The 57,671-nt window shown below is 74.1% G+C and carries 41 protein-coding genes and 1 tRNA gene (2 of these 42 only partly in view); 14 read left to right on the top strand and 28 right to left on the bottom strand.

What is annotated here, in order from left to right:
* The 8 genes from WMF33_RS47550 to WMF33_RS47515 form a co-directional block, all read right to left on the bottom strand.
* Positions 1-785, bottom strand: the 5' portion of a protein-coding gene (locus WMF33_RS47550) for a hypothetical protein (protein ID WP_437334761.1). It extends 793 nt beyond the left edge of the window; 785 of the gene's 1,578 nt are visible here — the first part of the coding sequence; the start codon lies at positions 783-785; its stop codon lies beyond the left edge, outside the window.
* Positions 786-795: 10 nt separating this feature from the next.
* Positions 796-1,893: a PEGA domain-containing protein gene (locus tag WMF33_RS47545; protein WP_437334760.1), complete on the bottom strand. Its 1,098-nt coding sequence runs from the start codon at positions 1,891-1,893 to the stop codon at positions 796-798.
* A gap of 812 nt (positions 1,894-2,705) precedes the next feature.
* Positions 2,706-2,787: transfer RNA gene (locus tag WMF33_RS47540), tRNA-Leu, on the bottom strand.
* A gap of 267 nt (positions 2,788-3,054) precedes the next feature.
* Positions 3,055-4,275 carry a sensor histidine kinase gene (locus WMF33_RS47535; RefSeq protein WP_437334759.1) on the bottom strand — a complete coding sequence of 407 codons (1,221 nt, stop codon included), beginning with the start codon at positions 4,273-4,275 and terminating at the stop codon, positions 3,055-3,057.
* 108 nt (positions 4,276-4,383) lie between these two features.
* On the bottom strand, positions 4,384-6,156 hold the full coding sequence (locus WMF33_RS47530) for a carboxypeptidase-like regulatory domain-containing protein (RefSeq protein ID WP_437334758.1): 1,773 nt from the start codon (positions 6,154-6,156) through the stop codon (positions 4,384-4,386).
* Positions 6,157-6,691: 535 nt separating this feature from the next.
* A complete protein-coding gene (locus WMF33_RS47525; RefSeq protein WP_437334757.1) occupies positions 6,692-14,662 on the bottom strand; it encodes a hypothetical protein in 7,971 nt (2,656 codons plus the stop codon).
* Between the two features lie 161 nt (positions 14,663-14,823).
* Positions 14,824-16,659 (bottom strand): S49 family peptidase, encoded by a 1,836-nt coding sequence (locus WMF33_RS47520; RefSeq protein WP_437334756.1) that lies wholly within the window; start codon positions 16,657-16,659, stop codon positions 14,824-14,826.
* Between the two features lie 16 nt (positions 16,660-16,675).
* Entirely contained in the window at positions 16,676-18,808 is a 2,133-nt protein-coding gene (locus tag WMF33_RS47515; protein WP_437334755.1) for a zinc-ribbon domain-containing protein, read from the bottom strand.
* A 465-nt stretch (positions 18,809-19,273) separates the two neighbouring features.
* Between WMF33_RS47515 and WMF33_RS47510 the strand changes: the two genes are divergently transcribed.
* The 3 genes from WMF33_RS47510 (at position 19,274) to WMF33_RS47500 (ending at position 21,632) form a co-directional block, all read left to right on the top strand.
* Positions 19,274-20,404: a hypothetical protein gene (locus WMF33_RS47510; RefSeq protein WP_437334754.1), complete on the top strand. Its 1,131-nt coding sequence runs from the start codon at positions 19,274-19,276 to the stop codon at positions 20,402-20,404.
* Between the two features lie 194 nt (positions 20,405-20,598).
* Complete coding sequence (locus tag WMF33_RS47505; protein WP_437316683.1) at positions 20,599-20,922, top strand: YtxH domain-containing protein; 324 nt, start codon at positions 20,599-20,601, stop codon at positions 20,920-20,922.
* Between the two features lie 191 nt (positions 20,923-21,113).
* The gene (locus tag WMF33_RS47500; RefSeq protein WP_437334753.1) at positions 21,114-21,632 is read left to right on the top strand and encodes a hypothetical protein; all 519 of its coding nucleotides are present in this window, start codon (positions 21,114-21,116) and stop codon (positions 21,630-21,632) included.
* 166 nt (positions 21,633-21,798) lie between these two features.
* Here WMF33_RS47500 and WMF33_RS47495 read toward each other — a convergent pair whose 3' ends face one another.
* The 3 genes from WMF33_RS47495 to WMF33_RS47485 form a co-directional block, all read right to left on the bottom strand.
* Positions 21,799-22,110: a hypothetical protein gene (locus WMF33_RS47495; protein WP_437334752.1), complete on the bottom strand. Its 312-nt coding sequence runs from the start codon at positions 22,108-22,110 to the stop codon at positions 21,799-21,801.
* 517 nt (positions 22,111-22,627) lie between these two features.
* Positions 22,628-23,341 carry an HAD family hydrolase gene (locus WMF33_RS47490; RefSeq protein WP_437334751.1) on the bottom strand — a complete coding sequence of 238 codons (714 nt, stop codon included), beginning with the start codon at positions 23,339-23,341 and terminating at the stop codon, positions 22,628-22,630.
* A gap of 2 nt (positions 23,342-23,343) precedes the next feature.
* Positions 23,344-25,122: an AMP-dependent synthetase/ligase gene (locus tag WMF33_RS47485; RefSeq protein WP_437334750.1), complete on the bottom strand. Its 1,779-nt coding sequence runs from the start codon at positions 25,120-25,122 to the stop codon at positions 23,344-23,346.
* 364 nt (positions 25,123-25,486) lie between these two features.
* On the opposite strand from WMF33_RS47485, the gene WMF33_RS47480 reads away from it, so the two are divergent.
* Positions 25,487-27,511 carry a serine/threonine protein kinase gene (locus WMF33_RS47480; protein WP_437334749.1) on the top strand — a complete coding sequence of 675 codons (2,025 nt, stop codon included), beginning with the start codon at positions 25,487-25,489 and terminating at the stop codon, positions 27,509-27,511.
* Positions 27,512-27,525: 14 nt separating this feature from the next.
* Here the strand turns inward: WMF33_RS47480 and WMF33_RS47475 are convergent, their stop codons facing one another.
* The 4 genes from WMF33_RS47475 to WMF33_RS47460 all read right to left on the bottom strand — a co-directional run bounded on the left by WMF33_RS47475 (position 27,526) and on the right by WMF33_RS47460 (position 29,935).
* Positions 27,526-28,221, bottom strand: a complete 696-nt coding sequence (locus WMF33_RS47475) for a hypothetical protein (protein ID WP_061621967.1) — start codon at positions 28,219-28,221, stop codon at positions 27,526-27,528.
* Positions 28,222-28,348: 127 nt separating this feature from the next.
* Entirely contained in the window at positions 28,349-28,702 is a 354-nt protein-coding gene (locus WMF33_RS47470; RefSeq protein WP_437334748.1) for a YXWGXW repeat-containing protein, read from the bottom strand.
* Positions 28,699-29,664, bottom strand: coding sequence for a prepilin peptidase (locus tag WMF33_RS47465; protein ID WP_437334747.1), 966 nt, complete (start codon positions 29,662-29,664; stop codon positions 28,699-28,701). Before WMF33_RS47465 ends, WMF33_RS47470 begins: the two co-directional genes overlap by 4 nt.
* Before the next feature lie 7 nt (positions 29,665-29,671).
* Positions 29,672-29,935, bottom strand: a complete 264-nt coding sequence (locus tag WMF33_RS47460; protein ID WP_437334746.1) for a hypothetical protein — start codon at positions 29,933-29,935, stop codon at positions 29,672-29,674.
* Positions 29,936-30,022: 87 nt separating this feature from the next.
* Between WMF33_RS47460 and WMF33_RS47455 the strand changes: the two genes are divergently transcribed.
* The gene (locus WMF33_RS47455; protein ID WP_437334745.1) at positions 30,023-31,321 is read left to right on the top strand and encodes a formylglycine-generating enzyme family protein; all 1,299 of its coding nucleotides are present in this window, start codon (positions 30,023-30,025) and stop codon (positions 31,319-31,321) included.
* A 42-nt stretch (positions 31,322-31,363) separates the two neighbouring features.
* Here the strand turns inward: WMF33_RS47455 and WMF33_RS47450 are convergent, their stop codons facing one another.
* The 5 genes from WMF33_RS47450 to WMF33_RS47430 form a co-directional block, all read right to left on the bottom strand.
* Positions 31,364-31,849: a YbjN domain-containing protein gene (locus WMF33_RS47450; protein ID WP_437334744.1), complete on the bottom strand. Its 486-nt coding sequence runs from the start codon at positions 31,847-31,849 to the stop codon at positions 31,364-31,366.
* Positions 31,850-31,904: 55 nt separating this feature from the next.
* Positions 31,905-33,155 carry a hypothetical protein gene (locus WMF33_RS47445; protein ID WP_437334743.1) on the bottom strand — a complete coding sequence of 417 codons (1,251 nt, stop codon included), beginning with the start codon at positions 33,153-33,155 and terminating at the stop codon, positions 31,905-31,907.
* Positions 33,152-34,243, bottom strand: coding sequence for an alpha/beta fold hydrolase (locus WMF33_RS47440; RefSeq protein WP_437334742.1), 1,092 nt, complete (start codon positions 34,241-34,243; stop codon positions 33,152-33,154). Before WMF33_RS47440 ends, WMF33_RS47445 begins: the two co-directional genes overlap by 4 nt.
* A gap of 42 nt (positions 34,244-34,285) precedes the next feature.
* The gene (locus WMF33_RS47435) at positions 34,286-34,516 is read right to left on the bottom strand and encodes a TIGR04563 family protein (protein WP_012241296.1); all 231 of its coding nucleotides are present in this window, start codon (positions 34,514-34,516) and stop codon (positions 34,286-34,288) included.
* A gap of 134 nt (positions 34,517-34,650) precedes the next feature.
* Entirely contained in the window at positions 34,651-36,633 is a 1,983-nt protein-coding gene (locus tag WMF33_RS47430; protein ID WP_437334741.1) for an aconitase family protein, read from the bottom strand.
* 244 nt (positions 36,634-36,877) lie between these two features.
* Between WMF33_RS47430 and WMF33_RS47425 the strand changes: the two genes are divergently transcribed.
* From WMF33_RS47425 to WMF33_RS47410, 4 genes are all read left to right on the top strand, one after another.
* Positions 36,878-38,227, top strand: a complete 1,350-nt coding sequence (locus WMF33_RS47425; RefSeq protein WP_437334740.1) for a protoporphyrinogen/coproporphyrinogen oxidase — start codon at positions 36,878-36,880, stop codon at positions 38,225-38,227.
* A complete protein-coding gene (locus WMF33_RS47420; RefSeq protein WP_437334739.1) occupies positions 38,224-38,967 on the top strand; it encodes a glycosyltransferase family 2 protein in 744 nt (247 codons plus the stop codon). The genes WMF33_RS47425 and WMF33_RS47420 overlap by 4 nt, the downstream gene beginning before the upstream one ends.
* 98 nt (positions 38,968-39,065) lie before the next feature.
* Positions 39,066-40,850: a glycerol-3-phosphate dehydrogenase/oxidase gene (locus tag WMF33_RS47415; protein ID WP_437334738.1), complete on the top strand. Its 1,785-nt coding sequence runs from the start codon at positions 39,066-39,068 to the stop codon at positions 40,848-40,850.
* Positions 40,829-42,076, top strand: a complete 1,248-nt coding sequence (locus WMF33_RS47410; RefSeq protein WP_437334737.1) for an FAD-binding protein — start codon at positions 40,829-40,831, stop codon at positions 42,074-42,076. The genes WMF33_RS47415 and WMF33_RS47410 overlap by 22 nt, the downstream gene beginning before the upstream one ends.
* Positions 42,077-42,162: 86 nt before the next feature.
* Here the strand turns inward: WMF33_RS47410 and WMF33_RS47405 are convergent, their stop codons facing one another.
* A complete protein-coding gene (locus WMF33_RS47405) occupies positions 42,163-43,491 on the bottom strand; it encodes a S41 family peptidase (RefSeq protein WP_437334736.1) in 1,329 nt (442 codons plus the stop codon).
* 380 nt (positions 43,492-43,871) lie between these two features.
* Between WMF33_RS47405 and WMF33_RS47400 the strand changes: the two genes are divergently transcribed.
* From WMF33_RS47400 to rpsT, 4 genes are all read left to right on the top strand, one after another.
* Entirely contained in the window at positions 43,872-44,459 is a 588-nt protein-coding gene (locus tag WMF33_RS47400; protein WP_061624415.1) for an RNA polymerase sigma factor, read from the top strand.
* Positions 44,456-46,045 carry a hypothetical protein gene (locus tag WMF33_RS47395; RefSeq protein WP_437334735.1) on the top strand — a complete coding sequence of 530 codons (1,590 nt, stop codon included), beginning with the start codon at positions 44,456-44,458 and terminating at the stop codon, positions 46,043-46,045. Before WMF33_RS47400 ends, WMF33_RS47395 begins: the two co-directional genes overlap by 4 nt.
* A 103-nt stretch (positions 46,046-46,148) precedes the next feature.
* On the top strand, positions 46,149-46,337 hold the full coding sequence (locus WMF33_RS47390) for a hypothetical protein (protein ID WP_020741788.1): 189 nt from the start codon (positions 46,149-46,151) through the stop codon (positions 46,335-46,337).
* 13 nt (positions 46,338-46,350) lie between these two features.
* A complete protein-coding gene (gene rpsT / locus WMF33_RS47385; protein ID WP_437334734.1) occupies positions 46,351-46,635 on the top strand; it encodes a 30S ribosomal protein S20 in 285 nt (94 codons plus the stop codon).
* A gap of 277 nt (positions 46,636-46,912) precedes the next feature.
* Here rpsT and polA read toward each other — a convergent pair whose 3' ends face one another.
* From polA to WMF33_RS47355, 6 genes are all read right to left on the bottom strand, one after another.
* Positions 46,913-49,615: a DNA polymerase I gene (gene polA, locus WMF33_RS47380; protein ID WP_437334733.1), complete on the bottom strand. Its 2,703-nt coding sequence runs from the start codon at positions 49,613-49,615 to the stop codon at positions 46,913-46,915.
* 33 nt (positions 49,616-49,648) lie between these two features.
* Positions 49,649-50,977 carry a carboxypeptidase regulatory-like domain-containing protein gene (locus tag WMF33_RS47375; protein ID WP_437334732.1) on the bottom strand — a complete coding sequence of 443 codons (1,329 nt, stop codon included), beginning with the start codon at positions 50,975-50,977 and terminating at the stop codon, positions 49,649-49,651.
* A gap of 19 nt (positions 50,978-50,996) precedes the next feature.
* The gene (locus tag WMF33_RS47370; RefSeq protein WP_437334731.1) at positions 50,997-51,200 is read right to left on the bottom strand and encodes a hypothetical protein; all 204 of its coding nucleotides are present in this window, start codon (positions 51,198-51,200) and stop codon (positions 50,997-50,999) included.
* A 101-nt stretch (positions 51,201-51,301) separates the two neighbouring features.
* The gene (locus WMF33_RS47365) at positions 51,302-53,158 is read right to left on the bottom strand and encodes a S8 family peptidase (RefSeq protein ID WP_437334730.1); all 1,857 of its coding nucleotides are present in this window, start codon (positions 53,156-53,158) and stop codon (positions 51,302-51,304) included.
* Between the two features lie 564 nt (positions 53,159-53,722).
* Positions 53,723-55,261: an aminopeptidase P family protein gene (locus WMF33_RS47360; protein WP_437334729.1), complete on the bottom strand. Its 1,539-nt coding sequence runs from the start codon at positions 55,259-55,261 to the stop codon at positions 53,723-53,725.
* A 94-nt stretch (positions 55,262-55,355) separates the two neighbouring features.
* Positions 55,356-56,096, bottom strand: coding sequence for an SDR family oxidoreductase (locus tag WMF33_RS47355; protein WP_437334728.1), 741 nt, complete (start codon positions 56,094-56,096; stop codon positions 55,356-55,358).
* 145 nt (positions 56,097-56,241) lie between these two features.
* Between WMF33_RS47355 and WMF33_RS47350 the strand changes: the two genes are divergently transcribed.
* A complete protein-coding gene (locus WMF33_RS47350; protein ID WP_437334727.1) occupies positions 56,242-57,102 on the top strand; it encodes a hypothetical protein in 861 nt (286 codons plus the stop codon).
* Positions 57,103-57,183: 81 nt separating this feature from the next.
* Here WMF33_RS47350 and WMF33_RS47345 read toward each other — a convergent pair whose 3' ends face one another.
* On the bottom strand, positions 57,184-57,671 hold the 3' portion of the coding sequence (locus WMF33_RS47345) for an HdeD family acid-resistance protein (RefSeq protein ID WP_437334726.1). The gene runs 58 nt beyond the window's last position; only the last 488 of its 546 coding nucleotides appear in the window; its start codon lies beyond the right edge, outside the window — the gene reads right to left on this strand; its stop codon occupies positions 57,184-57,186.

Here is a 57,671-nt window from a genome sequence, read left to right as displayed (position 1 = left end):
ATCGAGTCCGCCTGCTCGCAGGCGGTATGCACCTGGTCGCCGCCGAGCACGAAGTCGCCGGTGCACGCGTCCTCGCCGAACCGGCCGTGGCGTCCCGCCCTGCCCGGCGCGTTCTTCGGATCGCCAGGCGCGCCGTCGCGGCCCCGCGCGCCATCGCCCGCGACCAGCGCGCCGCGGTGCAGGGTGACCCGAGCACCCTCCAGCATGATCGCCGCGATCGACGAGCCGCCCGGCGCCGTGGCCGACGCCGCCCGTACCTCCAGATCGAAGACCGTCGCCGTGGCATCGGCTTCGAACGTGAGCGGTGTTTCGTCCGGCTCGGGCTCGATCACCGTGTTTCTCCCGCCGCCATCGTGGATCCACTCGAGATGGCAGTCGAATCCGCCCCAAATCTCCAGGGTCCCGCGGACGCGCACGGCCTCGGGGAAGTTTTCGCTACAGGCATGAACCCTCGGAGGCCGCTGGGGCTCCTGGGCCAAGAGCTCGATGGCCCTCGCGATTGTCTTGACGGGGGCCTTGCTCGTCCCCGGGTTTCGATCGTGGCCCAGGCTCGAGCTGACGAAGACGCCGCACTCGTCCGTCGCAACGAGGCCCCCCTGGGGTTCATCGGGACAAGGAGGTTCCTTGTCGGGCAGCTCCTCCTCGGCCGGCGGCTCACAGCGCAGGCGAGGGCCGCAGGGGACCTCCGCGCACCCGGTGCCGGCACCGCAGGAGGCCAGCATCAGGACCACGGCCTCCGTGAAGGCAGAGCGCCACGAACGCGCGCGCTGGATGGATCGCGGCATCGCAGTCACCTCACCACACCCCGCTGAACGACACGCCGGCCCGATCGCCGGCGATCACCGGCGCCACACGCACAGGCGGCCGGCGCCGCTCGATGCCATGCATGATGAACGAGCCGATCGTCGCGGCAGCGACGACACCTGCGCCGATGAAGAAGCCCGTCGCGACGTCCCGGCCCACCTCGTGCGCATCGTACAAATCGTTGATCTCAGCGCATGCCAGGGCGTTCTCGGGCGACGGCGACGCGCAGATCGAGCGGCTGTTGCCGTTGTTCCGCAGGAGCCGCGCGGCGCGCCGCTCCGCCTCTTCGGCGTACTGCGCCGCGAGAACCGAGGCGACGAGACCTCCCGTGAGGCCGAGCGCGGTCACGCCGATCCCGCAAATCCGCTGCGCGCCCGCCATTCCATCGAACGGCCCGGGCGGAGCCGGTTGGGCCGGCGGCTCGAGCGGGGGCTTGGCCACGGCCTTCTTGGGGGTCGCGGGCCGGGTCGAGGCCCGCGCGGGCGCCGGGGCCTCCTTGGGCTCCTCGACGAACCGGAGCGCGACCTTGATCGCCGTCCCCTTCTCCACCTGGACGGTTTGCTCGGCATCGAGGAAGCCGGGGAGCGTGGCCTTGATCGTGTGCGTACCGGGCTCGACGTACGTATAGCCGGACTTCGACACGTCCCTGCCCCGGACCTCCCCGCCGATCGTCACCAGCGCGCCCGGATGGCTCAGGTCGAAGTCGATCTGGCCCACCTCGCGCCGGGCTCTCTCAAGGCCGTCCGTGTAACTGCGCCGCTGCGCGGCGGTCCCCGCCCCGGGATCCTCCAGGCATCTATCGATGGCCATCGCGGCGTCGACGTGCCGCCGGAGGGCGAGCAGCGCCATTCCCCATTCGCAGCGAGCCCTGCCGCCTGCGCCGAGCTTGTACGCGAGGTAATAGGCCTCTTCTGCCCGCTCCCATCGTCCCTGGTTGCGGGCGACGTCTCCCACGCGGATCAGCGCCTGGACATCGACGCTGGGCTTGCCTTCCGCCTTCGCCGGAGGCCCGCCCTCGTCGACCCGAGGTGGGTCGGCGCGGCTTGGCTCGGCGACAGCCAGGCTCGCGGCTAGAAACGATAGCGCCACGAAGCAAGATGGCGCGGTCTCAGCCTGCGACAAGCATTCTCGGCGGATGCACATACGCGTGGCTCACGTCGCGCCATCGAGGGAAGCTGCCGCCGTGCTGGCTTGCCCAGCGCGGCGTCGTTTCGTCTGTCGCGCATAGCACCCTGTCGTGGCGCGGCGGTCAAGCGTCCGTCGTATCCATCGCGCGCCGCCTCTTCCGCGAAAGCATTCCGGTCGAGCGCCAGGAATTCTCCGTCGAAGATGGTTTAATCGACCGTGGCGAGCTCGTCGTCGACGCCGATATCAACCAACGAGTCGAGGCCCTCGCGCGCAAGCTGAAGCCCAGCTCCGATGCATCGCAGCCCGCGCCGAGGTCTCTGCGAATTTGCGGCGAGCGAGATGACTGCCGATTCTCGTCGGCAATCGCACGAAGATGCCGAATACGACCGGACCGCGCCAGGGCAGCCGAAACGGCACGTCGGGGCCCCCGTACGGAGGAGCCCTGAAGCGCTCCAAGCTCGCTCTCCCGTGCATGCGCCGCGCGCACTCGCGTGAAATCCGCCCAGAACAGGCGTTCTGGTCCTGTCGCACGCTCCCGGAGCTCCCCTCCCCCCACGGCGGGTGCAGCTCGCGTGCGTCGCGCTGGGCACAGACGAGCGCTCAGCAGCGCGGTGTCAGGGAAGGCCGTCGAGCTTCAGACGCGATCTCCAAAACCGCGCGGCCCCCGCGACGCGGGATGGCCGCCGCTGGCACTGCACACCAGCTGATGGGAACCCGCTCAGCCAGGTGCGCACAAGGATTGGAGAACGATGCGTCGAGAGAGAGAGACAGAGTGCGAAGGGGGGGACTTGAACCCCCACGGTGTTACCCGCTAGCACCTCAAGCTAGTGCGTCTGCCAATTCCGCCACCTTCGCGAGTGGGTCGCGGGACGGAACCTACCCAGCTGGCCAGGGAAGTCAAGCTAATCCTCTCGAAGTCGTCACACGGCCGGCGCGGCGCCCAGGCTGCTCTGGCCGGCGTGGCGGCCGTGCGCCCTCGGCCGATCGTCCGCTGCAGCGCCGCGCGGCCGGGACGCATCCGCGCCGGCCGACCAGGAGCAGCCCCCGGAGCGCGCCCTCACCCCACGGAAGCGCCGCGCGAGCCCCCGCGCCGCGCCTCCAGACGCCGCGCCGCCCCTCCCGTCAGCGGACGAGCGCCTCGACGATCTCGCGGATCTCGAACGGCTTGCGCACCCACGACACCCCGGAGTTCGGCGGGAGGGGCGCCGCGACGGCGCTGCCGGACATCACCACGAGCCGCACGTCGGGGTTGGCGCTGCGCACCGCGGAGACGGTGCCGAGGACGTCCTGCGCGATCGGCGAGATGTCGAGCAGCGCCGCCTGGAACGGGCCGGACGCGAGCGCGCCCGGGAGCTCCACCGCGCTCTGCACGCTGACGATGCTCGCCCCGCGCGCCGTGAGCGCCGTGTCGAGCAGATCCACCACCGCGTCGTCGTCCTCGACCACGAGGATCCTCACGCCCTCGAGGACCGCCCCGGGGAGCGGCGACGTCGTGCTGCGCGGCGCAGGCGGCGCCTCATCGGCGTCCCCTTCCCCGGCCTCCCCCTCCCCGGCTCCCCCGTCGTTGCCGGGCGCGCCGCCCGCGAGCGCGGGCGCGGAGCCCTCGATCGGCCAGCGCAGCTCGAAGCGGGCGCCCTCGTCCGAGGGGACGAGCGCGAGCGCGCCGCCCGCGGAGCTCGCCAGCGCCGCAGAGTGGCGCAGGCCGATGCCAGCCCCGCCAGGACGCGTCGACACGCCGGAGCTCAGCAGCGTCGCGCGCCGCGACGGCGGCACCCCAGGCCCCTGATCCGCGACGCCGACGATCACCGCCGCGCCGTCCAGCCTGGCATCCACGCGCACCGCAGAGCCGCGCGGCGAGAGCGCGACCGCGTTGAGCAAGAGGTTCGTCAAGATCTGCACCACCGCGGCGCCGTTGCTCACGCAGGCCCGCGCGACGTCGGGATCGATCTCGGCGCGGAGCGCGATCGACGAGCGGCGCGCCTCGGGCTCGAGCCCGGTCACGGCGTCGTCGATGACATCGGCGAGCAGCCGCGTCGGCTCGCCCAGCGGCGTCGACGCGACCTCGCCGTCGCCGGCCGGACGCCCCTCGGCGTCCGCGCCGATCGCCCGCCGGATCAGGCGGCGGGCGTCGCGCGCCCGCGACACGGCGACGCCGAGCGCGCGGCTCAGCTCAGCGCCGCGATCGGCCTGGGCCCGCTCGATGCAGCCAACGATCACCGTCAGCGCGTTGGAGACCTCGTGCAGCGCGACGGCGAGCTCCTGCGCCGACGGCAGGGACGCGCTCGCGCGCTCCTCCTCGGCACGCTGCCCCGGTTCGCCGCGCAGAGGTGGCGCGAGGGTCAAGCCATCCTCTGTTGAAGGCTCCGATGTCCCACCGCGCGTCGGCTGCGCCACGGGCGCTAGCCTATCTCGCTCTGCGCTGAGCTGGTACCGCCCTTTTTCGCTCCGACTTCACCGGGACGTCGATGGGGGGAGCGGCAGGACGTAGGAGCCGTCGGCCTCCGACCGGGTCTCGCCGATCTGGATGACCCCCGTGACCGTCCCCTGCGCGGTCTTCCTCTCGACCGGCAGCCAGGCCACGACCGCGGCGTCGGCGAGCCGGTCGCCCGACGACGCGTCGCGGACCACGCCCTGGAGCACGGCCGGGTACGACATGGCGAGCTCCAGATCGATGACCGCGGCGTCGGTCGGAGGGACCACCAGGCGCGGCCGCACGAGCCACGGGTAGGCGGACCCCGGCGTCGGCCGGACCGAGAAGTCGAACTCCCCGGGATCGACGCCGATGGAGAACGCGCCGTTGCGCAGGACCCCGGACGCCTGCCGGGGCAGCAGCGGCTCCGGGTTGAGCACCTGGTTGAGGTAGTTCGTGGCGTCGCCGAGGGAGGGGACCGCGACCACGCTCGCGCCGTCCATCAGCTCGCCCGCGGGCCCCTGGACACGGCCGCGCAGCGCCCCGGCCTCCGGGATGAGGATCGACTGGCCGCAGTAACAGTCGTCGCCGGCGGCGAACCTGAGCGACTGCCTGGCCCTCGCCTTGGTGGTGTCGTTGATCGGCTGCGCGAAGACGACGTACTCGCCGGGCGGGAGGTCGGCCCTGAAGAGGCCGCTCGCGTCGGTCTCGGTGTCGAGCTTGTACGCGGCGGTCGGGGCCTGGTCGATGGTCGCGCTCTGGATGCGGACGGCGGAGAGCACCGGGTTGCCGCTCGCGTCGAGCGTCCGGCCCTCCACGCGGCGCGCCGCCGCGTCGAGCTGGAGCAGCGAGAGGGTCAGGTTCGCCGTGGACCCGTGGAGCGCTATCGCGGCGAGCTCCCAGTAGACCGTGGGCCGCGGCTCGCCGTCCTTGGGCCGCAGCCGGATGAGCGGGCTCTTCTGGCTCTTCTCCCTGTCGGTCCAGTAGAACTTCAGGCTGAACTCGACCCGCGACGCGGTCCCCGGCGGGCTGGGCTCGCCTTGCTCGAGGACGCCGACCTGCGAGATGACGCTGCCGGTCAGCGGGTCGACGACGTCGAGCTTCCACCCGTCGACGCTCAGGCCCGCCGGCACCTGCAGGCTGCCTTGAAGCACCGCGGGAGCCTCGGCGTTGACGCCGAGCGTCCACTGCTCGGGCACCTGCTGGTTCGGCAGGAAGATCGGCGGGGGGAGGTCGCCGCTGCAGCGGCTGTGCGGCTGCGGTACCAGGTAGAGGTGATAGCTCCCGGGGGGGATCGCGAGCTGGAACCGGTGGCCATCGGAGCCGTTCGGCTCCGAGATCGCCGCGTAGCTCTGGGCGGGCAAGCCCAGCAGGGGCGCGATGCGCCGGAACTCGGCCCTCACCGGGAAGTCCCCGCCGGTGAGGTCGCCGCAGTAGGAGCCGCCGAGGCGCAACGTGACCGTGACGCGCGCGGGCGGGGGGATCCGGAGATCGAGGGAATGCACCTGCCCGCCGGCGTCGTCCGGGGGGAAGATGCTGCCGGCGTCGACATCGAGGAGATGAGAGACCTCCGCGCTCACCTCGCGCGAGACGCGCGGCCGGATCTCCAGGAGGAGCCCGTCGAGGTGCGCGCTGGTCGAGACGCACGCGCGGTGCCCGTCGACCTCCGCGCAGGTCGCCCCCGGGCCGCACTCGACCGACCGGTCGCAGGCGTTCGTGGGGCCGGAGTCCGCGTCCTCGAGGGGGATGCTGCACGCCACCGAGGCCGGCAGGCAGGCGAACAGCAGGGCGCGCACGGCGGGTCGCGGGCTCACGGCGCCCTCCTCGCCGAGAGCCCGGCGCGCTCGGCGCAGCGCGCGCGCCGTCGCGGCGCCGTGGGAGCGCGCGGCGGCGCCGGAAGGACGCTGGCGACCGGAAGCCGCCGAGCCGAGGAGGGGAACGCGCGCGGCCCGAACGGGTCCGCACCCGAGCAGGCGCAGGGAAAAATCACGCTGGAAAGAGAAGGCGATGTTCGTGCCAACGCGCCGCCGGCGATCCGGGCAACGCGAGGCGCGCGTGCCGCGCGTGCCGCGCGTGCCGTGCGTGCCGTCGACGGAGCAGCGCGCGGCGTGCATCCTGCCCGCTGGGCGGCGCGCAACGGGCGGCGAGGCTGTGACAGCGCTGTCGCGTTGAGACAGACGCACCGAGGTGACCAGGCCGCAAACGTCGCAGCGGGGTGAAGCGTGGGCGTGCACACGGGAGACCTCGGAGGGACGGGGTGCAACAGGGGCGCTGCCGGCGCCGCGGGGCGCGCGGTCGGGCGCGGAGGACACGGCGGCGAAGGCGGCAGCGCGGCGGCGGCAACGACGCCTACGTGCCAGCGCGGAAGCGCGAGCTGCCCGTGTCGACCCGCCGGAGTGAGGGCACCGTGCCGGGCTGCCATCGCGCTTCGGCGTACTCCATCCGCGTCGCGAGGCGTACGAGATCGGCGATCTCCGGGTGCGCCGCGCACGCGGCGGCGAGCCCCTCGGGCTGGGAGAGCGGGACGGCCAGCTCGAGGCCACGCTCCTTGAGGGTCGCGCGCACCGCGGTGGCGAGGTTGCCCGCGGCGAAGAGGCCGGCGCGGCGCATCGCGGTGCGGGTCGTCTTGACGGCCGCCTCGTAGGTCATCTTGCTGGCGCTGTCGCAGATCTCGCGGAGGCGGCGCTCGGCGCGCGGAGGGATGAGCTGCCAGAGGTTCTGCTCCAGCCGCACCACGGCTGGGTTGCCGCGCGTGCTGTGCGCGGTCGCCTCCAGCGGGCCGAAGGCGGCGACGATCGCGGAGAGGAGCGTGCGGAGCTCGTCCTCGGCGCTGGTGTTCACCAGGACGTAGTCGGGCATGGCGCCGGCCAGGTGAGCGCCGAGCAGGTAGCGCAGCTCGGCGCTGTCCTCGCGGATCTCGCCCCGCAGGAGCACGGCCGGCGGGTTGACCCGGATGACCTGGCCCTCGGGCGACGGGGGCGCAGGCGACGGCGCGCGCTGGTGGAAGAGCGCGGTGCGCAGGAGACCCAGGTGACCGGCCACGGCGCCGTAGAGCTCCCCGAGCACGGTCGGCGAGGTCGGCTGGACCCGCTCGGAGGCGACGAGCCCGGACTGGCCCGCGTCGCGGCGGTAGAGGCCGGTCTCCCAGACGAGCGCGAGCGCCTCGTTGACCGGAGACTCCAGGTCGCGGAAGAGCAGGGCGCTCACGAGCTCCGGCGCGTCGCGCTGCGCGGCGAGGAGCGGGGGCAGGACGGCGCCGTCGCCGCGCCGGTCGGACGGCTCGTCGCCCTCGAAGGCGCGCAGCACGTGCTCGATGGCGCGGGCGTACGTCATGTTCTTGTCGGCGATCGCGGCCGCCTGCAGGCGCTCGAGGGCGCCCCGATCGCCGAGCCGCAGGTGGGCCTGCATCCGGCGGACCGCCAGCGCCTCGCGGGAGCGATCGTCGCGCGGGGCGAAGCTCTTCATGAGCCGCTCGCCCGCCTCGTACGAGCCGGCGGCGAGCTCGCGGAAGAGCGCGGCCTCCTCGAAGCTCTCGGCCGCGGACGGCGGCCACGTGGTGAGGAGCCGCGTCGCGGAGGAGGGCGGCTGGAGCGACACCGGGGCGGAGACCGGCGGCGAGGCGTGCTGCGCGCCGGCGCTGGCGCGGCCCGAGGCGGCGCCGCTGCGCGCGGCGTTGCCCTCCGCGGCCCCCGAGGGCGACGCCCCCGCGGGCGGGGCGACCGCCGGCCCCTCGAGCAGGTCGTCGTCCGACAGCGCGGGAGAGCTGGCCCGCGATGCGTCGGCCGCGATCAGCGACTCGTCGAGCGGGTCGTTGAGCTCGACCAGATCGATGTTCGGATTGCCGGAAGCCGGCGCGGCGCCGCTCGACGGCGCTCGGCTGCTCGCGGGCGCGACGCCGCTCGACGGCGCGCGGCTGCTCGCGGGCGCGGCGCCGCTCGACGGCGCGCGGCTGCTCGCGGGCGCGGCGCCGCTCGACGGCGCGCGGCTGCTCGCGGGCGCGACGCCGCTCGACGGCGCGCGGCTGCTCGCGGGCGCGGCGCCGACCGACGGCGCGCGGCTGCTCGCGGGCGCGGCGCCGACCGACGGCGCGCGGCTGCTCGCGGGCGCGGCGCCGCCGGCCGACGGGGTTGGACCGCCCGGCTGCGCCTCGGGTGCCGCCGGGGCAGGCTCCGTGACGACGACCCGGGCCGGTCCGGCGTGAGGCACTTCCTCGGGCGGCAAGGTCGCCCGCTCGCTGGCCAGCTCGGCGTTCAGCTCGGCGATCTTCAACCCGAGCGAGCGATCCGAGCCCGCCAGCACCGTGGCCTGCGCGAGGATCTGCGCCGCGCGCTCCGGATCGCTCGACGCGTGCAGGCGCGCGAGCTGCGTCAGCGCGCGCGCCCGGTCGATCCCCGAGCTCTGCGCGACGAGCTCCTCGAGGGCCTTGCGGGCGGCCTCGGGCTCGCCCCGGGAAGCCGTGAGCTCCAGCTGGCGCCGCAGCGCCAGCGCGCGCGTCTCCGGCTCCGCCGCGGCCTCCTCGAGCAGGCGCGCCGCCGTCTCTAGCTCGCCGGCGTTCTGCGCGGTCTCGGCGGCGGCGAGCGCGACGCGGCCGCGCGCGCGCATGCCCTGGAGATCGCCGCCGAGCGCGCGCTCGAACAGCGGGAGGGCGGCGGAGAAGTTCCGCTTCAGCGCGAGGCGCTCCGCCATGCCGAGCGCGACGAGCGTGCTCGGGCCGACCTCGGCGTGGCGCCGGGTCAGCTCGCGCATGCCCGCGCCGTGGCCCTGGATGACGTCGAGCGTCTCGGCCAGGAGGAACGCGTGCAGATCGACGTGCGCGGGGCGCAGGCGCGGCGCGATGCGGCCGAGCTCCTCGACCGCGGCCTGCGCGTCGCGCGGCGTCCCGGTCCCGCGCAGGCGATACTCGATGCGGCGCGCCTCGAGGACGGCGTCGGGCGACTCCGGGGCGAGCTTCACGGCGCGGCGAGCGCGCTCGAGGGCCGTGGCGTCGTCGCCGAGCATCGAGGTGGCGCGCGCCGCCTCGACGAGCAGCTGCGCGCGCCGCTCGGGGGCGTCGCGCGACGCGCTGGCGAGCTGATCGAGCGCCGCGGCGAGCGCGTGGCCGTCGCCCTCCCGGCGGGCGATCTCGACGCGGAGCTCGATCACGGCCTCGCGCGGCGCGATGCGCGCGACGCTCTCCAGGGTGTCCTTCGCGGACTCGACGTCCCCGCCGCCGAGGTAGCTGCTGCACGCGCGGAGGTTGTACTCGGCCCGCTCGTCGGTGGTCGTCGCGAGATCGCCCAGCCTGCACCAGAGCGGGGCGGCGCGGAGCGGCGTCCCGAGCCGCTCGTAGATGTCCGCGAGGAACCGGAGCGCGCTCACGTCGTCCGGCGACGCCGCGAGCAGGGCCTCGAGCTCGGCGCACGCCTCGTCGAGGAGGCCGAGGCGCTGCTCGAGCAGGGCAGCGCGCCGGAGCCGCAGCGCGCGCCGCGTGTCCGGCAGCGGGGCCGCCTCGATGCGGCGCGCGAGGAGGGCGGCGACGGCGGCGTGATCGCCGCGATCGCTCGCGTCCTGCTCGACGACCTCGAGGGCGTGCAGGTCGGTGAGGTCCAGCCGGGCGATCGCCTCGAAGAGCGCCACCGCGGTGCCGCGATCGCCGAGCTCCTGGGCGAGCGGCGCGAGCTCGCGCAGCACGAGCAGCCGCTCCTCGTCGCTGGAGGCGGCGCCTTGGAGGCGCGTGAGCACGTCGAAGAGCTGCCGGCGATCGTCGCCGCGCCGGGCGAGCCGGATGAGCTCGTCGAGGTGCGCCTTGTCGAACGGGGTCTTCTGCGCGGCCTCGAGGAGGAGCTCCAGCGCGCCGTGGAGATCGCCGCCCGCGGCGAGGATGCCGGCGAGCTCGCGCGTCATCTCGAGGCGGGCTGCGCCCGTCACGTCCACGCGCGAGAGCTCGGCCTGGAGGAGCGCCAAGAGATCGCCGCCGCGCTCCTCGGCCGCGTACAGCCGCCGCAGCTGGGCGACGACCCCGGCGCGCGCCTCGCCCTGGAGCTGGCCGCCGGCGAGCGCCCGCTCGATGGCGACGATGGCCTCGGCGCGCTGGCCCTCGCGCTCGTGCTTGTCGGCGAGGTGCAGCAGCGCCTCGAGGCGCCGCGCGACTGGCAGGGCGTCGTCGAGCGAGCGCTTCAGCCCCTCGTCGCCGCTGGCCTCGACCGCCGCCTCGGCCTCGTAGGCGAGCACGTCGTCCTCGGGCGCGCGGCGGGCCGCCTCCACGAGCAGCGCCGCCGCGACCGGCGGCACGTTGAGCGCGCCCGCGAGCTTGCTCGCCCACCGGAGCAGGCCGGGGCCGACGCTCGAGTGCGGCCTCATCGCGGCGGCGTACACGGCCGCGATGAGGTGCGACGCCGGCTCCGTCTGCCGGGCGAGCTGGCCGACGATGTCGAGCAGCGTCTGGAACTCGTCGACGTCGCCGTCGGCGAGCATCGCGCGCTCGATCGCGGCGAGCGCGAGCGCGGGGGCGTCGAGGACCTCGACGGCGATGCGCGCCATCGCGAGCCCCGCGCGAGCCCCGTCGGGCCCCTCGAGCTTCGCGATGCTGGCCTTGACAGCGCGATCGAAGCGGATGGCCTCGACCTCCGGCTGCCCGTTGAACGCGACCAGGTCGCGGATCGCCGCGCCCACGTCCTCGACGATCGCCGGATCCGGGCGCACGACCATCGCGCGGAGCAGGATGTCGAGGCGCAGCCGGAGGCCCTCCTCCGTGCGGCCGGTGAGGGCCGCGGCGCGCTTCAGCCACGCGTTGCGCGACGCCGGATCGGCGGTCGCCGCCACCCGCTCGAGCGCGCGCACGGCCTCCGAGGGCTCGCCGGCGTGCTCGGCGAGCCGCGCGAGCAGCACGTACGAGGTGCCCTCGGTGGGCACCGCCTCGAAGCTGGCCACGGCGTGCGAGAGCGCGAGCTCGAAGGCGCCGCGTCGCTCCAGCTGCCGCGCGGCGCGGTAATGGGCGGCGCGGCGGCCGTAGCAGCCCAGGGCCGCGTCGGCGAGCAGCCGGTAGGTCTTGTCGAGGACGGCGACGCCGCCGTCGGCGTCGGCCGACTTCTCGACGAGCGCGACGGCGTCGGCGCGGAGCGGATCGAGCTCGATCGCGCTCGCCGCCGCGGCGAGCGCCCGCTCGGGCAGGCCGTGCTCGTGCGCGAGGTTGGCGGCCTCGATCAGCAGGCTGGCGCGCCGGCGCCGCTCGGGTCCGACGTCGCCCGACCACGCGCTCTCCTCGGCGGCGGGCTGCGCTCCCCCGTCGCCCCGCGCCTCGGCGGCCCGGGCGACGATCGCGTCGATCGCGGCCTCGACGCCCGCGAACTCGCACATGTCGCGCGCGTAGCGCTCGGTCCCGCCGCTCGGCGCGACCTCGCTCGCCCGGAAGAAGGCGGTCTCGGCGCCGCGATGATCCTCCGCCAGGTCCCAGAGCAGGCTCCCGAGCTCGCGCCACGCGGCCGCCGCCTCCGCCGCGGCGTCGCCGCCCTGCGCGGTGAACGCCCGGGCCTTCGCGTCGGCCAGCGCGATGGCGCCGTCGGAGCTCAGCCCCTTGGAGAGCAGCGACGCCTCGATGCGCTGGACCCGCGCGAGGACCTCCTGGGGGTCGGCCTCCTCCGCGGCGGCGCGCGCGAGCTCCTGCGCCGCCCCGTCGGGGTCGCCGCCGTCGAGGCGACAGTCGGCGAGCATGAACATGAGCTCCGTGGCGTGCGACGCCGTGATCTCCACGGCCAGCCACCGCTCGAGCACGGTCACGGCGAGGTGCGGATCGCCGGCGCGGCGCGCGAGCTCCAGGAGCCGCTCGCGCAGGAGCGGGTTCTGCGGGCCGAAGACGTCGAGCGATCGGCGCGCGAGCGCCGTGCCGCGCTCGGGGTCGAGGTCGTAGAGCGCGTGCAGCGCGCTCGCCAGCGGGGCCGCCATCTCGCCGAGCGGCTTCGGCTGCGCCAGGATCCACGCGAGCGCGTCCGAGAGCCGGGCCGCGTCGCCGGCGACCGCGGCGCGGCGGATGAGCTCCGTGGTCGCCTGGGGGGACCCGGGCCGGAGCGCGAGCCACCGCTGGGTCCACGCGAGCGCGAGCGGCAGCTCTCCCAGCGCCTCCAGCGCCCTCGCGAGGCCGTCGCAGAGCGCGCCGCGCGGGAACACCGTGGTGATGGAGCGCTCGATCGCGGCGGCGACCGCGCGGTCGACCTCGAACGGAGGCGCCTCGCCCGCCTCGGCGGCGGCGGCGAGCTCCGCCGTGAGGATCGACGCGAGCGTGGCCACGGCGCGCGTGCTCGACGGATCGGCCTCGCAGGCGAGCACCGCGACCTCGCGCGCGAGCGGCGCGGCGCGCACCTGCTCGTAGAGCGCCGCGGCGACCGCGAGCAGCACCGCGCGCAGCGCCGGCCAGACCGGCGCGGCGAGCTGCACGATCGCGTCGGCGCGCTCCCGCAGGCGCCCGGCCCGCGTGGCCAGCACGAGCGCGGCGCTGGCGGCGCCGCGGTGCCCCGGCGCCTCGCCGAGCAGCGGCGACACCTCGTCGAGCGCGCGGGCGTCCTGGCCCTGCCGCCGGGCGATCGCCGACAGGAGGAGCCGGGCGCGCACCAGCTCGACCCGCGTCAGCGCGGACGCGCGGATCGCCTCGGACCTCACGGAGCGCGCGCCGTCGCCCTCCGGGGACGGCGGCCGCGCCGCGTCGGCAAGCCGCGCGCGCAGCAGGGCGTCGAGCGCGGCGCCGCCCCCGGTCCGACGGCTCACCCGATCGAGCGCCAGGAGGCAGCCGCGGTCGGTCGGCAGCGCCCGCGCGAGCCCCACGAGCGCCTCCTCGTAGGCAGCGCGCTCGTCCGGGCGGCCGCGGTAGATCACGACGAGCCGGCGGAGCGCGTCGATCCGCCCCTCGGCCGTGTCCGCGCCGCGGAGCGCGCGCTGCGCCGCGGCGAGCGCCTCGTCCTGCGCCTTGAGCCGATCGGCGATCCGCTCGAGCCCCGCCGCGGAGCGCTCGGGGTCGCCGCCGGCGCGCTTCAGCGCCTCGAACGCCCACCGCGCGAGGCCGGGGTCGCCGATCTTCTCCTCCGCGAGGCGCGCGAGCTCCGCGAGCGCGTCGATGCGCGCCGCCGCGTCTTCCCTCGCCCGCGCGTCCGAGCCCTCGCCGATGCGGATGAGCGCCTCGACGAGGGGGGCCATGTCGTGCAAGGTCGCCGCGTGCTCGCGCAGCGCCGAGCGCGCCGCCGCGTTGCTGGAGTCGCTCGCCGCGGCCTCGATCCAGGCCTCGACGGCGCGATCGGGGCTCGCGAGCGGGCCGGCGTAGAGCCGCGCGAGCGCCGCGTACGCCTCGGCCCTCGGCGCCCCGGCCCGCTGCTCGGCCCTGATCTCGAGCCGCGCGGCCACGAGCTCGTAGAGCCCTGCTTGCTCGAGCACCTCGTCGATCGCGCGGGCGGCGTCGCCGTCGACCTCCCCGTCGAGGCCCGCGTCGAGCACGCAGCCGACCGCGCGCGCCCAGTCGCCCTCGCTCGTCGCGCCCTTGAGCCGGTGGCCGTGGACCTCCGTCGCGCGCTGCAGCGCGGGCGGGCCGGCCGACGCGCCCTCGCCGCTGGACGCCCGCGCCGCGACCGCTTCGGCGTGCGCCCGGAGCACCTCGTCGGCGGCGCCGTGCCGGCTGCGCACGAACAGCGCGGCGGCCATGGCCTTGGCGGCCGTGTCGTCGTGGGGGGCGATCTCGAAGGCGCGCAGGCGGTCCTCGAACGCCGCCTCCCGCTCGCGCGCGGCTTCGCGCCGCTTGGCCGCCTCCAGGTACGCCTTCGCCGCGGCGGCGGGGAACACCTCCTCCGACGCCCAGGCGGCGATCGTGCCGAGCAGCTCGCTCGCCATCGCGTCGTCCGGGGCCAGCTCGCTCGCCTCTTCGAGCGCGTCGACCGCGCCCGCGACGTCGCTGGCGCGCGCCAGGAGCACGGCGATCTTGACCAGCATCCGCGCCGTCGCGCCGGGTGGCTGCGCGTCGTCGCGGAGGCCGCGCAGCGCCGCTGCGGCCAGGGCCGGCTCGCCCAGCCCGGCCAGCCAGCCGGCCAGCTCGCTCCTCATCGCGGCGTCGTCGCCCAGCGAGAGCGCCCTCCGGGCCAGCGCCGCCGCCCGGTCGAGCTCGACGCCGCGCGCGGCGAGGATCCTCGCGAGGGCGAGGGCCGCCTCGCGCTCTCCTTGCGCGTCGCCGGCGGCGCGGAGCTCGTCCACGCGCGCGCGCCAGTAGGCTTCCTCAGCGCGCGGGCCGCGGTGGCGCGACACCGGCGCGACGGCCCGGCTCCCTCCGATGAGCAGCTGCCCCGCGGAGGCGGGCCCCGCTGGCTCCATCAGCTCCGGCGAATGCAGCGACCTCCGCGCGCCCGACGCTGATGCTGCCCGTTCCGGAGGTGAAGAGCTCATTTCGGCGACCCGCTTCGGGTATGCTGAACCCGATCAGCCTAACAGAACGACCGTGGTACAAGGCCAGTCTTCCGGTGCGATCTCGCGCCTTACCTGAGCGTCACCGCGAACGGTAGCACCGTGAGCGCCCTCTCTCCGGCCAGGAGCGGCGCCATGGAGGCGGCGAAGGTCCCGATCTCCGGCGCGACGCCGAGCCACTCGGGCAGCAGGGCGCCCGCCATCGCCTCCCGCGCGCGCTCCTTCAGCGCGGCGCGGTCCGGGGCCCGCGCGGCGTCCTCGCCGGTCTCGTCTCCGGCGGCCAGGAGCTCGAGCAGGCCTCCATCGTCCTGCTCGATCTCGACCGGCGCGTCCTCGGGCAGCTCCGCCAGCTCGCGCGCGAGCCCGATCGCCCGCTCCAGCCCGCCGAGCTCATCGACGAGCGAGCGCTCCTGGGCCTCGACCCCGCCGAAGATCCGCCCCTCCGCCGACGGCGCGATCGTCTCCAGCGGGAGGTTCCGCCCCGCCGTGATGCGCTTCAGGAACAGATCGTAGACCGCCTCCATGCTGGCGAGCACGCGGGCGCGGGTGGGCTCGTCCCAGGGCGTGAGCGCCGACATGTACGCGGCGCGCGCCGCCCGCGTCGGATCCGGGTTGGCCGCGACGGTCTCCGCGTTGATCCCGATGTCCGCGAGCGCCTTCCCCACGGCGAACTTGCCGCCCACGACGCCGATCGAGCCGATGATGCTCGTCGGCTCGGCGAGGATCTTGGTGCCGGCGCAGGCCAGGTAATAGCCGCCGCTCGCCGCCATGCCGCCGATCGAGACGACCAGCGGCTTCTCCGCCCGCAGGCGCATCAGCTTCTGCCAGAGCAGATCCGACGCCAGCGCGGACCCGCCGGGCGAATCGATCCGGAGCACGACCGCCTTCGCGCTCGTGTCCTTCGTCAGGCGCGTGATGATCCGCCCGAGCTCGCGCTCGCCGATCCCGTCCGACGAGCCGAGCGGCATCCCGCTGGCGGTCATGGTGATGCCGCCGATCGCCGGCACGACCGCCACGTGCGGCGCGCCCAGCGTGCTCGCCCCCGAGATCGAGCGGAACACGTCCACGAGGCTCCGCGAGAGGCTCGGGTCGCGCGGGGCGCCGCCGAACCGCGGCACCGAGAGCTCGGTGCCGGCGAGCTTCTTCGCGTCCTCGAGCGCGGCCTCGACGTCGCCGAGCTCGTCCACGAGCCCCCTCGCCTTCGCCTCCTCCGGGGCGAACGGGCCGTCCTCGACGGCCTCGCGGAGCTCCTGCTTGCCGCGCCCCTCCACGATGCCCGAGAGCCACGCCTCGCGGAGCCCGCCCAGCGCCGACTGGAGCGACTGACGCGCCTCGGGGCTCGCCCCCTCGCGCGTGAACGGCTCGCTCGCGCCCTTGAACTTCCCCACCTGGAGGAAGTCGACGTCCACGTTGAGCCTGTCGAGCAGCCCCTTCGCGAACATGAGCTGCGCCGCGATCCCCACCGTGTCGACCTGCCCGGCCGGGCTCAGCCAGAGCTTGCTGCAGGCGGCGGCCGCCAGCAGCATCGTCGCGTTGTTGTACTCGTCCGCGTGACACACGACCGGTCGCCCCGCCTTGCGGACGTCGCCGAGGATCCGGCCGATCTCGTGGGCGCGCGCGAAGGCGAGGCGCGCGCTCCCGAGCCGCACGAGGACGCCCTTCGCGCTCTCGGCATGCGCGAGCTCCCGCAACGACCGCACGAGCTGCGCATGGGTCCTGCCGCTCGGCGGGCCGAAGAGCGACGCCGACGCGCTCTCGGGGAGCCCGCGCGAGAGATCGATCTCGATGACCGCCGGCTCGTCGAGGCGCCCGGCGGCCGGGGCCGGCAGCGGCGCCGACCGCTCCCTCCCGGTGCACCCCGCCATGGACGCCGCCGCCGCGAGCGCGCCCGCACCGAGCCACCGCAACCGTCGAGCTCGGCGCTTACTCATGCTTGATCCCGGGCAGATCGGAGGTGTCGATCACAGGCGCCGTCGTGCTCGGCGAGGCGGTCGGCGGCGGGTGTACGCCGGGGAGGTCGCTCGTATCGATCGTCCCCCCCGGGGCGACGTAGTCGTCCGGCACGCGGCCGTCGTCCGGCTCCCGGCGAACGCGCCCCGGCGCGGCCGGCGAGCTCGGACCGGGAGCGCCCGCCGCCGGAGAGCTCGGGACGGGAGCGCCCGCCGCAGAGCTCTCCGGGCGCGCGCTCGAGGCCGGTTCGGCGCCGCCGCTCGGCTTGTCGTGCTCGTCCGGCGCCTTCTCGACGCGGTCGATGAAGGCCCGGAGCGGGCGCGCGAGCAGGTGCGGCGGGCTCATGGCGAGCAGGCGATCGTTCTCGACGCGCGCGGCCGCGAGATCGCCGGACCGCGCGAGCGCATAGACGAGGAGCGCCCGCGCCCGCCCGGGGATCTGCTCGACGCTCGCCGCCGCCCGGAGCCGCTTGACGACCGTGGCCCAGCTCGGCTGAGCCTCCGCGAGATCGAGCGCGGCCAGCGTGAGCGAGTTCTCGGGTTGCGCGCTCTCGGCCGAGATCGAGGCGACGAGCTGCCGCGCCGCGGCGAGGTCCCCCTGCACCCGGAGCAGATCGATCGCGGCGCGGCTCACCTCGGCGTCCGCCGACGCGACGCGCCGCGCGTGATCGACCGCCTTGCGGGCGCGATCGATCGCGCTCTTGAGCTCGTGCCGCATCGTGTCCAGATCCGGATCGCCCTCGGCGAGTAGCTGCAGCCGCAGCCACCGCATGTCCGCGTTCACCGTCTCGACCCGGGCCAGCGCCGCGGCGACGCGCGGATCGTCCTCGGCGAGCGCGCTCGCCTTGACGAGCTTGTCCCTCGCGGTCTCGAGATCTCCCTCGGTCAGGCTCCGCTCGCCGTCGGCGAGCAGGGTCGCGACGCGATCGTCGCTCGTCGCCGGACGAGCCTGGACGGCCGGCTTGAAGTACCTCGGCCCGAGCGTCGCGACGCTCACCACCGCGAGACCGACGACGACGAGCCCGACGATCCACCGCGCGATCCCAGTCCTCTTCATCGGCAGCGAGGTGATCCGCGTGTCGCCGTCGCCGTCGTCGGTGTAGGAGGGGCCGCCGTCCGGGTCGGCGGGCGACACCAGCGGCATCGCCCCCGCCCTCCGCCCCGCGCGATCCTCGGCCGCCGCGCGCGGCGACCCGCGCCTCGCTACGGGGCCCTCGTCTCCCTGGCCGTCGGCCGAAGCAGGAGCGGCCGCGCGGTCGGCGCGCGGCGGCGGGGCGCTGTTCGGGATCCGCAGCGGGCCGAGCCCGGAGGCGCGCCCCTGCGCTTCACCGCCGGCTTCGACCCCCGGCTTGACGCTGCCCGGGCGCGCCTCGGCGACCCCGGCGCCGCGGAGCGTCCGCGGCTCTTGCCGGCGCGCGGGGTGCGCGTCCGGCAGCGGCGGCGCCTCTTCCGGCGGCACCACGACCCCTGGCAGCGCGCTCGGCTTGAGCATCGCCCGCGCCGGAGCGCTGGCCTCGGGCTCGAAGGCGGCGGGCAGCGTCGCGCGGCGCGGCGAGGGGCGCTCCCTGGCGGACTGGACCTCCCGCACATCGCGCACGACCGTCTCGTCGTCGTGGATCGACCCGGGACCCGCCTCCGCGCTGGGCTCTGCGCGCGGGAGCGGGATCGCGACCGAGCCCTCGGTCTGCACGGGCGCCGGGCCGCCGAGCCCTGGAGGCGTCAGCGACCTCGAGCGGCTGGGCACCGGCGACGGCCCGCCGATGCCCAGCGCGGTCCCGGCCATGACCATGCTCCCCGGGCCCTTGAAGAACGGCTCCAGCTCCGCGATCGATCCGAGCCGCCGCGGCCGCGCGTTCCCGCGCGAGATCACGTCGTCGCGGGTGACGTGGCCCTGAGAGATCGCCGCCTGGAGCTCCCGGAGCATCCTGAACTCGAGCTCCCGGCCGCCGAGGGTGCGCACCAGCCACTTCTCGGGGAGGGCGCCGTCGGTGCGGCGCACCTTGAACTGGTAGCCGCAGTTCGTGCACTTGACCGTCGTACCGCGCTCCGACACGAGGGCGTCGTCGAACTCGTACTCGGTGCTGCAACGCTCGCAGGTGACATCCATCGGCTCGACCGGTCCCCGTGTCCTCGCGAACGGCTGGCCCACAGGCGCGAGCCTGCCGGGATCCCTCATTCGGAGGTGGCCGCCCGGAACTCGGCGGAACGGTAGCACGGGTTCCCCTGCATGCCCCAAGCGGTCCGCGCCGCGCCGCGCCATCCGGTCCGGCCGCCGCGAGCCGGCCGCCGAGCGCCGGCCGCGCGAGCTCCCCGCCGCGTCCACCCGCCGCCTCCATCCGCCGCGAACCAGCCTCCGCCGGGCGCGGCGCATCCGCCGCGAACCGTCGCGCGCTCGGGCCACATCCCGACGTGAACGCGGCTTCACGGCGCGCGCGCGGGCCGCCGAAATGCGCCGCGTCTCGCTGGGCTTGTTCGGGGCATGTCGCTTGCTACGCTCGTCCGGTCGCGACCGTCACGCGCGAGGGCGCCGCCCCTCGACGCCGGGCGGCCGAATGCCTTCGGGAGACGGTGAATGAAGCGACTTACTCTGCTGGGTCTCGCGAGCGTGCTGGCGCCCCTCCTCGCGGGTTGCCCCATCTACGATGACGCCGACAGCCACTTCTGTGATGCAGAGGACTGCGGGCCCGGCATCCCGAGCTCGGACGGCTGTGACGAGCCGGCCGACTGCGGGATCAACGAGACCTGCGGCGAGGACAACGAATGCCACGTCGGCGACTGCACCGCCTGGGGGTGTAGCGACGGCTTCGAGTGCGTCGTCGACGACGATCACACCGCCTCGTGCGTCGCGACCGGCTCCACCGGGCAGGGCGGCGGCGGCGGCGGTGGCGGCGGCAGCGACGCGGTGTACTGCGGCAACCCCGACGACTGCGCCGAGGGCGAGACCTGCGCGCCGGACGGCACCTGCCAGCCGGGCAGCTGCGATCAGGTCCTCCCGAGCGGCGAGCCCCTCGGGTGCGTCCACGGCTATGTCTGCGAGGGCGCGGGCGACGACGCGACCTGCGTCCCGGCGACCCCGGCCGCGTGCGGCGCCGACGCCGACTGCGCAAGCCTCGGCGCCGACTACCTCTGCGTGAGCGGCATCTGCACCGCGCCTCAGGACCAGTGCTTCGACCAGACCCAGTGTCCGGTCAACGACAAGTGCGTCGAGGGCAAATGCACGCCCGCCTGCAGCGAGGACGCGGACTGCCCCAGCAGCTACCGCTGCGACACAACGCTCGGCATCTGCTCCCAGCCTGCGCAGCCCTGCGTCATCACCGACGACTGCGGCGGCCCCTCTGCCGTCTGCGTCGACGGCGCCTGCGTTCCGAGGAGCGACGGCGAAGACTGCCCCGAGGGCGACGTCTGGGTCGAGAACGGCTGCATCCCGAATCAGTCGAGCAACTTCGTGTGCGGCGAGGATGGGGCGCAGGACGTCTGCGCGCCGGGGTCGATCTGCCTGCACCACAGCTGCTACATCTCGTGCGGCCCGTCGAACCCGAACGCCTGCGCCAACCAGTCGCCCTCGCTGAGCGAGTGCAGGACCGTGACGACGTTCTCCGGCGTGCATCAGGTGTGCGGGTCGAGCGACAACCTCGGCGGCGAGTGCGAGCCCGAGACGTCCTGCGCCGACGGCGGGATCTGCGTCGACGGCTTCTGCCGCTGACGCCGCGGCGCTCCCCCGCGTCACCCTCGCTCTCGGGCAGGGCGCCCGCGCGCCCTGCTCCCTTCGTGCGCAATATGCCCTTGGCATGCGCGCTGCCTCACGTCCCGCCGGTCCCCGTTCCAACCAACGTGAATCCACGCTGAGGGATGCGCGATGTTCGCGCCCCGCACGCTGCGTGAACCGACGGAGCCACAATGAAGGCAACCGATCTCGTCAGTTACATGGCCGACATGTTCCCCTACAGGAGAAGGAGCTCACTCGACTGGATCGTCCCCGTCTCGGTCGGGCTCGGCCTCGGCGTCGCGGTGGGCGTCGGGGTCGGCGTCCTGGTCGCGCCGACGTCGGGCGACGAGGCGCGCCGCCGGCTGCGCGACAGCACCGGCCGGCTGCGCGAGCGCGCGGAGAAGGTCAAGGATCGCGCCCTGGGCGCCGCGCGGCGGGCCCAGGAAGAGATCCAGGAGAGCACCAGCGCGCCCACCGCGGAGCGCTCGTTCGTCAACGACCTCGGCGTCCGCTGAGCGAGCCCCCAGAGCAGGGCGCGAAGGCGCCGCACCGTCCCAGCGCGGTGCGGCGCCTTCCATCATTTCCCGAGCGCTTTCCGGCGGCCGAGCGACATCTGCGCAGCCGGAGCGGCACAAGCGATGCTTTTCCGAGAGCAGATGGATTGAGCGAGACACCTCGCGAAGCGCGTCACAGGGGTCCTCGTCGAATGATGTATTACCGGACGCTCACTGCATTCTTCCCAGGCCGCACGGAAGCCGCGGGCGCGCTTGGCCGCCTCCTCGCCCTGGGCGTCGCGGCCGAGGACATCAGCATGGTGCCCAAGCAGCACTCCCGTCTGGACGAGCTCGAGCTGACGATCCACAGCAAGGCGTCCGAAGGGGCCGCCTTGGGCGCTGTGATCGGAGGCCTCGTCGGGGGCGCGCTCGCCGCGATGACGGCCGGAGGCGCGCTGATCATCCCGAGGCTCGACGCGTTCCTGGCGGGGCCCATCGTCGCGTGCCTCGCTGGAGCGGGCGCCGCCGGCGCGGCCGGCACCCTGCTCGGCGCCGTGCTCGGCGCGCGCTTGCCCGAGTACGAGGCGCGCCGGCTCGACGAGGCCAGCGGCACCGGCGGCGGCGCGGTGCTCTCGGTCCGATGTCTGCCCGACGTGTCCCGCACCGTCGAAGAGGTGCTGAGCGAGAGCGGCGGTCGACGCATCCGCAAGACGTACAGCCGCAGGGCCTGAAGGGGCTCGCCCGGCGCAGCGCGACGGCGCGAGGTGGGGCAGCGCGCTTCCCGGGGGGCAGCGCGCATCGGGGGGACGGAGGGTGGGGCCGCGCGCTCCGCGCACGGCGGCGGACGCGCATCCCGCACACCGGCGGCGCAGGGCGCGCTCGCGCGGGTGCGGGGGATCAGGGCGACGAGCCGAGCTGGCCCTGGGACCGCGCCTGCTCGTCGACGAAGGCACCGATCGCCTGGGCAAAGGTGCTCTTGACGTAGCTCCGGGTCGCGAGGGACCCGAGCTTGCTGAGCACGCGCGGCGTCAGGCCCCCGCCGAGCAGGAACCCGAGCCCAGCCGCCGCAGCGAGCGCGACGTGCGGGTTCTCCCGCGCGAACGCCGAGACCGCCCGCGTGACCTCGGTTGCATCGAGCCGGCCGAGCGCGTCGTTCGCCTTCTCTCGCGCTTCGCGCTCCTGTGTCGCCTCGACCTCGCCTTCCGTCATGGTGACCTCCTCAACCCAGCCGTGTGACGACCCGTCCGATCAGGTATCCCACCGCAGCCACCGCGCACAGCGTGGCCACGGGGCGCTCTTGCACGAGCGAGACAAGCCGCTCGTCCGCGCGGCGAACCTCGCTGAGGACGCGAGGGACGACGGCGGGAACGTCCGCTTGCCGCACTCCGCTCCCGGGCTCTTGTTCGAAGCTTGCATCCTTGACGACCATCGTGAGCCGGCTCCAGCAATGCCCGAACCATCCGGAAGACGTGCATCGGGTGCACGATCCGGAGACGGCCGCGCCGGCGCGGGGCAGCAGGGCGAGCAGATCCAGGAGCGGAGCGCGCGGGACGCGCGCGGGGCGGCGGCGCCTCCCGGGACGTTCGTGCTCACCGAAAGGAGAGCGCCCGGGGAGCGCCGCCCGCGGTGGCCTCGCGCGCCGGCCGCGCCCTCGCGGGCCACCGCCCTCCAGGCGACGGGCGCCGCGCGCGCGGCGCCCGCGCCGACCGCGACGGCGGCGGGCCGCCTAGAACCGCACGCCGAACGCCCGGAGCGCGCGGCGCAGCGCGTCCGCGCCGTCGCACACGGCCACGCGATCGGCGTCGGGCCGCGCTGCGGCGCCCTGCGGATCGCCCTTGAACCAGACGGCCCGCATCCCCGCCGCGAGCGCGCCGTCGACATCGGCAGCGAGCGAATCGCCCACGTGCACCACCGCGGCGAGCGGCGCGCCGAGGCGCTCGGCCGTCCACGCGAAGATCTCCCGGCCCGGCTTCTCGAACCCGAGCCGCCCCGAATCCGCGATCGCCACGAAGTGCGCAGACCAGCCGAGCTCTTCGACGAGCTCCGCGAGCCGGCCCTCCGAGTTCGACAGCACCGCGACCGGCACGCCGGCCCGCCCGAGCTCGACCACAACGTCGATCATCCCCGCGATCGGCCGGCGCCAGAGGTTCTTCCGGGGCTGCTCCGTCCAGAGCCAGTCGACCGCCGCGTCGACCGCGCCGGCCGGAACGCCGCCCGCCTCGAGCAGGCGGCCCATCATGATCTTCCACGGGTGCCCGCCGAGCCCGCGCCGGATCGCGTCGTTGTAGACGCGCCACCCCTCGTCGACCCCGCCGTCCAGCTGCTCCCGGGACACGGCGATGCCCCGCTCGGCGAGGCGGGCGGAGAGCATCCCGGTATCGAGCTCCACCAGGGTCTGACCAAAATCGAAGGAGACGGCGGTCGCGGGCTCGTTGCGCATGATTACTCGGCGTACATCGCCTCGATCTCGCGCGCAAAGTTCTGGCTCACGCTGCGCCGCTTGATCTTCAACGTCGGCGTGAGCTCGCCGTCCTCGATGGTGAAGCCGCGCGGCAGGATCGAGAACTTCTTGATCGTCTCGACCTGCGCCAGCTCACCGTTCACCTCGTCGACGGCCCGCTGCACGGCCTCCCGGAGCTCGGGCGACGCGGGCGAGAGGTCGCCGCTCAGCCCGCGCTCGGCCGCGAAGCGCTTCACGGCGTCGGGCGCCAGCACGAGCAGGGCGGTGAGGAACTTGCGCCCATCGCCGACGACCACCGCCTCGGCGATGAGGTCGTGGCGCTTCAGCGCCTCCTCGATGTTCTTGGGGGAGACGTTCTTCCCGCCGGCCGTGATGAGGATCTCCTTCTTCCTGCCGGTGATGTGGAGGAACCCCTCCTCGTCGAACCGGCCGAGATCCCCCGTGTGCAGCCAGCCGTCGACCAGGGTCTGCGCCGTCGCCTCGGGGTCCTTGTAGTAGCCGAGGAACACGGTCGGCCCCTTCACGAGGAGCTCGCCGTCGTCGGCGATCCGCACGTCCATGCCCGGCACCACCGGGCCGACCGAGCCGAGCTTCGTCCTGCCCGGCAGGTTGTAGGTCGTCGCGCCGGTCACCTCCGACTGGCCGTAGACCTCGGTGACCAGGATGTCGAGCGACGCGAAGAACTCGAGGAGCTCCTTCGCGATGGGGGCCGCGCCGGTGCTGCAGACGTGCGCCCGGCCGAGCCCGATGGCCGCCTTCACCTTCGAGTAGACGAGCTTGTCGTAGAGGCGGTGCTGCAGCGCGAGCAGCGGCCCCGGCGGCTCGCCCCGGGCGCGGAGCTCGCTGTGCTGGAGGCCGACGCGCCGCGCCTGCTGGAGCGTGAATTTCTGCAGGCCCTTCGCCCCGGAGAGCTTCGCGTCGATCCCGGCCCGCATCTTCTCCCAGACGCGCGGGACCCCGAAGAAGGCGGTCGGCCGCACCTCCCGGAGGTTGTCCGCGAGCGCCTCCAGCGACTCGGCGAAGTACACGGCCGCGCCGACCGAGGCCGGGAGGTGGATCGTGAACATCTGCTCGGCGATGTGCGACAGCGGCAGGTAGGACAGGCCGATGTCCCAGGGCGAGAACGGGACGATGCGCGCCGCCACGTCGGCCGAGCTCGTGAGGTTCTCGTGGCTCAGCATGACCCCCTTCGGCGGCCCCACCGTCCCGGAGGTGTAGAGCAGCGTCGCGAGCCCCCGCGGCTCGAGCGCGTCGAGCCGCTGCTCGAACAGCTCGTCCGGGACGCGGCTGCCCCTGGCGAGGAACTCGTCCCACGACAGGACCCGCGAATCGCCCGTCGGCGCGGCGCCCCGCATCAGCACCACCCACGCGAGCTGCGGCAGCCGATCCCACTGGCGGACGACCTTCTCGAGCTGGGCCCTGTTCTCGACCAGCACCAGCTTCGAGGCCGAGTGATGCACGACGTGGCGCACCTCCTCGGGCGAGCACGTCGTATAGATGCCCGCGGGAGCGCCCCCGACGGCCATGCCGGCCACGTGGAGCACCACCCACTCCGGCCGGTTGAAGCCGAGGAGGCTCAGCGCGTCGCCGGGCGCGACGCCGAGCGCGATGAGCGACTTGCCGGCGCGCTGCACCTCGCTCGCGTACTCCCGGAAGCTGGTCATCCTCCAGAACCCCCCCTCCTTCACGTAGTGGGCTGGAGCCTCGGGCCGCACCTTCGCCTGACCCAGCAGGCGCCGCGGAATCGAGTCACAGGGCATCGGCTACCTCGTCACGAAACATGGTGCGCACGTCCAGGCGAGCTTCTCACACTCTCCTCTGAGGTACAGAAAGCTCGCAGAAAGTGACGCTTCTCACAATAGCAGGAGCCGCCTCGGGTTGCCGGGGGGAGACACCCCGCCGCGCTCGTGTGTCCAGCGGCGCCCGATGTCGGCCTCGGCGGTTCTCGAGGCTGGATGCGCGCTCCGGTGCGGGGCACCGGGGGATGGTTCATGCTGCGGTTACGGGCTGGACGCCGGCGCGCCGTCGTGGGCGCGCCGCTCCGCGTCCGCCCGCTGCTGCGCGAGCGCTTGCGCGCGCTGCCGTCGGCTTGACTGCACGGCGTTGGATCAGGACCATTCTGCGGTGAGCGAGCACAAGGGGACGAACGACGAGGCTGACTGGGCGGTGGACTCCGCTCGCAGCAACGAGCTCGCCGCCTCGGGCCCGCCGGAGCACGTGCAGGCCGCGATCGACGCCAGGACCCTGCGCTCCCGGCAGCTGCCCGCCCCCGTGGCCTCCTCCGAGCCCCCGCCGACGATCCCCATGCGGCGCCCGGACCGCGACGCGCCGACCACCGTCGGCCCGGACGCGCCGCCGGATGTGCCGCCGTCCCCTCCCGACCGGCACGCGCGCAGCCTCGGCAAGTATCGGTTCATCGCGACGCTCGGGCGCGGGGGCATGGCGGACGTGCACCTCGCGGTCGCGGTGGGGCCGGCAGGCTTCAGCAAGCTGCAGGTCATCAAGCGCCTCCGGCCCAACATCGCCGACGAGCCCGAGTTCCGGGACATGCTGCTCGACGAGGCCCGCCTCGCCGCCCGGCTGAACCACCGCAACGTGGTGCAGACCAACGAGGTCGGCATCGCGGACGGCGAGTACTTCATCGCCATGGAGTACCTCGACGGGCAGCCGCTCAGCCGGGTGATCTCGCGCGCGCGCGAGCAGGCGCGCGCGATCCCGCTCACAGTGCGGCTGTGGATCCTCAGCGAGGTGCTGGCCGGCCTCCACTACGCCCACGAGCTCGTCGACTACGACGGCGCGCCGCTCAACGTCGTGCATCGCGACGTGAGCCCCCACAACATCTTCATCACGTACGACGGCCAGGTGAAGATCGTCGACTTCGGCATCGCGCTCGCCGCGCACCGCGTGGTCGAGACGGAGGCCGGCACGCTGAAGGGCAAGGTCGCGTACATGGCGCCCGAGCAGGCGTTCTCGCACTCGTCCCAGATCGATCGGCGCGCCGACATCTTCTCGGCCGGCGTCATCCTCTGGGAGATGCTCGCCAACCGCCGCCTCTGGCGTGGGCTGACGGATCCGCAGATCATCTCGCGCCTGATGCGGGACATCCCGGACGTGCGCTCCGCGCGCCCCGACGTGCCCGTCGATCTCGCGCGCATCTGCGCCCGAGCGCTCGCCCACGCGCGCGACCGGCGCCACGCGACGGCCGCCGACCTCCGCGCGGAGCTCGATCGCTGCGCGGAGCGCCTGGGAGAGCAGGTGACGGCCGAGCAGGTCGGCGCGCTCGTGAGCGAGCTGTTCGCGAGCGAGCGCGCAGACATCCGGGCGATCATCGATCGCCAGCTGAAGCAGCTGCAGGAGCACGGCCCCGACGCGGGGAGCGCGGAGCTCGGCGGCCGCGCGTCGAGGCTGCCTTCGCTGCCGATGCGCGAGCCGCTCGACTCGCACCCTTCCGCCGAAGAGGGGGCGATCACGGCCTCCGAGCCCTCGGCGCCCGAGCGCCCTCTCCACCGCTCGAACCCTCCGCAGGCGACGCTCCACGCCGTCGTGCGGACCGAGCCGGCCCCGGCCGCGCGGCCCGAGCCGGGGCCGCGGCGCTCGCGGCTGCCGCTCGTCGCGGCGGCCGCGGTCATCGCGCTGATCGGCGCCACGACGCTGTACCTGAAGGTCCGCGATCCGGGTCGGCCGAGCGCCCGCGCGATCGCGCCGCCGGCCCAGAGCGCGCCGCCCGCGCCAGCGCCGCCCGCGCCCTCCGCATCGGCGGCCGAGAGCAGCCCTCCGCGGCCCGGGACCGACGCCGCGCTCCTCCGGGCGTCGATCAAAGCGAGCCCGGCCAGCGCGAAGATCCTCGTCGACGGGGTGGAGCTCCCCTCGAACCCCTTCGACGGCAAGCTCCTCAAGGACGGCGCGGCGCACCGGATCGAGGTCTCCGCTCCAGGCCACGTCGCGCAGCGACGGATGCTGGTGTTCGACAGGGACATCGAGCTCGAGGTGACGCTCCACCAGGCGCCGAAGGGGCCCGCCGCCTCTCCCGCGATCACGGCCAGAGCGAGCGCCGCCGCGACCACCACCGCGACCGCGACCTCTCAGCCGGCCGCGCCCCCTGCCGAGGTGGATCCGACCGTCCCGCCGCCGAAGCCCGACCCGTACTGACGCGGCGAACGCGGTTACAGATCGCGGTAGCCCGTGGGCGGATCCACGAGCTTGGCCGCCTTCGCCACCCCGCGAAACACGTAGTCCGAGTAGCTGTAGGGGCCGTCCGACCACACGAGAAAGTCGTCCTCGAGCGCCCCGTCCGGCGCCCCCTCGCAGAGCTCCGGCGCGGCGAGGACGGGGCCTTCGTTGTAGATCGGCGCCGACGCGTTCACCTCCTCCTCGGCCTCCTCCATGGCGGCCAGCGCCCCGGCGTGCCGGTCCGCATCGAGCTCGTCCACGGGGTACAGCTCCCAGTCGAGCAGCACGAGCTCCGGGTGCGGAGGATCGTCCGGGGCCGACGCGAAGGGGGCGTGCGTGGCCTCGGGGAGGCCCGTCCGCGCGAGCGCCTCGAGCAGGCGGTCCTGGTAGCGCAGCGCCGCCGCGTCGGGGGTCCAGAACGCCGTGAGCGCCGCGATCACCTCTTCGGTCTTCGCCTCGCGCCACAGCGACGGATCGCGCGAGCCGAGCTCGAGGCCCCGCTCCTTCCTGAGGCGCGCCTCGAAGGCCGCGGCGTGCGGCGCGAACTCCGGCAGCTCGGCGAGGGCGTGATCGACGGACCAGTGGAGCCGGTGATCGACCTCGCGCACGTAGCGGTGCTTGCCGAGAGCACGGAGGAGGCGGGCGATTTCGTCGGGTGTGCGCGCTGCGAACGACCAGGCAAGCATCATGGGGCTGGGCTCATCGATCCGTGCAGGTGACGGCGCGCCGCGCCCGCTCGCCGGCGCCGTTCAGGCGAGCGCGGGCGTCGGGCAGCTCGGCACGGTGTGACTTTCCATCGCGTGGGCGCGGCGTCGATCACTTCTTGCCGGGCACGTGCCATACCCCGGCGAACCACACCAGGGATCCGTCGGCGCGGCGCACGGTAGCGGTGGGAGCGAAATACCCGCCCGGCGGGACGGCCTCCCATCGTCCCGGCTGCCACGCCCAGCGGCGGCTCCGCCACTGCCACTCGCCGTCGATCCAGACGAGGCCCGGCTTCTCGGGCGGCGAGATGATCTCGACCCGCGCCGGCGGCGGCGGGTAGGGCACGACCACGGCGGGCTCGCTCGGCAAGTGAGGGCCCGTCGGGGGCAGCGGGAGCGAGCTGCCGCAGGCCGCGAGGGCGAGGGGCAGCGCGAGGGCGAGCGCGCGGCGGAGCAGGGCCTTCATCCGGCGTCGATCCATGAGAAATACGCGTCGAGGATGTCGCGCCCGACGAGCAGGCACTCCAGCGTCGCGAGCGCGAGGAACGGGCCGAAGGCGATGCGGGCCTGGCCGAACCCCTCGCCGGGCTCCTCCGCGAGCGGATCCTGCGCGAGCTCCTTCTCGGCGGCGGCGCGCTCCTCGGGGGACATCCCTGCGAGCTCGGCGCGGATCTGCTCGCGCTCGAGGCGCACCGCCTCGGGCTCCTCGATGCTCCCGCGCAGGAGCAGCAGGGCGATCGCCACGATCGAGCCCTGGACGGCGCCGGCGCCGAGCACGAACAGCGCGCCCCCCCAGCCGAACCAGGCGCCCGCCAGCATGAGGAGCTTCGCGTCGCCGAGGCCCATGCCCACGCGGCCGCCGCGGAGCCGCGGGTAGATCACGACGAACGGGAGCCAGACGACGGCGAAGCCGACCGCGGCGCCGAGGAGCGCGTCGGTGAAGGCCATCGAGCGCAGCGACGCGGTGGCGACGCCGAGCACCGCGCCGCCGATGGTGATCCCGTCGGGGATGTACATGTGCTCGAGGTCGATGAACGTCGCGGCGACGAGCCCGAGCGCGAGCGCGAGATCGGCGGTGTACGTGGCGAGCGCGTGGAGGATCGGCGTCGACCAGGGGAGGCGGAGGATGATGAGCTCGACGATGGCGAGCGACAGGACGCCGCCGACCGCCTCGACGAGGGGGTAGCGCGGCGACACGGGGGCGCCGCAGCAGCGGGCGCGGCCGCGCAGCAGGAGGTAGCTGAGGACGGGGATGTTGTCGTAGGCGCGGATCGGCGTGCCGCACGCGGGGCAGCGCGAGCCGGGGCGGACGACGCTGAGCTCGCGCGGGACGCGGTGGATGACGACGTTGAGGAAGCTCCCCCAGAGGAGGCCGAAGCAGAGCGCGAAGGCGCGCAGGAACCACGGGGGGAAGTCGGCGAGCGTCACCTTCGGCTCATGTCCTCGGGCTCGCGGCGGCGAGCCGGAGCATCATCGTGAGCGCCTGCTCGAGCTCGGCGACCGTGGGCTGCACGGGGTTCTCGGAGAGCGCCGCCTTGAGATCGACGAGGCGCCCGCCGAGCTCCTGGTAGTGGCGGCGCACGCCCTCGGTCGGCGCCTCGGCGACCCACCGGCTCACGATCTCGCGCAACTCGTCGAGGTCGCTGCCGGCGAGGAGCTGCGCCATCTGCGAGGCCATCGGATCCGGTGCGTCGCTCACGCCCTGCCCCATATCCGGCCAGCATAGCGCGGGCACTTTGACGGGCGAGGGGTCCTGCGACATAAGGCGGAGCGCTTGCGAGGAACCGTGCCGACGAGGACGCCCGCCGCTGCCCTGATCCTGCTGGTCGCCGCCGGCGTCGCCGGAGGGGCGGGCTGCGACCGCGCGGAGCAGCAGCAGCAGCAGCAGGCCGGGGAGAAGCGCGCGGACGGCGGCGCGCCGGCTGCGCCTGCGCCGTCCGGGAAGGTGCTCGAGGCGGCCGAGAACGAGTCGCCCGCCGCGAGCGCGAGGCCGCAGGCCGGCGCGGTGCCCGCGGGGCCGGCGCGCGTCGAGATCCCCGCCGGGAAGCTCGTCGCGGGCAGCACGCCCGGGGACAAGGGGCGCGATCCGGCGCTGGAGCCGGCGTTGCTCGACGTCGAGCTGGGCGGCTTCACCATCGATCGCTACCTGTACCCGAACGATCCGGCGCAGCCGCCGCTCACCGGCGTGACGCGGGCGCGCGCCTCGGAGCTCTGCGAGCAGGCCGGCGGCCGGCTGTGCACCGAGCTCGAGTGGGAGCGCGCGTGCAAGGGCCCCGAGGGGACGCCCTACGCGGGCGGCGCCGCGTGGGACCCGGCGTGCGCCAAGGCGCCGGCGTCGTGCGCGTCCGGGTTCGGCGTGCTCGGCATGGGGGCCGCGGTGCGCGAGTGGACCGCGAGCGACGTCGCGCCGATCGAGAACCTCCAGCCCAAGGCCGCCGCCGTGCGCGGGGCCACGGCGAGCGCGAGCGGCGTGGATCACCGGTGCGCGCGCCGCGCGGCGGTCGATCCGGGCGCGTCGGGCGACGACATCGGCTTCCGGTGCTGCCACGGCGCGCCGAACGCGGCGTCGGTCCCGTCGCCGCAGTGGCAGCAGACGTACCGGCGCGCGGAGATCGGGCCGCAGCAGGTCGCGGAGCTGCTCGCGTCGGTGCCGCAGCTCCGCGATCTCGGCGGGGAGGTCAAGTTCTTCAAGGAGCCCGACGACGTGAACGTCGTGCTCAGCCGGGGCCGGACGCGCCTCTCGCCGAGCGGCACGCCGGCGATCCAGCCCGAGGCGAGCCCGCCCCCGAACACGACGCTCACCACCTCGCCGCTGCTCTGGAACCCGGTGCCGGGCGAGGAGGTGCTCGTGGTGACGGGGAAGTCCGACGAGGACTCGTTCATCGTCGCGTTCCTGAAGCTCCCCGGGGACCGGTACCGGATCGCGTCGTCGCTGCTGCTGAAGGGCGACCCAGGGCCGATCGCGCTCGGCTTCAACGGTTACGTGCGGCGGCGGCTCACGTGGGCGACCTGCTGGGATTGCCGCGGAGAGTCGGGAAACGTCACGTACCGGGACGACAACCGCGTGGTGATCACGCAGAAGTGATCGCGCCGGGCGCTGGCAGGGCGCCCGTCCCTCGCCGGCCGCTCAGGTGTCGGTGCCGAGCAGCGCGTGCCGGTACGCGGTGGCGTACTCGATGATGCGCTCGACCGCGTCGACGAACTCGGAGCGATCGAGCGACTCGGTGGGCAGCTCGGCGCACAGCAGGATCTCGTTGCGATCGTCGAGGGCGAACTTGGCGGTGCGCATGTCGCGGTTGGCCTCGAGCAGGTGACGGAGCAGGCCGAGCATCTGGCCGGTGTCCTCGGCCAGGGGGGTCAGCCTCGCCCCGGCCTCGTCGCGGCCCTGCATGTCGATGGAGTCGAACACGCCGAACATCGAGAGCACGACCCAGTTCTCGGTGCACTGGACGTAGAACGGCGGGAGCTCGACGACGCCTTCCTCGCGGGGGCGGATGCGCAGGGTGGACGGCTTCGTCAGCTCGGCGCTGTAGCCGATGTCCTCCGTCCAGCGCTGCAGGGTCGCCACGTCGATCACGTTCACCGTGATCGCCCTGCTGCCGCCGGAGATCAAGATGCGCGCGCGGCGAGGCGCTCGCGCTGGGCCGAGGCGGGGCCGGGGCGCCGCGCTAGAGGCTGAGGACGGCGTCCTCTCCCCTGTCGGCGATCTTCGCCTCGATGAGGCTGAGCAGCGCCTGCCGCCGCTCCTCGAGCTCGACGAGGGCGCGCGGCGGCACCAGCTCGTCCTCGATCCCGCCGGGGCGCAGCGCCGCAGCGGCCTGCTCGGGGCCGAAGCGCGCGAGCGCGTCGCGGAGCGCCCGCGGGAACCGCGCGGCTTCCACCAAGCGATCGAGCTGCCGATCCAGCTCGTGCGCCTTCACGTGCAGCGGGAACGCGCTGGCGTTGGCCTCGAGGCTGAGGGCCCCCGCGCTCACGTCGATGACGATCTCCTTCCGGAGCCCGTTGCCGGCCAGGTAGTCGAGCGCGAGCACCTCCAGGTAATCGCGGAGGATCGAGGCGCGCTCGCCGCGCGCCGGCGATCGAGCGCGCGCCCAGCGCGCCCACACGTCGAGCTCGGGCGCGTCATCGAACCGGACCGACCGCCGCCGGGACGACACCCAGCGCGGTCCCGGCGGACCGGGAGCGGGCGCGAGGACCAGCGCGTCGACCGTCCCGTCGTTCATGACCGCGAAGCGGCGCAGCAGCTTGCGCCCGTTCGGCTCGCGGCCGATGAGCGCCGCGAGCTCGCCGATGCCGATCCGGCGCGCCGTCGCGGCGGGCACGACGTGCGCGCCGAGCGCCCTCGCCAGCCGGTAGAACGCGACCGGACGCCGGAACGCGAGCGGGGCCTTCTTCTGCGCCGGCGCGAGCTTCACCTTCACCTCGCGGGGGGCCGCTGCTTCGACGCCCGCGCCGAAGGCCAGGATCGCCTCGAACCGACCGTCGGTCGGTTTGCCCGTGAGCCGGAGCGCGCGCACCGGAGAGCGCTGGAGCGCGCGCGCGACCTGCGCGTCCCCCGCCGCGCGCGCGACCTGCGCGTCCTCCGCCGCGCGCGCGACCTGCGCGTCCTCCGCCCCGCGCGCGACCTGCGCGTCCCCTGCCGCGCGCGCGACCTGCGCGTCCCCTGCCGCTCCAACGCGCGGCGCCGGGGACGCGGGCGGCTCGCCCGATGAGCGCGCCGGGACCCCGCCGGGCGCAAGCACGATCTCGTTCTCCGCCAGCGCCGCGATCGCGCCGGCGGCCCCGCCGCCCTGCTCGGACGACGGCCGTGCGCACGAGGCCGCGATCAGCGCCGCCGCGACGAGCAGGCGCCGCGCCGCCGCGCCGCCGCGCCGTCGCAGACGCCCGCGCGCTGGTCCGTCTGGCGCGCGGAGGCTCATCGGTCGTTCGACAGCCCGCGCGGATCCCCCGGCGAGGGCCCTCCTTCGGCCGAAGGCTGCGCCGACTCATCGCTGGCCGAAGGCTGCGCCGATCCATCCTCCGCCGGCAGGTGCGACATCTCCCCGCTGGCCGACGCCTGCGAGGGCCCGACGCTCGCGCCTCTCCCGACCGGGGCTCCACCGAGGACGCGCTCGAGCAGGAACTGCTCCACGCGCTCGATGACCATCTTCTTGCGCTCCAGCGGGACGACGTGCGTGCCGCCGCTCACCATCATCAGCTCGCCGCGCGGCAGCGCCGCCGCCATCTCCTCGGCGAGACGCGGCGGGGTGAACGTGTCGCGGTCGCCGGCGATCACGAGCGCCGGAAGATCGATCTGCGGGAGCAGATCGAGCGTCGAGTGCTCGCCGGCGCTGCGCAGCATGTGGAGGAACATCGAGAAGTCGATGTCGACCATGTGCCGCATGTACGGCAGCAGATCCGCCGGGGTGACCGCGCTCGCGTCGACCTCGCGGGCGAGCAGCGCGATCCGCAGCGCCATCGGCGCGGGCACGCGGCTCCAGATCGCTCGCGCGATGTGCGGGTACGCGTCGACCTGCTCGATGAGCCGCGGCAGCAGCTGCGCGAGCACGTCCGTGCCCTTGAAATGGTGGGTGATCCTGCCGGACGAGCCGCAGATCAACACCAGCCCGCGCACCCCCTCGCGGTGGGTCCGCAGGTGCTCCAGGATGACCTGACAGCCCATCGAGTGCCCGAAGAGCACCACGGGGCCGTCGCCGATCGCCGCGCGCACCGCGACGAGATCGCTCGCGTGGTCGCGGAGCTCGACCGCCTTCGGATCGACCGGCAGGCTGCTCCGCCCGTGGCCGCGATAGTTCCAGTGGGCGACGTTGACCGTACGGGCCAGGTCGTCCCACAGGTACTTCCAGATGAAGCCGTCGCACGCGATGCCGTCACAGAGCACCGCGGTGAGGCGTTCCGAGCCCGCCCCGACCCCGCTGGCCAAGCTTCCGATGCCGCCGGGACCTTCCCGGTAGCGGACATAAATCCGCGTACCGTCCTTCCCGGCGGCGAAGAGCTCTCGACCCATCGATCCCCGAGCGACGCGGCTTACGCGAGGCTCGCGGCGATGTTAGTCGCCGCTGTCCTCGTCGTCAGCCACGTCGTTGACACTCGGAAGCTTTTTGATGTCTATCCGCGCCAGCTTCCACGCGCGCTGCACGACCCAAGAAAGCGAGCGATCGAGCCGCGCCGCTTCCTCCTTGATTTCCTGCAGCATCGACTCCGGAAAGTAGAGGCTCTGCTTCCGCTTGTCCGTCTTCGAGGCTTCGTTGTTTTTCGCCAGCGTGTCCTTGTCGGTCATACGCTCTTGGGGCTCCTCCCGATCCGCCACAGAAGAGCACCTTAGCGTACGGCGCACTTCCGTGGAAAGCATTCGTTTTTCCATGATGCCGATTGCGGCCACTATGTGTGTAACTCCGCGATAGGCGCTCTGCGTCATGACTCCGGGAAAGCGATTTTCCCCGCGATCGCGCTGGCCGCGACGATCAGGGGACTGGCCAGGTAGACCCGGCCGGGTCCGCTTCGGCCCGGGAAGTTCCGGTTGATGGCCGAAACCGTGACCTGATCCTTGCGGTCGGATACACCGGGTCCGGCCTTGATGCACGCCCCGCAGGAGGGGTCGACGAGCTCAGCGCCCGCCTTCTCGAAGATTTCGAGGTAGCCCTTCGCCTCGGCGTAGCGGCGGATGTCCTGGGAGCCGAACTGGATGTAGAGGTGCACGCCGTCGGCGACGCGCTTGCCCTGCTCCACCGCGCGGCGCAGCACCGACGCGTACATGTCCATGTCGGCCTTCTTGCCGCCCGTGCACGAGCCGCCGTACGCGATGTCGATCTTGACCTCGCCGCCCGCGACCTCACGGAGCGACCGCAGCGGCACGCCGTTCCGCGGATCGCCGGGCGTCGCGACCATCGGCTCGATCGCCGCGAGATCGATGTCGAACGTCGCCACGTACTCCGCGCCGGCGTCCGCGCGCACGATGCGCGCGCGCACGTCCTCCGCGGCGAGCCCGCGCTGCTCGACGAGGTAGCGCACGATCTCCTCGTCGGCCTCGATGATGCCGGTGAAGCCGCCCGCCTCGACCGCCATGTTCGTGAGCGTCGCGCGCTCGTCGAGCCCCATCGCGCGGACGCCGTCGCCCGCGAACTCGAGCACCTTGCCGATGCCCTGGCCGGTCTTCCAGAACGGCTGCGAGAGCAGGAACAGCATCACGTCCTTGGCGGTGACCCCCGGCCCGAGCCGCCCGGTCAGGTTGAAGCGCGCCGACTGCGGCACCGCGACGCGGACGTCGCGCGTCAGCCACGCGTTCGCCATGTCGGTCGAGCCGACGCCGAACGCGAAGCACCCGAGCGCGCCCGCCATGCAGGTGTGCGAGTCGGTCCCGGCCACGATCTGCCCCGGCAGCGCGAGCTCCTCGATCACCTTGTTGTGACAGATGGCCTCGGAGCCCACGGTCCTGCCGTCGCGCTCGACCTCGCCGTACAGCTTGACCCCGTGCCGCTCGGTGAAGGCCTGCTGCACGGTCGCGAGCGATGCCGCCTGCTCGCGCAGGCCGAGCTTGAGGTGCGCCTCCGGCATCACGCGATCGAGGAACGTGAGGTGATCGCGGAAGGCGAAGACGCTCTCCGGCTCGGTCACGACCGCGTCTGGCCCGAAGCCCGCCCGGAAGAGCGACTCGGCCATCGGCGTGACGTACTCGTGCGAGAAGCGCACGTCGATGCGGACGAAGAGCGCGTCGCCCGGCTTCACCGCCGGGACCCCGATCTTGCCCGCCCTCGCGTCCACGATCGCGTGCGCCGCGATGATCTTCTCGCACAGGGTCATGGGCCGCGGCGGCGTGTCGAGCGTCGGCGGCGAGACCTCGCCGGCCATCCGCGCCTTGTTGTAGGCGAAGAGGCCGCCGTACTCGACGACGTCGGCGCTGATCGGGTCGAGCCCGCGCGTGAACTCGCCGATCGGGATCTCCTCGCCCCGCGCGAGCCGATCGAGGAGCGAGAAGTCGGTCGTCGTGAGCAGCCCGATGTTCTGGCAGTTCTGGCCGTAGATCTTCTCGATGCTGCGCGCGACGACGATCTGGATCCCGGCCTCGCGCTCCGAGTACGGCGCCGTCTCGCGCGAGCTGCCGCACCCCTTCGAGCGACCGCTGACGATGACGCCGAAGCCGCCGTTCTTGATGGCGTCGCGCTCGACGAGCCCACCGCGCAGCCCCACCAGGCAGTACCGGGCGAGCGTCTCGTCGTAGTAGTAACAGACCCAGCCCGGCGTGAGCTCGTCGGTCGAGATGTTGTCGATCAGCGCGTGCTGCGCGGGATCGAACCGAAGCTCGCCGCCCGCCAGCTGCTGCTTCAAGAGCTCCGGGTCCTCGGTCAGGTAGAGGGTCCTCCCGGTGACTTGGACCGACTTCCGGCGGGGGATGGGCATCTTCGACCTCGGATACCTCGGACGCCGCGGAGCGCCGGGCGCGCGCGACGGGACCTAGACACACTTAGTCGCTCTGGGCGGAGGCGCCAACGGCGCTCTTCGCCGGCGCGCGCGGAGCTCGGGCCGCCTCACGCCGAGGGCAGGAAATCCAGCATGGGCGAGCGCCCCGGCCGGGCACCGCGCCTTGACCGCGCACCGGGGAGGTGGTGTCTTCGCGGCCGCGGCCGCGGCCGGGCCGCGAGCGATGACCCGACCCACGATTTCCAGCGTTCCCGTCGCGATCCTCGGCGCCGGCCTGACGGGCATGGCGGCCGCGTACCACCTCGGGCGAGCGGGCGTGCCGCACCGGCTGTTCGAGCGCCTGCCGCGCCCGGGCGGCCACGCGATCACGCTCGAGGACGACGGCTTCCGCTTCGATCGGACAGGGCATCTCCTCCACCTGCGCGACCCGGCGACCCGCGCGCTCGCGCTCGGCTGGCTGGGCCCCGATCCCCTCGAGATCGAGCGGCGCTCGATGATCTGGTCGAACGGCACGTACACCCGCTATCCGTTCCAGGCGAACACCTTCGGCCTGCCGCCCGCCGTCGCCTACGAATGCCTCCGCGGCTTCATCGAGGCGCACTTCGCCAAGGACCGGCCCGAGCCCAAGAATTTCGAGGAGTTCTGCCTGGCGCATTTCGGCGAGGGGATCAGCCGCCACTTCATGATCCCCTACAACAGCCGCCTTTGGGGGGTGCACCCGAGCGAGATCACCGCCGACTGGTGCTCCCGCTTCGTCCCGCTGCCGAAGCTCGAGGACGTGCTCGCCGGAGCGGTCGGGCTGAACGACCGCGAGCTCGGCTACAACGCGAAGTTCCTCTATCCGCGGCTCGGCATCGGCCAGCTGACGCACGGGCTCGCGCGGGCGCTCGCCGAGCAGCGGCCGCGGGACGCGGGCACCCCGGCGATCGAGCTCGGCCGCGCGCCCGCGGCGATCGACTGGCGCGCGCGCGAGCTCGTGTTCGACGACGAGATCGTCCGGTACGACGTGCTGATCTCGTCCGCGCCGCTGCCTGCCCTCGTGAGGCTCCTCGCGGACGCGCCTCGGTCCGTCGCCGAGGCGGCCTCCCGGCTGCGCTGCACGCACCTCCACTACCTCGACGTGGCGCTCGACACCCCGTGCGGGAAGCCGCTGCACTGGGTCTACGTCCCGGAGGCGAAGTACCCGTTCTACCGCGTGGGCTGCTACTCGAACTTCTCCCCCGCCATGGCCCCGCCGGGCAAGGCCGGCCTCTACGTCGAGCTCGCCGATCGCGCCGAGCCCGATCTCGCGGCGCTGCTCCCCCGCGTCGCGGAGGGCCTCGTCGAGATGGGCCTCATCCCCGCCCCGAGCGCCGTCCGCTTCGCCCGGTTGCGCCGCATCGATCACGCGTACGTCGTGTTCGATCACAGCTACTTCGGGTCGCTGGAGGCCGTGCGGCCGTTCCTCGAGGGCCAGCGCATCCTCTCATCCGGGCGGTACGGCGGCTGGAACTACTCCTCGATGGAGGACGCGCTCCACTTCGGGCGCGACGCGGCGCTCCGCGCGCAGGCCCTCCTCGGAGGTGCGCCGTGAGCGCCGCCGAGCCTGGCCGCGGGGACGCGGGCGAAGCGCCGGAGATCTCCATCGTCATCCCCGTTTACAACGAGGAGGCGATCCTCCACGCCGCCGTCGTGGACCTGCGCGAGCGGCTGCTGCCGCTCGGGTGGCGCTGGGAGCTCGTGCTCGCCGAGAACGGCTCGCGCGACGGGACGCTCGCCATCGCCGGCGAGCTCGAGCGCAAGTACTCGGAAGTGCGGCACTTTTCGATCGGCGAGCCGAACTACGGCGCCGCGCTCCGCGCGGGCATCGAGCGGGCGCGCGGGCGCTTCGTCCTCTGCGACGAGATCGACCTGTGCGACGTGGACTTCCAGCGCCGCGCGATCGCGATGCTGCGGGCGGGCGGCGTCGACATGGTGATCGGCTCGAAGCTCATCCAGGGGGCGCGCGACGATCGCCCGTGGGCGCGGCACGCGGCGAGCCAGATGTACAACGGGCTCCTCCGCGCCACGCTCGGCTTCCGCGGGACGGACACGCACGGGCTCAAGGCGTTCCTGCGCGAGCCGCTCCTCGGGATCGTCCGCGAGTGCGTCGTGGACAAGGACGTCTTCGCCAGCGAGCTCGTCATCCGCGCCTACCGGGCGGGCCTGCGGATCGAGGAGATCCCCGTCCGCGTGCTGGAGAAGCGGCGCCCCTCGATCAACCTCACGCGCCGCGTCCCGAACGTGCTCCGCAACCTCGCGAAGCTGACCTGGGCGATCCGGGTCCGCGGCTGACGGCCGGCCTCGGACGGGCGGCCTCGGCCAGCATCTGCAGCGCCGCGCGCGAGGCTGGGCCCGCTCGTGGAAAAGTTCTGGCATGCTATACGCCGCAGGTGACGATCCTCCCCTCGAGCGCCGCAAGGCCGGCCCGCCGCGCCGACACCGACGTGGACGTCGTGGTCATCGGCGGCGGTGTGAACGGCGTGGGGGTCGCGCGTGACGCATCGCAGCGGGGCCTGAAGGTCGCCCTCTTCGAGCGCAACGATCTCGCGTTCGGCGCGAGCGGGAACTCGAGCGGCATGATCCACGGCGGGCTCAGGTACCTGACCAGCGATCCGCACGTGACCGAGAACTCGTGCCGCGACTCGGGGCACATCCAGGCGATCGCGCCGCACCTCTTGTTCCGGATCCCCTTCCTCGTCCCGTTCGAGGACGCGAGGCACGGGCGCATCCTCTACACGCTCGCCGACGGCTTCTTCGAGGCGTACGACAAGTACCAGCCGCTCAAGCGCGGCAAGCCGCACGCGCGCCTCTCGCCCGACGAGCTCCGGCGGCTCGAGCCGGGGCTGCACGGCGATCTCGTGGGCGGCTTCAGCTTCGACGAGTGGGGGATCGACGGCGCGCGGCTGTGCATCGCCAACGCCGTCGACGCGATCGAGCGAGGGGCCAAGGTGTACGTCGGGCACACGGTCGAGCGGGTCGAGCGCCGCGAGGACACCGGCGAGGTCGTCGCCGTGCGCTACCGGGACCGCGTGACCGGAGAGGGCGGGCGGCTCCGCACGAGCACGGTCGTGAACGCGACCGGCGCGTGGTCGCCGATCACGGCGTCGCTCGCGGGCCTCCCCGCCGCGAGCTCGCGGGTGCGGCCCGGCAAGGGCGTGCACGTCGTGTTCGACCGTCGCCTCACCAACTACGCGATCATGGCGAGGACGATCGACGGCCGTCAGATCTTCCTCGAGCCCTGGCAGAACATGAGCGTCATCGGCACGACCGACGACGACTTCTACGGCGACCTCGATCAGGTCCGCGCGACGAGCGAGGAGGTGAGGTACCTGGTCCAGGGCATCGCCCGCGTGTTCCCGCAGATCCACGAGGCGCGCGCGATCGGCACGTACGCGGGCGTGCGGCCCACGCTCTACGCGTACGGGCCGACCGAGGACGCGCTCTCGCGCGAGCACCAGATCATCGACCACGCGGCGCACGGCGCGCCGGGCCTCTACTCGATGATCGGGGGGAAGCTGGCCAGCTTCCGGCTCTTCGCCCAGGAGATGACCGACGTCCTCGCGCGGCGCTTCGATCTGGGCGCACGCTGCGTGACGCACACGACCGCGCTGCCCGGCGGCGACCGCCCCGTGGACGCGCTCGCGCTCTCGCGGCGGATGGAGATCGACGCGGTGGCCGCCCGGCGGCTCGTCTACCGCCACGGCTCGCGCGCGCTCCGCATCGAGGAGCGCGTGCGCGAGCGGCCGCGCGAGGCGGCGACGGTGTGCCCCTGCGAGCCCGTCGTCGAGGCCGAGGTGCGCTACGTCCTCCGGCACGAGCTCGCGCGGAGCGTGGCCGACGTCGCGCGCCGCACGCGCCTCGGCCTCGGCGCGTGCGGGGGCATGCGCTGCGCGGCGCGGTGCGGGCAGATCGTGGCGCAGGAGCTCTCGCTCCCGCCGCGCGACGGGATGCGGCAGGCCGTGGAGTTCCTCTCGCAGCAGGCGATGACGCGCGCGGTCGCGCTCGGCCCGGAGCAGGCGCGGCAGGAGGCGCTCGCGATCGCCAGCGTGCGGTCGGAGCTCGGCGCGCCCGCGGGCGACGAGGCGACCGCGGCGGCGTGCGAGGACAGCGATCGCCGGTCGCCGCGCTCCGCACGGGAGCCGGAGGAGAGGGCGTGGCGCGATCGATCCTCGTGATCGGCGCCGGCGTCGCCGGGCTCGCCGCCGCGTGGAGCGCGAGGCGGCGCGGGGCGCAGGTCACCGTGATCTCCGCGGGCGTCGGGGAGACGGCGCTCGCGGGCGGCGCGGTCGACGACGTCCCGTGGGAGCAGGTCGAGCGGGCCGCGCGGCTGCTCGGCAGCGATCTGCCCGCGAGCGATCTCGCGCCGGCGGCGAGGCAGCTCGCGGCGGAGCTCGGCCTGTGGGACGTGCCGCAGGCGTCCGGCGTGCGCCTCGCGACCGTCGCCGGCCGGATCCGCCCGGCCCGCGGCAGGGATCGCGCGCTGCTCGACCTCGGCTCGCTCCGCCGCACGCGCGTCCTCATCCCGCGCGCCGCGCGCGCCGCCTGGGACGCCGACGCGCTCGCGGAGGCGCTCACGGACGAGCCGTTCGCCCGGGCGCGGGGGCTCCGCTTCCTGCCGGTCGACGCGCCGGTGCTGCGCTTCGACGACGAGCGGCAGATCGCCGACGGCGACCTCGCGGCCCGGCACGACGATCCGGCGCGGCTCTCCTGGCTGCTCGATCGGCTCCGGCAGGCGCTCGAGGGCGCGGGCGGCGCGGGGGCGATCCTGCTCGGCCCCTGGCTCGGCGCGCGCGCGCCGCGGGCCGAGGCGCTCGCGGCGCGCCTCGGCGTCCCCGTGGGCGAGGCGCTGATCGGCGCCGGCTCGCCGGCGGGGCTCCGCTTCGAGGCGGCGCGCGACGCGCTGCTCGCCGCGATCGGGGCGGCGCGGCGCCACGGCCGCGTGCGCGCGGTGGGCGGTGACCTCGGGGGGCCGGGCGGAGCGGGCGAGGGCGTCTCGGTCCACGTGGAGGGCGAGGACGTGCCGCTCGCCGCGGACGCGGTGATCCTGGCGATCGGCGGCCTCGCCGGCGGGGGCATCGTGTATGCCCCGCCCGAGCGCGGCGCCGGTCCCGACCTCCCGGCGCGCGGCGGCGCGCCGTTCGCGCTCTCGGTCGAGGCGCCCGTCACGCTGGGCGACGCGCGCGGCGCGTTCGGCGTGGTGAGCTCGATGCAGGGCCCGGAGCTCGATGTCGTCGCCTGGCCGCGCGGCGAGCGGCCGGGCGCGCTGGAGTCGGTGGGCGTGCGGTGCGAGGGCGTCCGCGCCGCCCCCGGGATCCTGGCGGCGGGGGCGACCATCGCCGGGAGAGCGCGCACCGTGCTCGACGCGGTGACGACCGGGCTCCGCGCCGGCGCCGAGGCCTGACGCCGGTCGAGGCCCGAGGCCGGCGCCGAGGGCCGGCGCGGACAGGAGCGGCCATCGGCGCCGGTCGCTCCGCGCGTGTCCTCGCGCTAGCGCCTCGCCGGGATCGCGCGGAGCAGCTGCTGGTAGCCGACCGCGAGGGTGAAATCGCTCCCGCGGGTCGGATCGGCGGGCACGTCGCCCTCGGGGCCGCGCGCGGCGGCCGCCGCGCGCTTCTCCACGAGCACGGCCTTCGGCGAGCCGTCGCCGATCGATCCCTCGGCGGGGAGGTGTCCCTCGAGGTCCTGCTCCCGGAGGATGGCGGCCGGCAGCGGCTGCTGCGCGCTCTCGATGACGATGTCCGGCCGGATGCCCTGGGCCTGGATCGAGCGCCCCTTCGGCGTGTAGTAGCGCATCGTCGTGAGCCTCACCCCGGCGCCGCCGGGGAGCTCGTAGATGGTCTGCACCGACCCCTTGCCGAAGGTCGTCGCGCCGACGACCGTGGCGCGACCGCTGTCCTGCAGGGCGCCCGCGACGAGCTCGGCGGCGCTGGCGGAGTACTCGTTCACGAGCGCGACCACGGGCAGCGAGGCGAACGCGCCGCCGTCGTGCGCCTTCGCCTCGTCGACGACCTGGTTGCGCTGGCGCGTCGAGTAGATCGTCCCCGACGAGAGGAACTCGTCCGCGAGGGCCTCCGCCTCGTGCACGAGGCCGCCGGGGTTGTTGCGCAGGTCGAGGATCACCCCGGCCAGCGGCGCCTTCGATGCGGCGCGCAGCGTCGCCGCGGCGCGGAGCATCTCCTCGTGGGTGCCGTCCTGGAACTGCTTCACGCGGACGTACGCGACGTCGCGATCGAGGCGCCTCGCGGCGATGCTCGTGACGTGGATCTGCTCCCGCGCGAGGTCGAACGTGAGCGGCTCGGCCGCGCCCTGCCGGCGGATCGTGAGCTTCACCCGCGAGCCGGGGGGCCCGCGCATGATCTTCACCAGCTTGTCGAGGCGCTCGCCGCGCACGGGTCGGCCGTCGATCGCGATGATCTGGTCGCCGGAGCGGATGCCCGCCCGCGCCGCAGGCGAGCCCTCGATCGGCGCGATCACGGTGATCTGGTCGTCCTTCGTGTCGACCTCGATGCCGACGCCGCCGAACGTCCCCCCGGTCTCTTCCTGGAACTGGGCGAACTCGGAGGCGTTCATGTACGCGGAGTGAGGATCGAGCTCCGCGACCATGCCCTTGATGGCGCCGTCGATGATCTTGTTGCGCTGCGCCGGCTCGACGTAGTTGTTCTCGACGAGCACGAGCACGCGCGCGAGCTGCTCGAGCGGCGCGTAGGGGCTCTGCGCCTGTGTGCTCGCGCCCGCGAGGTGGGAAGTCGCCGCCCCCCCTGCGAAGGCCGCAGCGATGAGCCCCAGGGTGCGCATCCAGCTCGAGAAGCGTCGCATCCGCCGACCATAGCAGCGACGCGGGCGAGCGCGGCCAGCGCGCCGGCCGCGCCCCGACCGGCGCCGCGCCGGCCAGGGTGCCGCCGCCGGGCAAGCGCCGGCTGGGGCGCGCCGGCGCGGGCGTGCCGCCGGGCCGGTCGAAGTCGCGCCGCGACGCCCAAGGTCCAGGGCGCATGGTTTGTCCTAGGAGGAGTGTTCGGCTATCTTCGCGCGCCTGAACGTGGAACTTGCCTCCTCATCGCCCTGCTCCGCCTCCGCGAAGCAGGGCTCGCCGCGAGGGGCTTCTCTCGCCGAGACGGTCAGCGGCCGTCGCGAAGAGCTGTCCGCGGCTGCGCTGTCGTCCGTGCGCGGGAGACAATTCGCACCGCGAGGCGGCTAGGATGGCCAAGACCACCGATCGTGAGCTCGTCGATCAAGCCCGGGGCGGAGATGCCCAGGCGTTCGGGGTGCTGGTCCGTCGATATCAGAAGCGCATCTTCCGGCTGGCGTTCCACCTCGTCCGCTCGGGCGCGGAGGCCGAGGACGTGACCCAGGAGACCTTCGTCCGGGCTTACCAGGCGCTCGATCGGTTCGACGGGCGGAGCGAGCCCTTCACCTGGCTCTACCGGATCGCCGTGAACCTCTCGCTCAACATGATCCGGGCGCGCAAGCCGACCAGGAACTCGACCCCCACGGACGATCCGCGGATCGAGGCGCTGCTGCTCGAGACGCGCCCGAGCCACGGCGTCGATCCGGCCGCGACGACCCAGCGGCGCGAGCTCGCGGCCGCGCTCTGCGACGGCATCGATACGCTCTCCGACACGCTGCGGACGACGCTCATCCTCGTGTGCATCGACGGCGTGCCCCACGAGGACGCGTCCAGGATCCTGGGGTGTCCGGAAGGAACAGTCGCCTGGCGCGTCCACGAGGCGCGCCGCAAGCTCCGCGCATACCTCGCGGAGCGTGGTTTCGGAGGGGACGCCGAATGAACGTCACCAGCAAGCTCGACCTCGACCAGATGCTCAACGATTGGCCTGCCCCCACCGTCGACGAGGCGGCGTGGGAGACGCGGGCAGCTCGCATCGTCGAGGTCGCTCTATCCCGGCGATCGGAGGATGCGGCGGCGGTGGCCGACCTCCTCGCAGCCCCGGATCTCGCCGCAGAGCCTGGCGAGGAGCAGGCCGGGGACATTTCGCGAGAAGCACGCACCGCAGGAGAGCGCAGTACCATGGCGGACGGATCGGAAGCAGGCAGGGCCTCGAAGTCTGAAGCGAGCCTGTCGGGCGGCAGCGCCTCGCGGCCCCCGGAGAAGAAACGCCAGTCGCTGAAGGAGATCGCCGAGCGCGCCAGCCAGGCGCCGGGTCGCGCGAGCGGCGCGACAGGGAGCAGCCCGGCGCTCTCGACGCCGGTGCCGTCCGCGCGCGGTCCGCTGTCCACGCCGGTGCCGTCCGGACGCGGCCCGCTGTCCACGCCGCTGCCGGCCTCGGGACGCGGCTCGATGCCGCCCGGGCGCGTGTCGTCGCCGCCGGGGCGGGGGTCGATCTCCGGCGTCATGCGCGCGTCGTCGCCTGCGTTGCGGCCGGCCGAGGGGGTGACCGAGGACTCCGGCGTCATCGATCTCAACCGGCTCAGCGCGTCGGTCCCCCCGGAGCACGTGGAGGCCGCCGAGAAGGCGCCGCTCGGCATGGCCGATACGCTCGAGAGCGAGAGGCAGGACGCGGTCGCGGCGGTGTCCGCGAGGAGGCCGCGCGCCCCGTCCGCGCCCGTCGCCCAGCCTGCTGCGAAGAAGCGGTCCGGCGGGATGATCGCCGGCGCGGCGCTCGCGGCCCTGGGCTTGGCCGCCGCGGTGGCCGTCGTGGTGAAGACGAAGGCGCCGTCGCAGCAGGAGACGGCGACCGCCACCGCGGCAGCGCCGACCACGGACGTGACGCCCGCCGCGCCGCGCGATGAGAAGCCGGCAGCGCCTGCTGCCCCGGTCGCCGCCGCGCCCGCCGCGCCGACGGAGAACGCGGAGCCCGAGCCGCAGCCGGTGGAAACGGCGACGGCGGAGAGGCTGGCCGCGGCGCCCAAGACGGCCGCCGCGCCGGTCGGCGCCGGCGCGGCGGCGCCAGCGGCTGCGCCCGAGGCGCCTGCGCCCACCGCGGCGCCGAAGCCGGAGCAGGGAAAGGTGGCGGCGGCGCCGACGCCGGCGGGCAAGCCGGGGGATCTGCCTTCCGCCATGCAGGCCGCCGTGGGCGACGAGGGGGAGAAGCAGCCGTCGGTGGTGTCGGAGGCGCCGGTGCCGGCCTCGGGCCCGCTGCGGCAGCAGAACGTCCCCGAGCAGCCGTCGCAGGGCTCGGTCCAGGCCGCGCTCGGCTCGGTCATGGGCAACGCGAAGGCGTGCGTCGCGGGCGCGGACGACGTGTCGCGGGCGCAGATCACGTTCTCGTCGACCGGCCAGGTGAGCAAGGTCAGCGTCAGCGGCTGGGCGGCTTCGAACGGCCAGTCGAGCTGCGTGCAGGCGGCGCTCAAGGCCGCGAACGTGGGCCCGTTCTCGAAGCCCTCGTTCTCGGTGAACGCCACGATCCGGCCCTAGCTCTCGGGAATCCAGGGGCCCCGACCCCCGGGCGGACCCGGGCACCGGAGGGCCCCACGTCCCGGTTGACATGAGGGTGCCCGCAGGTAGAATGCGCGCCCCCATGGTTTCCGCGACTCAGCAAACCCAGCGCATCCGTCGGCGCAAGGCGCGCACTTCGGGCACCCGCCGCAAGCGCTTCGAGCGCGCTCACGGCACCCCCAAGTTCCCGATCCATCCGGCGGGTTACGATCAGAACGCGCCGGACGCCCAGCGCGCTGCCACGCCCGCCGAGGCGCAGGCGAAGAAGTAGGAGAGCTTTTCTCATGGCCAATCACGCATCCGCCGACAAGCGCAACCGCCAGCGCATCACCAGGACCGCGCGCAACCGCGCCACCAAGTCGGAGCTCCGCACGGTCGTCAAGAAGGCGCGCACCGGGCTGAAGGGCGTCCCGCAAGAGTCCACCGCGCTGGTCACCGCCGCGGTGAGCGCGCTCGATCGCGCCGCCTCGAAGGGGACGATCCCCGCCAAGCGCGCGTCGCGCGTGAAGAGCCGCCTGGCCCTCGCCCTGCACAAGGCGAGCGTCGCCGCCAAGACCGCCGCGGGCTGAGCAACAACCCCTCCGTACGTACGCCCCGCTCACCGCAAGGTGAAGCGGGCGTCGTCGTTTTGTCCCCCCGCACCACCGTAGGCCCGTTGCCGTTCCGCCGCTGCCGTCGCGGCCGCGGCGAGCGTGGCTCCGCCCCTCTCTCCACCTACGACGCCAGCGGCGGGCACCCGCACAGGAGACGGGTCCAGCTCGGCGTTTTCGGCGCGGAGGCGTACTCCGGTACGCCGAGCACCGAAAACGTCGAGATGGGCCCGTATCCGAAGCGGGTGTCCGCCCCTCAATGAGCGTCGGCCCAGGTGGGGCCGTGGCCGATGTCGACGAGGAGCGGCACGTCGAGCGGGAAGACCGACTCCATGGCCTCCCGCACCTTCGCCTTCGCCTCGTCCACCGCCTCGATCGGCACCTCGAACGCGAGCTCGTCGTGCACCGTGAGCACCATGCGCGCGCCGGGGACCACGGGGCGCGGGATGCGCACCATCGCGAGCTTCAAGAGATCCGCCGCCGTCCCCTGGATGGGGGTGTTCTGGGCGATGCGCTCCGCCTGTGCGCGGCGCATCCGGTCGCTGCTGCGCAGGTCCGGGAGCAGCCTGCGCCGGCCGAGCAGCGTGCGCACCGACTCGGAGCGCTTCGCCTCGGCCATCGTCCGCTCCATGAACTCGTGCACGCCGCGGTAGCGCGCGAAGTAGGCGTCGATGAAGCGCGCCGCCTCCGCGCGCGAGATGTCGAGGCGCTTCGCGAGCGCCGCCTCGCCCATCCCGTAGATCACGCCGAAGTTGATCGTCTTGCTCCGGCGCCGCATCTCGTCGGTGACCCCCGCCTCGTCCACGCCGAAGATCTCCATGGCCGTGCGCACGTGCACGTCCTGCCCGGTGCGGAACGCGTCGACGAGCACCGGATCCTTCGACAGGTGCGCGAGGACGCGCAGCTCGATCTGGGAGTAGTCGGCGCTCACGATCACGCTCCCGGGCGGCGCGACGAACGCGCGCCGGATCATCCGGCCGAGCTCCGTGCGGATCGGGATGTTCTGCAGGTTCGGATCCTGCGACGAGAGCCGCCCCGTCGCGGCCACGGCCTGGCTCCAGCGCGTGTGGATCCGGCCCGTGGTCGGGTGCACGAGGCGCGGCAGCGCGTCCACGTACGTGCCCTTGAGCTTGGCGATGACGCGGTGCTCGAGCACCACGCCGGGGAACGGGTGGTCCTCCGCCAGCGTCTCCAGCACGTCGGCGTCCGTCGAGCGGCCGGTCTTCGTCTTGCGCTGGGAGCGCAGCTTGAGCTCGTCGAACAGGACGGTCTCGAGCTGCTTCGGCGACGCCAGGTTGATGTCGTGCCCCACCATCTCGCGCGCCTTCTGCTCCAGCGCCGCGAGCTCGGTCGTCATCTGCGCGCCGAGCTGCGCGAGCGCGTGCGGGTCGACGAGGACGCCCGTGAGCTCCATCTCCGCGAGCACCGCGGAGAGGGGCAGCTCGATCTGCACGAGCAGGTCCTCGAGCCGCTCGGCGCGGAGCCGCGGGCGCAGCCGGTCGGTGAGCGAGAGCGCGACGTCGGCGAACGCCGCCCCGTAGGTCGTGGCCTCGCCGAGCTCGATCTCGTCGAGGCCGCGCTGCGCCTGTCCGCGGCGCTTCGGGGCCACCTCGTCGAGGGTCTGCACCTTGGCGCCGAGCTCGCGCTCGGCGAGCTCGTGGAGCTGGTTCTTCCCCTCGGGATCGAGCAGGTAGCTCGCCAGCATCGTGTCGAACGCGACGCCGACGAGCCCGATGCGGTGCCGCAGGAGGACCACCTCGCAGAACTTCACGTCGTGGCCGACTTTCGGAAGCTCGGGGTCGGCGAGCAGCGGGCCGAGCACCGCGTCGACGTCGCCCATCGAGAGCTGGGCCGGCGCGCCGAGGTAGCGGTGGCCCAGGGGGACGTAGACGGCTTGCCCCGGCTCGCAGGCGAGCGCGACGCCGCAGACGTGGGCGCTCATCGGCTCGCGGCTCGTCGCGTGCACGTCGATGGCGAGGCGCCCGGCCGCGCGCGCCGACTTGGCGAACGCCTCGAGCTCCTCGCGCGTCGCGACGACCCGGTAGGTCGACGCGCGCGCCGTGGGCTCGGGCGCGCGGACGGCCTTCAGGAAGCGCGAGAACCCGAGCTCGGTGAAGAGCTCCCGGAGCCTCCCGGTGTCCGCGCCGCCGTAGCGCAGCGTCTCCAGGTCGAGCGAGACCGGGGCGCTGCCGTCGAGCGTCACGAGCTTCTGCGACAGGAGCGCGTCGGCCTCGTGCTGCTTGAGCGACTCGCGGATGCGAGGCTTCTTCACCTCGTCGAGGCGGGCGTAGATCGCCGAGAGCGAGCCGAACTGCGCGAGCAGCTCGGCGGCCGTCTTCAGGCCCACGCCGGGGACGCCGGGGACGTTGTCCGAGCTGTCGCCGACGAGGGCGAGCAGGTCGCGCACCTGCTCCGGAGGCACGCCGAACTTCGCGACGACCTCGGGGTGCCCGTAGACCTTGTCGCGCATCGCGTCCCAGAGCATCACCCGGTCGCCGTCGACGAGCTGCATGAGATCCTTGTCGCTCGACGCGATGACCACGCGCAGCCCCCGCTCCTTGGCCCGCTCGACGGCGACGGCCACGAGGTCGTCCGCCTCGAGCCCCTCCTGGATGAAGATCGGGATGCGGTACGCCTCGACGATCTCCCGGCACCGGCTCATCTGCACCCCGAGGTCGGGCGGCGGCGGCGGCCGGTGGGCCTTGTAGCGCGGGTCGAGATCGTCGCGGAACGTCTTGCCCGGAGAGTCCATCGCCACGCCGAGGTACGCGGGCTTCCGCTCGTCCACGAGCTTCGCGAGCATCGCGACGGTGCCGTACGTCGCGTGCGTCGGCTCGCCGCTCGGGCTCGAGAGCGGGCTGATCGCGTGGTAGGCGCGGAAGACGTAGCCCGAGAGGTCGATCAGGTAGAGGACGTCCGGAGCTCCGGCCGGGGGAAGCGCGGTAGGGCGCGTGGACATGGACCGACCCTTAGCACCTCGGGGCCCCGACGTTCACCGAACCACGATGTCGCGCCGCATTGTCACGTCGATGACCTGCCCGTCCCGCTCGACGCCGACAGAGACGCGCGTCCCCACCGGGCCGCGGAGGCGCTGGATGCAGTCGGCGAGCGGGAGCTCCTTCGCGTTCTCGCCGTCGATGCGGACGATGACGTCGCCTTGCTGGAGCCCGGCGGACGCGGCGGGCCCGCCCTCGATGAGGCCCGCGATCGTGACGCCGCTCGACGAGACCGACAGCATCGCGCCGATGCCCGTGAGCTCCTCGCGCGATCCGCCGTCGTCCAGCATGCGGAGCTCGATGTCGGCGCGCGCCGAGCCCGCGCCGCGCGCGTCGAGGCCGGAGACGATCTTGGACATGTAGTCCTCGTGGCGCACGCGCACCGAGAACGGGCCGCGCGCCGGCACCCCCTCGAGCGCGTATTCGCCGTTCGCGTCGGTGAGCACGAGCGAGATCGCGTTGGCGCCGGACGAGGTCACGGAGTCGAGCTCGACCTGGGCCTCGACGACCGGCGCCCGCGAGGCGGCGTCGATGACCCTGCCCTTCAGCGTCGCCCCCTGCGACAGCACGATCCTCACGCCCTCGGTGGTGCGGCCCGCCTCGACGTCGACCCCCGAGCTCCGCGTCGGCGGGCGGCCGGCCGCGCTCACCGTCAGCACGTAGCGGCCCGGCGCGAGCGCGTTCCATCGAAACGCGCCGCCCGGATCGGTCACCTGGCGCGCGCGGCCGTCGACGCTCCCGCGCACCGCGTCCCCAGCCGGCACGAACGACTCGATCGCCAGGAGGTATGCCTCGACGGGCCTGCCCGACTGATCCACGACCTCGCCCGCGATCGCGCCTGCCGCGACCAGGTGGAGGACGTTGTCGCGGCCCGCGGCGAGGCGCGTGGGCTCGGCGTCCCCGAGCGGGGGCTGCGCCGCGGTCGCGGTGCACCCGTCGGCCTCGGGCGGCAGCTCGAAGCGGCCCTCCGTGTCGGCGCTCGCGGTCATGCCCGGCTCGTCGCGGCAGCGGACCACGGCCCCGGCGCTCGGGCGGCCCTCCGGATCGAGGACGACGCCGCGGACCGGCTCAGCGCGCGCGACCGTCGTCTCGCGCGGCGGTGGCGGAGCCGGCGGCGCCTCGACCTCGACCTCGCGCGGCGCCGCGCGCTCCGGCTGCGGCGGCGGGAGCAGCGCCGAGGCGGGCTCGCGCCGCGCTGGCATCACGGGCGCGGGGCGCGGCACGAGCAGCCAGAAGAGGAGCGGCGCGACCAGCAGCGCCACGGACAGCAGGGCCGCGGAGAGCCAGGCCCTTCGCTGCGCGCCCGCCATCCGGCTGTCCGCCATGCCGTCCTCCGCCGTCGATTCAGCGGCCGGCGTCGGCCTGACCGGCCGAGCCCTCGGCCGCGCCTTCGGGGATCGCGTTCGCGTCGATCGGCTCCGGCGCCGCCTCGTCGGCGGGGCCGAGCGCGGGGCGCTCCGGCTCCGCGGGCCACGGCGTCTCGCTGGAAGAGCCGCCGCACGCCCCGATGAGCAGCGCGAAAGGTAGGAGCAAGGTGCCGGACCGCATGGCCGGCATCCTAGCTCGTTTTGACGGGGAGGTCATAACGACCGGCTCCTGCGCGCGGCCGTGGGCGAGCGGGGCGCGCCGGCTCAGCGCGGCGCGCCGCCTCAGCGCGTGGAGAGGTTCGTCCGCGCGATCCAGAGGCAGGCGGCGGCGTTGACCGCGCACCAGACGATGAGGGCCATCCGGCCGAGGGGGCCGGCGACCTCGCCGAGCGCGACGACCGAGGTGAGGTAGGCCGCCGTGCCGACGGAGAGGCCCGCGATCGCCGGCCGGAGCTTCTTCACGCCGAAGAAGAGCGAGGTGAGGCCGAGCGGGATGAGCGCGTTGGCGAGCGGCAGCCAGCGGTGGACCGAGGCGCCGATCAGCAGGTCGAGGTCGGCGATCGGCCGGGCCAGCACGTCGACGGCGAGGTCCACGCGCGGCAGGAGCCACGGGGCGAAGAAGAACAGCCCCGGCCCCGCCGCGAGCGCCGGGAGGAGGAAGCTCGCCTGCCAGGGGCTCGTGGCGTTCGCCTCCTTCTTGCGGGCGCGGCGGCCAACCCACGTCGCGAGCACGAGCAGCGCGAGCAGCCGCACGGCGATGTGGCTCTGCGTGACGCGCACGACCGAGCTCGCGGCGTCGAGGATGCCGGCCCCGTAGAGGAGCTTGCCGCCGTCGGAGTCGTCGACCACGCGCGCGCCCGCGCGGAGCGCGTCCTCGACCGCGCGCGGGTCCGACACGCCGAGGCTCACGAGCAGCGCCGCCGCGCCGGCCACGTGGGGCGCGGCCATCGAGGTGCCGCTGTACACGGGGTAGCCCTCGCACTTGTCGCGCCCGCGGTTGCAGATGGTCTGCTGGGTGACGTTCACCCCGGGCGCCGCGACGTCGACGCCCTGGCCGCGCGAGGAGAACCGCGCGACCTTGTCGTTCGCGTCGGTGGCGCTCACGCCGATGACGCCGTCCGAGGCGCCGGGGAATTGCACGCGCCCGCCGGTGTTGCCGGCCGCCGCGACGACCACCGCGCCGCGCGAGATCGCGTAGTCGATCGCGCTCTGGAGGACCTTGGAGTTGCGGGGCCCGCCGAGGCTCAGGTTGATGACGTGGGCGCCGTGCTCGGCCGCCCAGCGGATGCCGTCGGCCACGTCGGCGGTCGTGCCCCATCCGCTCTCGTTCAGCACCTTGACCGGCATGAGCCGCGCGTGGAACGCGAGCCCCACGGCGCCGATGCCGTTGTTGGTCGACTGCGCGATCGTGCCCGCCACGTGCGTGCCGTGGCCCTGGTCGTCGTTCGCGTGGCTCGTCTTGGTGACGAAGTTCCATCCCTCGACGCACTCGGTCGACGCGAGGTCGGTCCCCTTGGTGAAGGGCCCGTGGTCCTCGCAGGCGATGCCGGTGTCGACCACGGCGACGGTGACCCCGCGGCCGGTGGCGAAGTCCCATGCGCGCTCGGCGCCCACGCGCGCCATGTGCCACTGGTCCTTCAGCAGCGGGTCGTTCGCGGCGAACGAGGCGCGCACCCACGCGAGCGGCTCGGCGGCCTCCACGCGCGGGTCCTGCGCGAGCCGCTGGAGCGTCTCGTTGACCGAGCCCTCCACGGTGGCGATCTGGATCCGGGTCTCGGAGGCGAGCGCGGTCGGGATGGCGGTCAGCGAGAAGTCGCGCACGAGCGCCGCGAGCGAGCTTTCGTCGAGGTCGTCGCGCGCGTCGACGACGATCTGCCCGGGGATGTCGTAGCTGGTCTCGTCGAGCTCGGAGGCCAGCCCGTGCAGCGGCTCGCCCGCGGTCGCGACCGGCTCGTTCAGGACATCGAGGCCGCTGGAGCGATGGACGTCGCCGGGCAGCGCGGGGCTGACGTATCCGGGGAGGCGAGGCTCGAGCATCCCGGGGGAGCGCGCCGCGAGCGCGACCCCGGCGCCGCGGTTGTCCGTTCCGTCGGCCCTGGCCGCGCCGGACACCGCGACCAGCGCCGCTGCCGCGAGCAACGACGTCGCGACCGCGCGTCCGGTTGGGTGAGTTGCGGTCCCTGACCCACGCTGAAGGCGAGACTTGTGCATAGGGGTCTCCTCATCGGCAGGGTAGCGCCGCCGTCCCCGAGCAGCCATCGCTCTGGCGTCGACGTACTGCGCGCGACGCATCACCGTGCCGCGCCCGCGCGCCCGCTGCGCCCATGACCGCGGCATCAGCAGCGCAGCGGTGCCCCCGCGACCACGGACATCCTGGAACCGCCCCCACATTCCCCCCTGACGAGCTCGGCAATCTCCCCCTCTCCCGCCCCCGCTGCTCCCCTGGAAAGAGCCGCCGGCGGAGGGGGGAGGGGCGCGGGCGGGCGGCGGGGGTGGGCCCCACAAACCCGAGCGCCGGCCCGCATCGAAGCGAGTCGCCCCCAGTCCTCCCTCACCCGTCCGAGTGGCAATAGCCCCCCACAAGGCGCGAGTTTGTGGGGGGACCCCCGCCGCCCGCCCGCGCCCCTCCCCCCTCCGCCGGCGGCTCCCCCGCGCGTGGAATGCCGCCCGGTCCGCGCCGCTCAGGGCGACCCGCCGCTCACGTCACTTCGGCGCCGCCCAGAGTCCGGCCATCCACGCTTCCACGTCGCTCACGGCCCGCGGGATATCGATCGACAGGTTCCGACTCCCCGTCTCCGTGACGAGGACGTCGTCCTCGATGCGCACGCCGATGCCGCGGTAGCGCGCCGGCACGGTCTCGTCGTCGAGCTGGAAGTACAGGCCGGGCTCCACCGTGAGCACCATCCCCGGCTTGAGCTTGCCGTACTTGTAGACCTGCTGCCGCGCCTGCGCGCAATCGTGCACGTCGAGGCCCAGCATGTGGCTCACGTTGTGGAGCGAGTATCGGCGGTAGAACTGCTTGTCTTCCTTGAGCGCCTCCTCGGCCGAGACGCTCAGGATGCCGAGCCGCGCGAGCCCCCGCGCGAGCACCCGCATCGCCGCCCGGTTCGGCTCCATGAAATCGTTGCCCGGCTTCACCTCGTGGATCGCCGCCTCCTGCGCCTCCAGCACGAGCTCGTAGATCTCGCGCTGCTCCTTGGAGAACTTCCCGTTGATCGGCAGCGTCCTGGTGATGTCGGCGGTGTAGAGCGCGTTGCCCTCGACGCCGGCGTCGAGCAGCACGAGCTTGCCCGGCTCGAGCGCGCCGTCGTTCCTCGTCCAGTGCAGGATGCAGGCGTGGTGGCCCGCCGCGGCGATGGTCCCGTAACCGACGTCGTTGCCCTCCACCCGGGCGCGCAGGTTGAAGACGCCCTCGAGCTCTCGCTCGCTCCGGCCCTTGGGGAGCGCGCGGATGACGTCCTCGAAGCCCCGCTTCGTCGACGCGACCACCGCCTCGAGCTCCTCGATCTCGAGCGCGTCCTTGAGGAGGCGCATCTCCGAGAGCGCCTCGCCGAGCTGCTTGTCGCGATCGTGCTTGGCGAGGAGCTTGTCGACGCGATCGGACATGCCGCGGAGCACGCGGTGCGGGCGCGTCACCGTGCCGACGAGGCCGCTCAGGTACGCGTCCAGCTCGGGGAGCCCGCGGCACTCGTCGACGCCGAAGCGCGCGCGGCTCTGCTCGACGCCGAGCCGGGGGCCGACCCAGAGCTCCCCCTTCGCGCGATCGGTGAAGAACGTCTTGTCGCTGCGCCCGGGGTTCGGCTCGACGAAGAGGATGTCCCGGTGCCCGCCGCCCTCCTGCGGCTGCAGGACGAGCACGCAGTCCGGCTCGAGGTTGCCCGTCAGGTAAAAGAAGTCCGAGCCGGGGCGAAAGCGGAAGTGCGTGTCGTTGGAGCGCACCTTCTCGTGCCCCGTGGGGATGATGAGCGTCTCCGCCGGGAACAGCTTCGACAGGGCGCGGCGGCGGGCGGCGAACACGTCCGCGTGCGCGATCGGCTCGGGGAGCTCGCGGGACGCCGGCGCCCAGCGATCCAGCATGAACGCGATCAGGGCCTCCGGCAGCGTCGAGTCGTGGCTCGCCGGCTTGGCCTCGGCGCCGGCGGCCGCAGCGGCGGGCGCCTCGGCGGGGCCGCTGCCGGTGGGCGCGCTGTGGGCAGGATCCGCCTGGACGGGGGCGGCGCTGGTCTCGGGCGTGGTGCTCATGGGGCTCAAACTATGGGTCGATCGGGCAGGGTCGTTCAAGCCAAAGCGCTCGCCCGACCCCGCGCGCGGATCGCCCCGCAGGGGAGGCAGCGCGTCACGCGACCGAAGCGCCGCCGTCGATCGCGAGGATCTGGCCGGTGATGAAGTCGTTTTCCGCAAGGAACACCACGGCGCGCGCGATGTCCTCGGCCTCGCCGAGCCGCCGGAGCGGGATGCGCTCGCGGAGGCGAGCGAGCGTGGCCTCGTCATACGAGGACGGCGGAAGGACCGTCCCAGGCGCGATGCCGTTGACGCGCACGTCCGGCGAGAGCCCCACCGCGAGGCCGCGGACGAGGTGGGCGAGCGCGGCCTTCGAGACCGAATAGGGGATGTAGTTCTTCCACGGGCGCTCGGCGCTCACGCAGACGATCGCGACGACGCTGCCGCGGCTTTCGCGGAGCGCGGAGGCGAGCTCTAGCGTGAGCAGGTACGGCGCGGTGGCGTTGAGCGCCAGCGCGCGATCCCAGGCGTCGGCGGAGAGCTCGGCCGGCGGGACCCGCTCGAAGTTCGCCGCGTTGTGGACCAGGAGGTCGAGCCGGCCAGACGACCAGTCGAGCGCCGCTCGGGCGAGCGCGGCGACCGCCGCGCGATCGTGGAGGTCGGCCTGGAGCGCGACGGCGCGCCGGCCGAGCGAGCGCGCCTCGTCGACGACGGCGTCCGCGCCGGCGCCGCTCGTGGCGTAGTGGACGGCCACGTCGGCGCCCGCGGCGGCGAGGGCGCGGGCGGTCGCGGCGCCGAGGCGGGTGCCGCCGCCGGTCACGAGGGCGACACGGCCGGTCAAGGGAACATGGGGCATGAGGGGTTCTGTAGCCGATGTGGGGCCGCGCGCGTCGAGATCGCCGGCGACGCGTCGCCCGGCCGGCGCTCGGCGGCGCTCGGCCGCGCGCCGCCGTTTTTTTCGCCGGCGCCGCGCGCCATGGCACGCTGGCGCGGCTTTGCCGATGCCTCCGACACGCCGAGCCGCCGCAAAGGAACGCTCCAAGGAGCCGCCGCACCGCCTGTGCGCCCTCGCCGCCGCGCTGCTCTGCGCGGCCGGATGCACGGAGAAGCTCGAGTCCGTCGAGCTGCCGGGCATCGACCTGCCGGGCCTCGATTGGCCAAAGACGAGCGCGCCCGCGGCGCCGCCGAGCGCGGCGCCGCGGGCCCAGGGCGCGGCGAGCGCGGCCGGCGCGGCGAGCGCGGCGGCGCGGCCCCCGGGGGCGCCGCGCGCCGCCGCGGCGGCGAGCCAGCCCGAGTGCGACGAGCTGCCGTCGGAGGAGGAGGAGCGGCGCGCGCAGCTGCCGCCCCTGACGGCGCTCGGGAAGGCGGTGCCCACGGAGCCGTGGACCCCGCCGCCGTACGAGGTGCTGCCGGGCGTGACGCTCCCCGCGCCGATCGCCGCCAAGCTCGAGCGGATCGACCGGGGCTACGCGCGCCGCACGCGCGAGCACCTCGTGATCACGAGCGGGACACGCGACGCGAACCGACAGGCCAGGGCCATGTTCACGAAGCTCAGGCTCGGCGAGGATCTCCTCAAGCTCTACCGGAACAAGGCGGCGGTCCAGGAGATCACGAAGGCGTACCGGGCGAGCTCGGGCAAGGCGCCGGAGCAGGCGGTCGCCGCCATGGAGGCCGTCATCCAGGACCAGATTGACCGGGGGGTCTACGTCTCCGCGCACCTGCGCCGAGGCGCCGTGGACGTGCGCAACAGGACCATGTCGCCGAAGGAGAAGCGCGCGTTCCTCGAGAGCGCCTCCGAGGTCGGGGGCGTCCTGGTCATCGAAGAGACGACGCCCGCGCACTACCACCTGCAGATCGACTGACGGGCAGGCCGCCGCTCCAGGTCGCCGGCTCCGGCCTCCCCGTGGCGCGTCCACGGACGCGCCGCGGTCGGGCAGGGCGCGTCAGTTGGCACGCACCGGCGCGGCCGGGCCCGCCGCACGGCGCAGGTGCAGCGAGAGCGCCAGGAGCATGGCCCCCACCGCGATCGCGAACGACCCGATGAGCCAGCTGATCGCCAGCACGCCCGCCGCCGGCAGCGCCACCATGAGGACGCCGAAGATCACCGAGGTGACGCCGCTCAGCCCGAGCCAAAGCTCGTTGGCGATCACGTGCCGGAGCCGCACCGCGCCGATGATCCGGAAGATGCCGGTCACGATGGCCCACGCCGCGATCAGGCCGTAGAGCGAGAGCGCGGTGATGATGGGCCGCCAGAACGTCAGCAGGGCGATACCGATGTCGAAGAGGCCCTCGACCACGGTGATCCCCCCGCCCCGGCCGCCGATCGCGGACGCGAGCGCGGCGCAGCCGTCGAGCAGCGCCCACACGCCGAACAGCAGGACGAGCGTGGCCAGCGACGGGAGCGGCCACAGGAAGAACAGGATCCCGATGA

The organism is Sorangium sp. So ce394, assembly GCF_051474665.1.
GTDB lineage: Bacteria > Myxococcota_A > Polyangia > Polyangiales > Polyangiaceae > Sorangium > Sorangium cellulosum_D.
Note: the sequence above shows the minus strand (reverse complement) of the source record. Positions and strands in the feature narration are given on the sequence as shown.

Excerpts from the sequence above, each read along its gene's own strand:
- WMF33_RS47525 (WP_437334757.1), bottom strand. The coding sequence starts at position 14,662 with ATGGAGCCAGCGGGGCCCGCCTCCGCGGGGCAGCTGCTCATCGGAGGG.
- WMF33_RS47515 (WP_437334755.1), bottom strand. The coding sequence starts at position 18,808 with ATGGATGTCACCTGCGAGCGTTGCAGCACCGAGTACGAGTTCGACGAC.
- WMF33_RS47510 (WP_437334754.1), top strand. The coding sequence starts at position 19,274 with ATGAAGCGACTTACTCTGCTGGGTCTCGCGAGCGTGCTGGCGCCCCTC.
- WMF33_RS47505 (WP_437316683.1), top strand. The coding sequence starts at position 20,599 with ATGAAGGCAACCGATCTCGTCAGTTACATGGCCGACATGTTCCCCTAC.
- WMF33_RS47500 (WP_437334753.1), top strand. The coding sequence starts at position 21,114 with ATGATGTATTACCGGACGCTCACTGCATTCTTCCCAGGCCGCACGGAA.
- WMF33_RS47495 (WP_437334752.1), bottom strand. The coding sequence starts at position 22,110 with ATGACGGAAGGCGAGGTCGAGGCGACACAGGAGCGCGAAGCGCGAGAG.
- WMF33_RS47490 (WP_437334751.1), bottom strand. The coding sequence starts at position 23,341 with ATGCGCAACGAGCCCGCGACCGCCGTCTCCTTCGATTTTGGTCAGACC.
- WMF33_RS47485 (WP_437334750.1), bottom strand. The coding sequence starts at position 25,122 with ATGCCCTGTGACTCGATTCCGCGGCGCCTGCTGGGTCAGGCGAAGGTG.
- WMF33_RS47475 (WP_061621967.1), bottom strand. The coding sequence starts at position 28,221 with ATGATGCTTGCCTGGTCGTTCGCAGCGCGCACACCCGACGAAATCGCC.
- WMF33_RS47470 (WP_437334748.1), bottom strand. The coding sequence starts at position 28,702 with ATGAAGGCCCTGCTCCGCCGCGCGCTCGCCCTCGCGCTGCCCCTCGCC.
- WMF33_RS47445 (WP_437334743.1), bottom strand. The coding sequence starts at position 33,155 with ATGAGCCTCCGCGCGCCAGACGGACCAGCGCGCGGGCGTCTGCGACGG.
- WMF33_RS47440 (WP_437334742.1), bottom strand. The coding sequence starts at position 34,243 with ATGGGTCGAGAGCTCTTCGCCGCCGGGAAGGACGGTACGCGGATTTAT.
- WMF33_RS47435 (WP_012241296.1), bottom strand. The coding sequence starts at position 34,516 with ATGACCGACAAGGACACGCTGGCGAAAAACAACGAAGCCTCGAAGACG.
- WMF33_RS47430 (WP_437334741.1), bottom strand. The coding sequence starts at position 36,633 with ATGCCCATCCCCCGCCGGAAGTCGGTCCAAGTCACCGGGAGGACCCTC.
- WMF33_RS47425 (WP_437334740.1), top strand. The coding sequence starts at position 36,878 with ATGACCCGACCCACGATTTCCAGCGTTCCCGTCGCGATCCTCGGCGCC.
- WMF33_RS47405 (WP_437334736.1), bottom strand. The coding sequence starts at position 43,491 with ATGCGACGCTTCTCGAGCTGGATGCGCACCCTGGGGCTCATCGCTGCG.
- WMF33_RS47400 (WP_061624415.1), top strand. The coding sequence starts at position 43,872 with ATGGCCAAGACCACCGATCGTGAGCTCGTCGATCAAGCCCGGGGCGGA.
- WMF33_RS47395 (WP_437334735.1), top strand. The coding sequence starts at position 44,456 with ATGAACGTCACCAGCAAGCTCGACCTCGACCAGATGCTCAACGATTGG.
- WMF33_RS47390 (WP_020741788.1), top strand. The coding sequence starts at position 46,149 with ATGGTTTCCGCGACTCAGCAAACCCAGCGCATCCGTCGGCGCAAGGCG.
- rpsT (WP_437334734.1), top strand. The coding sequence starts at position 46,351 with ATGGCCAATCACGCATCCGCCGACAAGCGCAACCGCCAGCGCATCACC.
- polA (WP_437334733.1), bottom strand. The coding sequence starts at position 49,615 with ATGTCCACGCGCCCTACCGCGCTTCCCCCGGCCGGAGCTCCGGACGTC.
- WMF33_RS47375 (WP_437334732.1), bottom strand. The coding sequence starts at position 50,977 with ATGGCGGACAGCCGGATGGCGGGCGCGCAGCGAAGGGCCTGGCTCTCC.
- WMF33_RS47370 (WP_437334731.1), bottom strand. The coding sequence starts at position 51,200 with ATGCGGTCCGGCACCTTGCTCCTACCTTTCGCGCTGCTCATCGGGGCG.
- WMF33_RS47360 (WP_437334729.1), bottom strand. The coding sequence starts at position 55,261 with ATGAGCACCACGCCCGAGACCAGCGCCGCCCCCGTCCAGGCGGATCCT.
- WMF33_RS47355 (WP_437334728.1), bottom strand. The coding sequence starts at position 56,096 with ATGCCCCATGTTCCCTTGACCGGCCGTGTCGCCCTCGTGACCGGCGGC.
- WMF33_RS47350 (WP_437334727.1), top strand. The coding sequence starts at position 56,242 with ATGCCTCCGACACGCCGAGCCGCCGCAAAGGAACGCTCCAAGGAGCCG.